Below are 56,350 nucleotides of genomic sequence, written 5' to 3' on the forward strand. Positions count from 1 at the left end.
GCGCCTCGCCGAGCATCTCCAGCACCGTGATGACCATCAGCATCGGTGTGTCCTTGAGCATCGAGATCACGTAGTTGCCGAGAGCCGGTACGACCCGTCGGATCGCCTGCGGCAGGATCACCACCTGCCAGGTCCGCACCCGCGGCAGGTTCAGCGCCGTCGCCGCCTCCCACTGGCCGGTCGGCACCGCCTCGATACCGGCCCGGTAGACCTGCATGGTGTACGTCGAGTAGTGCAGCCCGATCCCGATGACACCGGTGGCCAGCGCGGAGAGGGTCACGCCCCACTCGGGCAGCACATAGAAGAGGAAGAACAGCTGGACCAGCAGCGGGGTGTTGCGCACGAACTCCGTGACCACCCCGACCGGCCAGCGCACGAACCGCGAGGGGGCGCGCATCAGCAGCGCCCACACCAGGCCGAGCGCGAAGGAGATCAGCGAGCCGAGCGCGAGGGCTTGCAGGGTGACCAGCAGCCCGTCCCAGAACTGCGGCATGAAGTCGCTTACGGCACTCCAGTCCCACGTCATGCGACATGACCTCCTACGCCCGTCGTCCGGGCCCGCTTCAGCTCGGCGTCGGTGTCAAGACCGCGTTGGGGCTCCGTGCCGACCCCCGCCTTGAGCTTCTTCTCGAGGCCGCGCATCAACCGGGTGAGCAGGAAGGCGATCACGAAGTAGATGAGCAGCAGATACGTGTAGATCCCGGCACTCTCCTGGAGCGCGAGCCGCACCAGGTTGCCGCTGAACGCCAGATCGCCCATGCCCATCACGGACACCAGCGCGGTGCCCTTGAGCAGCTCGATCAGCAGGTTGGAGAACGGCGGGATCATCTCCGGCACCGCCTGCGGCAGCAGGATCAGCCGGAGCCGCTGCCAGGGCGTGAAGCTCAGCGCGATCCCGCCCTCCTGCTGCGCCGGGTCGACCGCCTTGAGCGCACCGCGCACGATCTCGGAGCCGTACGCCCCGTAGGTCAGTCCGAGTGCGAGCGTGCCCGCCCACATCGGCACCAGCTGCCAGCCGAAGGCCGGGGGCAGCACGAAGAACACCCAGAAGATCATCACCAGTGCCGAGGTTCCGCGGAACACCTCGGTGTAGAAGCCCGCGAGGAAGCGGACGATCCACAGGCGGTGGGTGCGCAGGACGCCGACCACGAAGGACACGGCGGCTGCGAGGATCGCGCTGAAGAACAGCAGCTGGACCGTCGTCCAGATGCCCTTGAGTACCAGTTCCCAGAGTCCGGAGGTCATCCGCCGCAGAGCTCCTTCGCGGTCAGGTCCGTCATCTCGGCCTGCGTGAACCCGAAGGGCTTGAGGACCCGGAACAGCTCCCCGCTCTTCTTCAGCTTCCGCAGCTCGGCGTTGAAGGCGTCCCGCAGGTTCGTCTCGGTCCGGCGGAACGCGAAGGCGCCCCCGTCGACGTGCGGTTTGCCGCCGACGGTCGGGGTGAAGGCCTTCGTGGCCTCCGCCTTGGCCGATTTCTTCACCACCTCGCGGGTGGTGAGCGCGGTCCCGGCGAACACGTCGACGCGTCCCGCCTCCACGGCGTTCAGCCCCGCGACCTGGTCCGGAACGATCAGGATGTCGCTTTCCTTGTATCCCGCCTCGACGGCGTACCCGATCTCCGCGTAGCCGGTCCCGGTGGCGAACTTCGCCTTCTTCGCGACGACGTCCTTGTAGTTGTGAAGACCTTTGGGATTTCCCTTGCGCACGATGAAGGAATCGAGCATCTGGTAGTCGGGATCGGCGAAGATCACCTGTTCGCAGCGTTCCGGTGTGACGTACATCCCGGCCGCCACGACATCGAACTGCTGGGAATTCAGCCCGGGAATGAGCGAGCCGAACTCGGTGGGCACGGGCTGCACCTTGTCCACCCCGAGCCGCTTGAATATGACCCTCGCGAGTTCTGGTGCCTCGCCGGTGAGGTCGCCGTTCTTGTCGATGTATCCGAACGGGATCTCACCCGCGATTCCCAGCCGTACGACACCTGCCGCCCTGAGCCGGTCGAGCAGTTCACCGCCTCCCGTGGTCGAGGCGGTGGCCACGCGTGAGCAGCCCGCGGCGCCCAAAGCACCGAGCGCCGCTACCCCCGCGAGCAGCGACCGGCGGGTGGTCCCGGATATGTGTTCGCCATGTTCCAGTGGTGGAGCCATGGCGGCGCGGCTACCCGACCGGATGCGACTTATGCAGATCGATTTGAGCCCCGTTCCGGATCGAGGCCCTCTTGACCGGCGGGGGACCATGGAATGCATGGCTGACCGCTACATCGAAGTCTCGCTGGTCAAGCGGGGAATCACCGCCACGGCAAAGCTCCTGGACGATCGGGCTCCGATCACCTGTGCGGCCGTATGGGATGCCCTCCCGCTCGCCGGTGACGTCTATCACGCGAAGTACGCACGCAACGAGATCTACGCACTTTTCCCACCTTTCGCAGAATCGGAACCACCCTTGGAAAATCCGACAGTTACCCCGATTCCCGGAGATCTCTGCTATTTCTCCTTCGCGGGCACCGAACTCGGCACCAAGTCCTACGGCTACGACCGCGAGGTCCGCGCCGGCACGACCGTCGTCGACCTGGCCCTGTTCTACGAACGCAACAACCTGCTCCTGAACGCCGACGTGGGCTGGGTGCCGGGGATCGTCTGGGGCCAGGTGGTGGACGGGCTGGACGCCCTGGCCGAGGGCTGCAACGACCTCTGGCGCGCGGGCGCCCTCGGCGAGAGCCTCCGGTTCAGCCGGGCGTGACGCTCCTCGCGCGGGCCGGGTCGGGCGGCCGGATGCCCGCCGTTTCCGCCTCGTAGAGTGCGTGAGCCGCCCGCAGCACCAGGTCGTCCCGGTGCCGGGCCGCCACGATCTGGAGTCCCACCGGCAGCCCGTCGGCGTCGGTCCCCACCGGGACGGACGCGGCGGGCTGCTGGGTCATGTTGAAGGGGTAGGTGAAGGGCGTCCACCCCGTCCAGCGGTGGTGCCCCGAACCCTTCGGGACCTCCGTACCCGCCTCGAACGCGGTGATCGGAAGGGCCGGGGTGACCAACAGGTCGTAGGAGTCGTGGAAGCGGCCCATCCGGCGCCCCAGCTCCATCCGGACGTCCACCGCGGCCAGGTAGTCGAGCGCACTCATGCGTGACCCGAGACCGCAGATCGCACGGAGCCCCGGGTCCAGCAACGCCCGCTGGTGCGGCCCGAGATGCTGGGTCACCCGGGCCGCCCCGCTGAACCACAGGGTGTGGAAGGCGTCCACCGGGTCGGCGAAGTCGGGATCGGTCTCGGTGACGTACGCGCCGAGTCCGGCCAGGCGCTCCACGGCCCGCCGTACCGCCGCGGCGACCCCGGGCTGTACGGCCACCTGGCCGCCGAGGGACGGCGAGTACGCGATCCGCAGCCCGCGCACCCCGCCCGACAGGGCCGCCGTGTACGGGCCGGCCGCCGGGCCCAGCGCCGACCAGTCACGGGAGTCCGGCACCCCGATGACGTCGAGGAGCAGCGCCGCGTCGGCCGCGTCGCGGGTCATCGGGCCCACGTGGGCGAGGGTGCCGAAGGCGCTCGCCGGGTACAGCGGCACGCGGCCGTACGTCGGCTTGAGGGCGAAGATCCCGCAGAACGCGGCCGGGATGCGGACGCTGCCCCCGCCGTCCGTGCCGAGCGCGAGCGGTCCCGCGCCGAGCGCCACGGCCGCCGCGGCGCCCCCGCTGGAACCGCCCGCGGTGCGCGTCGGGTCGTAGGGATTGCGCGTCACGCCCGACAGCGGCGAGTCCGTGACGCCCTTCCAGCCGAACTCGGGGGTCGTGGTCTTGCCGACGAAGACCGCGCCCTGCTCGCGCAGCCGGGCGACGGACGGGGCGTCCTCGTCCCAGGTGCCGCTCTCCGGGATCGTCCTGGAGCCCTTCAGCGTCGGGGCGCCGCGCAGCAGCAGGATGTCCTTCACCGTGACCGGGACGCCGTCCACCGCGCCGGACGGCTCCCCCCGTCGCCAGCGGTCGGCCGAGGCGCGGGCCTGCGCCAGGGCCTCCTCGCCGGTCAGCCGCACGAACGCGTTCACCTCCGGCTGGATCCGTTCGGCCCGGTCCAGAGCCGCCCGGGTCGCTTCCACGGGGCTGAACTCGCCCTTGCGGTAGCCCTCCAGGAGTTGTACGGCGGTCAGTTCGGTGAGGTCCTGCATGTGCCCCTCCGCTCACGTTCAGTGCCCTGGCACGTACCCGCGTTGCTTGTCGACCACGTTCGGCAGTGATCTGCCCGCTTCCCAGCGGTCGTACAACTGCAAGAACTGCGTGCCGAGTTCATCGCGCCAACCGATCGTGTCACCGCTCATGTGCGGGGACACGATCAGGCCCGGGACCTGCCACAACGGACTGTCGGGCGGCAGCGGCTCGGTGTCGAACACATCGAGGGCGGCCCCGGCGATCCACCGCTTGGACACCGCCTCCACCAGCGCGTCCTCGACGACCAGCTGACCCCGGCCGATGTTGATGAACCGCGCGGAGGGCTGCATCATCCCGAAGCGGCGTGCGTCGAACATGCCGTGTGTGTCCGCGGTGAGCGGGGCGGCCGCGATCACCCAGTCGGCGCGGGCCATCAGACGGTCGAGGTCGTCGGGGCCGTGGATCCCGGTGCGGGAACGGCGGCCGACGAGGGCGGTGGTGATGCCGAGCGCCTTGAGGGTGCTCACGATCGCCCGGCCGATGGGCCCGGAACCGACCACACAGGCACGGGTCCCGGCCACCCGCTGGGACTCCCGGTGCCGCCACACGCCCTCCCGCTGCAGCTCCAGGGTCCGGGGCAGGTCCTTCGCCATCGTCAGGACCAGGGCGGCGACGTACTCGGCGATCGGCTGGTCGAAGACCCCGCGGGCGTTGGTCACCACCGTGTCGGAGACGGCGAGTTCGGGGCACATCAGATGGTCCACGCCCGCGCTCGCCGTGTGCACCCAGCGCGGCCGCGGGCCCTCGCCCGGCCACGCGTCACGCACGGCGGTCGAGGTGAAGTCCCAGACGAGCAGCACGTCGGCGGACGGCAGCCGCTCGGCGAGCGTGGTCCCGTCCGCGTGCTCGATCCGGGCCCGTCCGGTGAGCTTTCCGAGCCGGGGCAGGGGGTCGGCGTCAAGGACGAGAAGGGTGGGGACGGACATCGAGGCACCGTTTCTGCGGATTATCGCGGGGGCTGCCAGGCGTCTGACATGGGCGGAAACGCCGGCGGTGACACCGGTGTGACGTGAGCGTGACATGGGCGGATTGACCACGCTCGCACCCGAACCTACCTTCGTCAACACGGGCGTTGTGCACGTACCGCTGTCCCCCCGTCTCTCACCGTGAGGCCGGTCTCTGCCATGGACGTTTCCTTTCTAGGTGGTCCGCGCCCCCAGCGCGGTGTCGGTGTCGTCGCCCCCTTCGACTTCGCGCTGGATCGCGAGCTGTGGCGGTGGGTCCCCGACGAGATCTCGCTCCATCTGACCCGTACCCCGTATGTCCCCGTCGAGGTCAGCCTCGACCTGGCCCGTCTGGTCAGCGAGCACGAGACCCTGCACGAGGCGGTGCGCACGCTCAACGCCATCGCCCCCGAGGTCGTCGCCTACGCCTGCACCTCCGGCAGCTTCGTCGGCGGGATCGCCGGGGAACGCGCCATGTGCGCGGCCATGACCAGGGCGGGCGCGGTCCCGTCCCTGACCACGTCCGGCGCCCTCCTGGACGCCCTCGCCGAACTCGACGTCCGCCGGGTGGCGCTGGTGACGCCGTACACGGTGTCGGTGACCAGGTCGCTGGAGGAGTACGTCGCCGAGGCGGGCGTCTCGGTCACCGGGTGCGCCTACATGGGCCTGACCCGGCACATCTGGAAGGTGCCCTACCGCCAGGTCTCCGAGATGGCCCACAAGGCCGTACGGGGCGACGCCCAGGCCCTGTTCATCAGCTGCACCAACCTGCCCACGTACGACGTCATCCCGCAACTGGAAGCGGAACTGCGCATACCGGTGATCTCGGCCAACCAGGTGACGATGTGGGCCGCGCTGCGCCGACTGGGTACCCGAGCCGTGGGACCGTACCAGGCGCTGATCGATCCGGCGGCGCGGTACGGCCCCGTGCGCCCGGAGATTCCGGGACTGCCGGAAGTCCGGGGCCTGCCGGACGAAGAGCAGCAGCAGGAAGGCTGGACATGACCGCTCTCGGATTCCTCTACCCGGGCCACTCCGCCGAGGACGACTATCCACGCATCGAACAGCTCCTGGGCAGCGACATCCGCCTGGACGTCGTCCACACCGACATCGGCACCGACGCGCACCGCGTGGACGCCCTCCTCGAGATGGGCTCGGCCGAACGGCTCGCCGCCGGTGTCGAGGAACTGCGCATGTCGGGCGCCGAGTCCGTCGTCTGGGCCTGCACCAGCGGCAGTTTCGTCTACGGCTGGGAGGGCGCCCACGAGCAGGTGCGCACCCTCGCCCGCACGGCCGGCATGGCCGCGTCCTCGACGTCGTTCGCCTTCGTGCACGCGGCCCAGGAGATCGGGGCCGGGCGGGTGGCGGTCGCGGCCACCTACCCGGACGACGTGGCGGGCCTGTTCGCGGAGTTCCTGCGGGCGGGCGGAGTCGAGGTCCTCCAGGTCCGCGGCGCCGGGATCATCACCGCCGCGGAGGTCGGCACCTGGGGCGAGGAGGAGGTCTTCGCGCTGGCCCGGGAGGCCGACTCGCCGGACGCCGAGGCGGTGCTCCTCCCGGACACCGCCCTCCATACGGCCACCCACATCCCGGCCCTGGAGAAGGAGCTCGGCAAGCCGGTCCTCACCGCGAACCAGGTCACGGTCTGGGAGGCACTGCGGCTGACGGACCGCCGGGTGAACGCTTCGGCCCTGGGGGCGCTGTTCACCAGGGAGCCGATCGTCCAGGTGTGAGGCGCGCCTGTTCAGGGGCTCACCGCCGACGGTCGTGGGCGGCCTCGGCGGTGAGTTCCGTGTGCATGGCGAGAAGTCGCCGGTGTTGACGGTTTCCGTACAGGACGAGCCAGCCCAGGAAGACCCCGGCGAACAGGACCGTGCCGAGGGTCTGCGGCAGGCTCGCCGTCAGGGCCGTCAGCACCACGACCGCGCAGAACAGGACGGCGAGGACGACCTGGGCCGCGACCCGGTGGCGGGTGCGGTGCAGACGCTGTTCGACCAGGTCGCGCATGGCCTGCCGCTCCTGCGGCTCCGTGGGCACCTCGCCCCGCCGCAGCTTCCGGTCCAGCGACACGAGGCCGTCCACGGAGCCTCCGGCGGCCCGCTTCTCCCGGCGCCGCACGGTGAGCATCACGCCGACCCCGCCGACCGAGGCGAACGCCACGTACAGCAGGGCCGAGGCGATCGAGCGTTCCGGGGACAGCAGCAGGACCACGACGCACGCGACCAGGAGGGACAGGACGACCTGGACCCACAGATGCTTGCCGAGAAAGGAATTGACGCGTTCCACGGCCTGCCCCCGTCACATCCGGTCGCGGCGGCGGACCGCGCGCAACCGCATCGTCAGGCCGACGGCCAGCAGCACCAGGGCCACCGCGCAGTAGGCCCACGAGCCGGTGCCGCGCACGGTGTCGACGGCGGCCAGGACCACCCACAGGGCGGCGACGACACTCAGCGCGGTCCACGCGATGTCGGCGATACGGATGGACAACTGGGCGCGCTGTCTGGTGCCGGGTTCGAGCGGTCCGAGTTCCGACGGCCGGGACGGGTTCTCTCGCGTCATGGCGATCCCTCCGGATTGTGGATTTGTGCGCTTTGAGTACCCGGGGGCGGGTGCGGCAAGCGGTCGACGCAGGTCGGGATGCGGAAGCAGGCGCTCCAGGAATCCTCGATCCCGCCCGGGAATAAACGGGGACACTCTCCTGTTAATCCGTGACTGACAGCGCACGGCTCTTGAGCAGGAGGCACCCCACCGTGGCGGAAGACGAGATCCGAGGTACTGCACAGGGCACCGCCCCCGTACCTCTCTCGGTACTCGACCTGGTCACCGTCGGCGCCGGACGCACGGCCACCGACGCCCTGCGCACCAGCGTCGCCATCGCCAGGCTCACCGAGTCCCGCGGCTTCCACCGCTACTGGGTCGCCGAGCACCACTCCATGCCGGGCGTGGCGTCCTCGTCCCCCGCGGTGATCCTCGCCCACCTCGCCGCCCACACCACCCGCATCCGGCTCGGCTCGGGCGGCGTCATGCTCCCCAACCACGCCCCGCTGGTGATCGCGGAGCAGTTCGGCACGCTGGAGGCGATGGCGCCGGGACGGATCGACCTGGGGCTCGGACGGGCGCCCGGCACGGACGGCAACACCGCCGCGGCCCTGCGCCGCGCCGACCGGCTGCACGAGGGTGCCGACGACTTCCCCGAGCAGCTCGCCGAGCTCACCCGCTTCCTGGACGACGACTTCCCCGACGGCCACCCCTACCGCCGTATCCACGCCGTACCCGGCCCGGTCCAGGCCACCTCACCCGGCGGCGTCCAGTCCCCGCACCGCCCGCCGCTCTGGCTGCTCGGCTCCTCCGGCTTCAGTGCGCAACTGGCCGGCTCCCTCGGCCTGCCCTTCGCCTTCGCGCACCACTTCTCGGCCCAGAACACCGTCCCGGCCCTGGACCTGTACCGCGAGTCCTTCCGGCCCTCCGCGGTCCTCGACGAGCCGTACGCCCTCATCGGCGTCTCCGCCCTCGCCACCGACGACGAGAAGGAGGCCCGCCGGCAGGTCCGCGCCGCCGCGCTCAGCATGATCCGGCTGCGCACCGGCCGCCCTGGCCTGGTCCCCACCCCCGAGGAGGCGGAGGCCCACGAATTCAGCCCCATGGAGGAGGAGTTCGCGCGCTCCTGGAACGCCAACGTCATCCACGGCACCGCCGACGAGGTCCGCTCCGGCCTCGACGACCTCCACAAGCGCACCGGCGCCGACGAGCTGATGCTCACGGGCAACGCGCACAGCGGTGACGTACGCCTGCGCTCCTACGAACTCGTCGCGGACGCCTACGGACTGCCCACGACCCGTTAGGCCTTCACGCCCATCAGCCCGGAGATACGATCCGGCGACACCGGCCGCGAGTACAGCCAGCCCTGGCCGGTGTCGCAGCCGATCCGGCGCAGCCGGGTGGCCTGGGCCGAGGTCTCGACGCACTCCGCGGTGACGGTGAGGCCGAGGCGGTGGGCGAGCTGGATCATCGCCTCGACGACGACCTCGTCGGCCGGATTCGGGGGGACGCCCTCGCCCTCGTACTGGAAGCCGCGCACGAAGGAGCCGTCCAGTTTCAGGACGGAGACCGGCAGGCGGCTGAGGTAGGCGAGGTTCGAGTAGCCCGTGCCGAAGTCGTCGATCGCGATGCCGACGCCCATGTCGCTCAGCGCCTGGAGGGCCTGGAGCGGGCGGCCCGCCGAACCCATCACCGCCGACTCGGTGAGTTCGAGCTGGAGGAGATGGGGCGCCAGGCCGGTCTCCGCGAGGGTCTTCGCCACGTCCGCGACCAGGTCGGAGTCCCAGACCTGACGGACCGCCACATTGACGCTGACGAAGATCGGCGGCTCGTCGGGGTGGTCGAGCTGCCACCGACGGGCCTGGCGGCAGGCGGTGTCGAGGATCCAGCGGCCGAGCGGGACGATCGAGCCGTCCTCCTCGGCCAGTGCGATGAACCGATTCGGCGTCAGCATCCCGAACTGCGGGTGGTTCCAGCGCACCAGCGCCTCGACCCCGCGCAGCCGGCCGTCCTCCATGCCCACCAGCGGCTGGTACTCCAGCTGGAACTCGCCGCGCTCGATGGCCGGGCGGAGCGTGGAGGCGAGGGCCTGGCGGGTCATGCGGTGAGCGTTGCGCTCGGGGTCGAAGAGCGTCCAGCGGTCCCGGCCGTCCGCCTTGGCCCAGTACAGCGTGGTGTCGGCGGCCTGCATCAGACCCGTCGCCGAGGTGCCCTCCGCCTGCCGCTCGACGACCCCGATCGACGCCGACACCGACATCCGGTTGCCGGAGACGTCGAAGGGCGCCTGGACGGCCTTCAGCAGGGACTCGGCGAGGTCGGCGAGCTGTTCGGTGCCCGTGGAGTCCTCGACGAGCAGCGCGAACTCGTCGCCGCCCAGCCTCGCCACCAGGGGAGCGGTCGCCCGACCCTGGCCGGCCTCGTCCGCGCAGCGCGTGAGCCGCTCGGCGACGGCGGCCAGCAGCCGGTCGCCGACCCGGTGGCCGAGGGTGTCGTTGACGGCCTGGAACCCGTCGAGGTCCAGGTAGCACAGCCCGATCCGGCCCGTGCCGCCCTGCTCGTACGACTCCGGCTCCAGCGCGGCCGTCAGCCGCTCGAAGAACAGCGTGCGGTTGGGCAGCCGCGTCACCGGGTCGTGCATCTGCAAGTGCCGCAGCCGGGCCTGGAGTTCACGACGGGCCGTGATGTCGGCGACGGACAGCAGGACACCGGGGGAGCCCTGGGGGCCTTCGGCCAGCGGGGTGATCGTGATCTGCGCCCACATCGAGTGCCCGTCGGGATGCTTGAGCCGCCGCTTGCAGCGCAGCTTCGCCTGCCGGCCGCGCAGCACCTCGCGGTAGGAGTGCCAGGTGCGGGCGTCCGAGGCCAGATCCACCAGGTCGGCGGCCTGGGCCCCGGCCAGCTCCTCCGCTGCGGCGCCGAGCAGCTCGCCGAAGGCGGGGTTGGCGTCGACGACCGTGCCCTCGCGGTCCACCACGGCCATGGCCAGCGGCGCCGCCGCGAATGCGGCACGGTGCGTCGGGGGCTCCGTACGAGCAGGTGTCGTAATGTCACTCTCTGTTACGGCCGACCCGTCAGGATCTGCCGCGGGCGCCGGCCCTTCGGACGTTCCGTTCACCGCTAGCTCCCGCAGTGCACTCGATCGCTGTCCGCGCAGGAAAGTGTGCCGATCATAGAGGCTGCCCCCGGGCCCTTCCAGCCATTGCCCGGTCTGGAGGACCGGCAACCCCTTCTGGCAGATCGTTTCTGCCCGCAGCTGGACGGGTTCTTGGGGCCTGGGACCGGTTGTGACGTTCCGTGAGCGATTCGGGGGTGTCGGCCGGTCCGGCAGGTCACGCCATCTCACTCGTCCGGTGCAGATAAACAGGGCGTACTGGTGCAAAACCACACAGGCTGGGTGCGGTATCCCGTGAAACCGCTCCCGGAGGTCCCGTTGCCGCGCCCGTTTCCGCGCACACTCCCGCGCCCCCGACTGCGCAGCACCGCCGCCGTGTTCACCACCATGGCGGCCCTCGCCTCCACCTCTCTCGTCACCGGCCCCTCGGTCGCCGAACCCTTCTCGTCGGAGCCCTGCACCCTGGAGCGCACCGAGGCCCACCACTCGGAGGGCCTCGACACCTGGAACACCGCCTATCCGCGCCCGGCCCGCGCCCTCGACGCGGTCATGGTCTTCCTGTCCTTCCCGGACGCCCGGCCGATGACCACCCCCGCCCAGCTGGCCGCCGACCACTTCCCGGCCACCACCCGCTTCTTCCAGCACGCCTCCTACGGCCGCTTCACCCTGCGCCCGCACCCGCTGCGGCACTGGATCCGGATGCCGCGCCCGTCGACGGCCTATGCCATACACCGCGACTGGAGCGCCGCGGACCGGGGGGCCTATCTGCACGACGCGCTCGCCGCGGCCGACGGGCAGGTCGACTTCTCGCGCTACGACGTCGTCTACTTCGTCGCCGACCCGGACGCGCCCGGCGTCGACTCGGACGCCACGAAGGTCGTCAACCTGGACGTACCGCTGCGGGCCGACGGCACGGACATCCGCCGGGTGGTCACCGTCTTCGAGAAGCACCCGCCGGACCGGCTGGTGCTGGCCCATGAGACGGGGCACGTGTTCGACCTGCCGGACCTCTACCACCGGCCGATGGACGGCAAGGGCGACTGGGACACCTATGTCGGCGACTGGGACCTGATGGGCAGCCAGTTCGGACTCGCCCCCGATCTGTTCGCCTGGCACAAGTGGAAGCTGGGCTGGCTGGAGCGGCGGCAGGTGGTGTGCGTACGGGGACCGAAACCGACCCGGCTGACGCTGGAGCCGCTGGGGACCGGTCCCGGCAACGCCGGCATCTTCGGGCCCGGGCGCGGCACCAAGCTCGCGGTCGTGCGCACCGGGGCCGACAGTGCGCTCGCCTTCGAGGCCCGTGCGGCGATGGGCGACGACGAGGCGGTCTGTCAGCAGGGTGTGCTGATCTATCGCATCCACAGCGGCGCCGCGTCCGGCGGCGGCCCGATCCAGGTGATCGACGCCCACCCCCGCACCGAGGCCTGCTGGGAGAACTCCGTCTACCCACCCCTCGCGGACGCCCCCGTCGACATCGGCGAGACCTTCACGGTCCCGGGCGAGCACGTACGCGTAGCGGTGACCGGACGAACGGCCACCGGGGCGTGGAACGTGGAGATCGCGCTCGGGTGACTTCCCGGCCGACGGCTCGGTGGGCGAGGGGGCGTGGGTGGCGGAGCCCCCGCAACGCGCGGCGCAGCCGCGCAGAAACGACGATGGCGAGGCCGGTTCGCGCTTTCCGCGAACACGCCTCGCCATCGACATCGTGCGCCGCCAGGGACTCGAACCCCGGACCCGCTGATGCTGCATCTCCCGGGGGGCGACCCCCGGACCCCCGGCCGCCCTGCAGTGCCGTCAAGCAAGGCTGAAGGCCCCCCGCACTCGCGAGAGGCCTTCACTGTCTGTGCGCCGCCAGGGACTCGAACCCCGGACCCGCTGATTAAGAGTCAGCTGCTCTAACCAACTGAGCTAGCGGCGCTTGCTGACGTCGTAGACCTTAGCATCCTGATCGGCGGGGGGAAAAATCGATATCCGCACGGCGGCGCGAGCCGCCCGTACCGCCGCCCAGAGCAGGATTTCCGGGCCCGGCAGCCAGGGGTGGCGGGTGTCGGGGGCGACCAGCCAGCGGGAGGCCGCCGCGGATTTCGGGGCGCTCAGCGGGGCCGGGACGGTGACCGCGTCGCCGATGCCGTGGCACAGCAGCGGCGGGATGGCGGCCGTACGGCCGATCTCCTCCCAGCGCAGCAGCGACGGCAGCCGCTGAGCCGTGCCGGGCGCCGCGAACAGCAGCATCCGGGCCCGGAGCATCGCCACCGGCCCCGAGCCCGGCCCCTCCTCCCACAGCCGGTCGAGCATCCGGCGCCCGAAGACCGCCGGGGCGCTGACCACGTCGAAGGCGGTGCCGCAGGGCAGTACGACCGGGGCCGCGGGGCGCTCCTCCCAGAGCGCCAGGGTGCTGCGCGGGTACGTGCCCGCCGAGGCGAGCCAGGCGGCACCGTCCGCGGTGACGCCCGAGACGTCGAAGCGTGTGTCGGAGAGCGGTTCGTCGCGAGTGCTCATGCCGCCTACATCTACCGGGCGTGAGCAGGTCGTTCCACAGAGTTGCGGGAAATCGGGACAGGAGGGGCCGAGGAGGGGTATCTTGCCCGCCTGGCATATGCCCCTGATGGTTGACGGCGGCTACGGCGAGAGCTTGCCCGTGCTCACACGGGGTCGGCGTGCCCCGCTCCGCCCTCCGCGCCACGCAGCAGATCCCGGCCGAACTCGACCATCTTCTTGGCGTAGTCCTCGGTCCACTCGGCGCGCTCGGCGATGTCGGCCGTCGTGAGCCGGTCGAAACGCCGGGGGTCGGCCAGCTGGGCCGCCGCCATCGCCTGGAACTCCACAGCACGGTCCGCCGCCGCACGGAAAGCCTGCGCCAGCTCGGTGGACCGGCTCAGCAGCGCGCGCGGGTCGTCCATCGACTCGAGGTCGAAGAAGTGCTCCGGATCGTCGGCCACCTGTGCGGGCTCGAACAGCAGGGGCGCGGGGCGCAGCCGCGGTTCGTTCCGACGCGGCGTGGGCTCCGCCATGTCTTCATCCTCCTCGTACGTCGTCCGTACCGGCAGCCCATCTGTGCATGGGCCACCGTCCATTGTCCCGCGCCCATGCAAGAGGGCGGGGCGCCTGCGGCGGTACCAAGGTCTACGGCCCGCGCGATGTTCCCGCTCACGGCCGCCACGCCACCCGGTGCTCCGCCAGCCGTGCGAGTATCGCGTGGTTCGCCTCCCAGCCGTCCGGGCTGTTTCCATCGGCCGCCTCCGGCGGCGTGCCGGACTCCGTCCGGCGAGGGGCGGCGCTGAGCCGGATGCCCGCCGACCAACCGGTGTGTCGATCACGGCCGCCACACCACCCGGTGCTCCGCCAGCCGTGCGAGTATCGCGTGGTTCGCCTCCCAGCCGTCCGGGCTGTTTCCATCGGCCGCCTCCGGCGGCGTGCCGGACTCCGTCCGGCGAGGGGCGGCGCTGAGCCGGATGCCCGCCGACCAACCGGTGTGTCGATCACGGCCGCCACACCACCCGGTGCTCCGCCAGCCGTGCGAGTACCGCGTGGTTCGCCTCCCAGCCGTCCGGAAACTTCACCAGCGTCCCCAGCTGGACCGGTTCCGTCGACGGGTAGTCGTCCAGGAGCTCGCTCACGCCCGCGCGGCACACCACGACGCACGCGTGGCGGTGCCGGGAGGCCAGGACGCACAGGCGGCCCGTCTCCAGGTGGAAGGCGGTGGCGTCGGGGCGGCCGGAGAGGGGGTGGAGGACGACCGTGACGTCGTACTCGCGGCCCTGGAGCCGGTTCGCGGTGTCGACGGTGACGTCCATGACGCCGAGATCGGCGAGCGCCGCGCGGACGGCCGCGGCCTGGTCGCGATGGGCCGTGCCCACGGCGATGCGGTCGGCGGTGAGCGGCGCGGGGTCCGGTGAGCGTTCCGACGTGGCCGCCCCGCCCCGGTCCAGCAGCCGCCGTACGACGGTCGCGACGGCCCGTACCGCCTCGGGGTCCGTGCGCGGAGTGTGCCGCGCGGGCAGCTCCAGCAGGCCCCAGCCGGACTCCGCCGCCGCGTCGATCACCCGGTCGGGGCCCGAGCCGTCCGAGGGGACGCCGAAGGTGAGCCGGCGGTCGCCGTGGTCGGTGCCGCTGCGGAAGGGCGTGTACGGGTAGAAGGCGTCCGAGACCAGGGGCGCGGCCGAGGCGGGCAGCCGCCAGGACACCGGCAGGCGGTGCTGGGGCAGCTCCGGGTTGTGGGCCAGCAGGGTCGTCACCGCCGAGGCCGAGGGGTCGTACGACAGCCCCGCCCACTGCTCGCTGCCCACGATCGCGAACGGGTCCAGCTGCCCCGGGTCGCCCACGAACAGCGCCCGCTCGAACAGCCCCGCCACCGCCAGCAGCGCGTCCGAGCGCATCTGGTACGCCTCGTCCACGATCGCGTGCGCCCACGGCTCGTCGGCCTTCACATGCCCCCACTTGGCGGCCGTGGAGATCACCACGGGCAGCCCGGTCAGATCACCCGCCTTCGCCGACTTCCGTACGTGCGCCAGCGCGTCCAGCGCCTTGTCGTACGGGTCGGCGTCGCTGCTGTGCAGCCGCCCGACCGGCAGTTCGGGGTTCTTCTCGGCGAGCCGCAGGACCAGGTCGTCCACCTGGGCGTTCGTCTGCGCCACGACCATCAGCGAGCGCCCCGCGTCGGCCAGCTCCAGCGCGGCACGGACGACGAGGGTGGACTTGCCGGCGCCGGGCGGGGAGTCGACTACGACACCGCGGTGGGTGCCGTGCAGGGTGTCGTGGAGGATCGCGTCGGTGGCCCGCGCGGCTTCGGCACCGGGGTCGAAGGTCCGGGTGGTCACAGGAGGTCCTCCGGGGTCAGGGGATCGGCGCTCTCCTGCACGCCCTCCCCGGGCGGCCCGCCGTGCGTCCACGGCGTGTCCTCCGGGTCGGGCAGCTTCGCGCCGCCACGCTGCTCGTGCTCGAAGAGCGTGAAGCACACCCGGTCGCCCTTCTCGGGCACGGACCCGGTCTCGGGTTCCTTGCCGCGGCCCATCTTGTCGAGGATCTTGAGGACGACGAGGGCGCCCTCCTCCTCGTACCCCACGAACTCGGCCGACTGCGGTTTCCCGCCCAGCGCGCGGTACACCTTGGCCCGCTCGCCCAGATGCGGCCGGTCGTCGGTCCGTACGGTCACCAGGGGGCGCGGGCTCGGCCGCTTGCCCTCGCTGTACGTCATCACGACGTCCGTGACCTCTCCGGCGAACGCCTCCCCGGCCAGTCGCCGTCCCGCCATCACCAGCGGGTCGTCGAGCGCCTCCTGCGCCTCCAGACGGGCCTGTTCGCGCTCGCGCGCGGCGAGCTTGTTGGCGGCGGTGACCGCGTCGTCGCGGCGCGGCTGCGGGGGCTCGCCCGCCACGACCCGGTCGCGATGGCTCGTGAACGACCAACGGTCGCGCGTCCACCGCTCCTCGGCGTGCGCCCCCTCGGGCAGCGTCCGCAGCAGGTCGATGCCCCGCCACACCGCGTCCCAGGTCGGGCGCGTACGACTGGCGACCAGGGCGCGGATCTCCTGCTCGGCGGCGGTGAGCGCGCCGAGCCGGTCGTCGGCCTCCAGTCCGTCCTCGGCGGCGGCGAGGGCGATACGCGCGCGGTCGTAGCGCAGGAGGGCCGGGGCGAGCAGCTTGTTGTCGAACGCCGGGTCGGTGGCGGGCCCCGCGGGCGGGTGCAGCAGCTGGCCGTGGTCGTCCCGGGCGAGCTCGGCCTCCAGCGCGGCCTCGGCGCCCGAGCGGCCCTGCGGCGGGTCGATCCACGCGAGCAGCGCCCCCAGGTGCTGGTCCTCCAGCGTGGACTGGCCGGTGGACCAGTGCCGGCCCAGTACGTCCGTCATCGCCAGCAGCAGCGAGGAGCCCGGCACCCGGGCCCGCTCCCCGAAGTGGGTCAGCCACCGGCCCAGCAACGGCACCCGGGGCGGGGCCGGATACGGCGTCTCCGGGTCCTGCTCCGCCGTACGCCGGAAACGCATGGAGCGCCCGAGCAGCCGTACGAAATCGACACCCGCGCGGCTCGGCAGGATCAGCTGCGGGGCGTCCGCGCACAGCTCGACCTCGACCTTGACCCGCTTGCCGGTCTCCGGATCGGTCTCGTTGCGCTCGGCGGCCTCCCATGCCCCGGCGTAGCCGTCGACGTACGGCAGTACGACGTCCGCCAGTTCGGCCAGGAACGCGAACCTGAGGTCCCGGTCCCGCGGCTGCGGTACGACCAGGAGGCGCGGCGTGTCCCGGTCGGTGCCCACGAGCGCGCCCAGCGGGGCACCGGCCTCGCCCGCGGTGGTGAGCGGGACGAGGACGAGGGGGTGGTCGGAGAGGTGCCGGTGCAGCACGGTCGCGGCGGGCTGGGCGCGGCCGGTGCTGACGGCTTCGAGGCGGGCGAGGGTGGCGATCAGCGACACGTGGTCACCCCCAGCGCCTCCGCGCGCAGTTCGGCCGCCCTGCGCAGGGCCGCCACCGCCGGATCGTCCGGATCGCCGGCCTCGCCGCGGGCCGCGGCCAGCACCTCCTCGACCGTCGTCAGTCCGCCCAGTTCCGCGCGTACCGAGCGGCCCAGGGAGGTCACCGCGCCGGCCGTGCGGGAGCGGTCCCGGCAGTGGAAGGCCAGTTCGCACGCGGACAGGCATTCGGGGGCGTAGGTCGCCGGGACCGACTCGACCGCCGCGGTCAGTTCGGCGGCGGGCTGGTCGGGGGCGAAGCAGGTGCCGTCGGGCAGGGCGTCCGCGATGTCCTGGATGCGGGTGAGACGGGCCAGCTGGCGGGCGGTGACCGCGCGCTGCTTGCGGATGTCGACGGCAGAGGCGGTGGGCAGGTTGGAGAAGTCCTTGGGGCAGACCAGCAGAACCCGGTGGCGCACCTTCGGAGCCGGTTCCAGTCGGGCGGCGACCTCCTCCAGCGCCAGGACGTACACCGCGGCCTGGCGGGCGGCCGCGCCCACCTTCGACGGGTCCGCCGAACCGTCCAGCATCGGGAAGGACTTGATCTCCACGACCGTCCAGCTGCCGTCCGGGTGCACGACCACCGCGTCCGGCTCCAGGAAGGCGGGGGAGCCGGCGACGTCGAGCGCGAGCATCGGGTGATCGAGCAGCGTCCAGGTGCCCGCCGCCGCTGTGGCCTCACGCAGGGCCAGGGCCGTACGCGCGGTACGGCCCTCGGGGCCGATCGCGGTGAGGTCGGGGACCCGGGCGTCGGCGGGGGGCTGCGCGGTGCGGTCCAGCCGCTCGTGCACCAGCCGCAGCAGCTCCGCGCCGCCGTCCGCCTTGACCTTCGCCTCGAAGGCGTTGCCCCGCGTCAGGGCGAACTGCGACTGCCCGAAGGCGGACGGCGCGCCCAGCGCGCTCGCCACCGCCGTCTTGTTCACCCCGGCGCCGTCGAGGATCGCGCGCCGCTTGCACCCGGGGTTCGCGGCGAGGGCCGCGAGGGCGCGCGCGTCCAGTGCCGTGGCCGGTACCTCGGGCCCGCGCAGCTCAGCGAGCCGCTGCCGGAGCGCCGTCTCCCGCTTCCGCGGGAGAGGTACTCGGCTCGGTTCCGCTTCCGAAGCCTGACTCGCGCTGCCGTGGAATGTGCTCACCCGCGGAAGTCTGGCATCCGTCACTGACAATTGAGGGCTCTGCGTCCCGCGAGACGGCGGTGACGGGAGCCAGCCGCGCCCGGATGGCCGCCGTGGCCCGCTCCGCGGCCCGTGTGACGTACGGGGCGAGCAGGAACCCGGCGCCCATCACGGCCGCGCCCGCGACCGCGTCGAGGAAGTAGTGGTTCGCGGTGCCCATGACCACGATCGTGGTGATCAGCGGGTAGGCGACGGCCGCGACCCTCGTCGTACGCGTCCTGCCGTAGCGCCACAGCATCACGCCGCACCACAGGGCCCAGCCGACATGCAGGCTCGGCATGGCCGCGTACTGGTTCGTCATGCCGCCCATGCCCCGCGGGGCACTCGCCTCGCCGCCCCACCAGCCGTACGAGCTGTACTGGGCCATCGTGTCGACGAAGCCGTGGCTCGCGGAGAGGAGGCGGGGCGGGCAGGTCGGCAGCAGGGTGAAGCCGATCAGCCCCATGAACGTGGACGTCATCAGCCAGGTGCGGGCCGCGCGGTAGTGCAGCGCGCGGGACCGGAAGAGCCAGACCAGGACGGCCGGCGTGACCAGGTAGTGCAGCGAGGCGTACCAGAAGTCGGCCGGTACGCCGATCCAGGTCTGGCTGGTGAACAGCCGGTTGAGCGGATGTTCGGCGTTGAGGTAGAGGAACTTCTCGACCTTGAGGATCGCCAGGCCGTGGTCGACGGCGCCCGTGACATCACCCCTGGCGAGGAGCCGGCCGGCGCTGTAGCAGGCGTACACCAACAGGATCAGGGGCAGCTCGGTCCACCAGCGCAGCCGCGTGTCCGGGACTGCCTCGGTGCCTGGTGTCTCGGTCAGCGGCATCCGATCCTGTCCCCCTTCGTTTCGCGCGGCGTCCGGCGGTCCTCGTCCGGTCGTGCCACTTTACGGCGTATGTGCGGGCCCATGTGGAGTGCCCCCACGCAGCGCCTTCGGCCCTCAAAGACGCTGGGATCGCCCGTCGGGTTGCCCCTGCACAGCGTGCGGGATGATGGAGGGGTTCCGCCTCCGCTTTCCCCCGGAAAGGTCTCTTCATGGCACCGCGCATCCTGCTGGCCCGGCACGGACAGACCGAGTGGTCGCTGTCCGGCAAGCACACCGGCAGGACCGACGTGCCGCTCCTCGAGGAGGGACGGCGGGGCGCCAAGCTGCTCGGAGAGCGGCTGCACCGGGCTCCGCATGACGGTCTCCCCGGGGTGGAGATACGCACGAGCCCGCTGGCACGCGCGCGGGAGACGTGTGAACTCGCCGGGTTCGCGGAGCGGGCGGCCACCTGGGACACGCTCATGGAGTGGGACTACGGCGCGTACGAGGGCATGACCCCGGACGAGATCCAGGCCGTCAGGCCGGGGTGGCTGATCTGGCGGGACGGGGTGCCGGACGGGGAGTCTTTGGCGGAGGTCACCTCGCGTGCGGACGAGGTCGTCGACTGGGCGCGTTCCGCGGACCGGGATGTGCTGGTGTTCGCCCACGGGCACATTCTGCGGTCCATCGGGGCGCGGTGGCTGGGGCTGCCGATCGACTTCGCGGCGCGGGTGCGGCTGAATCCGACGTCCCTTTCGGTGCTGGGCTGGGCTTATGACGAGCCGGCGATCGAGAGCTGGAACGACTTGGGGCATCTGGGTTCGTAGTCGGGTGTCGCCCGGTGGGGGCGACGCGCCCGCAGCCGAACAACCACGCCCTCACGCGGTCCTCGGCGTCGACGCATGGCGTTCCAGAAAGGCCGACACCCCCGAGGCCCGCCGGTGAGGCAGCAGCACCCTCGCCGTTCCCGCCAGCATCGTCTGGATCCGGGACGACTGGACCTCGCCCAGCAGCTCCAGGACCCGCAGCCCCGCCGCCGCACTCTCGTCGGGGTGGCCGCCGCGGGCCAGGTCGTCGGCCAGTTCGGCCGTGTACAGCGCGATGTTGCGGGTGAAGTGCGGATCCTGGAGATCCGCCGCCCGGCCCGCGTGCCGGGCGGCCCGGCGCCAGTCGCCCAGCGTCGACCAGCACTGCGCCTCCAGACCCTCCAGCTCGGCCTCGCCGTAGAAACTCATCCACTCGGGGTCGGCGTCCGAGAGGCCTCGTTCGAAGAAGGCCTGCGCGCGGGCGAGTGCCTGCTCGCACCCCGTGCGGTCGGCGAGTCCCGCCCAGCCGCCCGCCTCGCGCAGCGCGAGCAGCGACATCAGCCGGGGCGAGCCCAGGGACCGGGCGACCCGCTGCGCGGCCTGCGCGGCCCGCACCGCCTCACGCGGCCGTCCCGCGTCGCGCGCGAGGAAGGCGGTGTTGCAGAAGGCATGCGCCTCGAGGGCGTCGTCACCGGTCACGCGGGCCGTCGCGAGCGCCTCGGCGTAGTGCGAACGGGCGTCGTCGAAGCGTCCCGAGTCGTGCGCCAGCCAGCCCACCGAGATGGCGAGTTCGCCCGCACCCGAGTGCAGCCGGTCCGCGGTCGTCTGCCGGGTCGCACCGGCGTCCAGCAGTGCATAGGCGGCGCGCAGGGGAGCCGCCGCGCGCCGGTACAGGCCGTCCGCGCCGTGCCGGTCGTCGAGCAACCGGATCCTGCGCACGGCCTCTTCCAGGGCACCCGCCTCGCCCGTCCCGGCGCGGCGGACCGGCCGTCCGGCGGCCGTGGCGTCGACGGCGAGCCCGAGGGGGCCCAGTGAGGCGGCGGCCACCGTGGCGCCCCCGCCGGTCATGAATGCGCGACGCAGCACGTCGCTCTCCTCGTAGTCGTCGTACGTCTCGTCAGGGTCTTGCGTGTCTTGCGGGTCATACGGCTCGTACGTCCCCTCTGTCTCACCCGCCGGACGCGCCCGGCGTCCGCGTACGGAGGCGCGGGGCGCGAAGCCCAGGTCGGTGAGCGTGCGGCCGGGGAACATGTGCAGGAACACCCGTTCGTACGCGTAGTTGGGGCAGCGGATCTCGCCCGCCTCGACGCGGCCCACATAGCGCGCGTCGCAGCTGACCCGCTCGCCGATCTCGCGCGCGGCCCGTCGAACCGCCGCGGCGAACTCGGCCGGCGAGCGCTGTCCGCGCAGGCGCCGGAACGCGAGGTTCGGCCGCGGTGGGGTGGGGGACTGGGACGAGGTCACCAATGACGACGCCATGGCCGGGTCCTCTCGTGCGAACCGTCGAACCATGCCGGAGGTGGGCGAGTTGACTGGTTTGTCAGTGTGACGCCCTGTTTCCGGCGGGCAAGAACGTACCTGCTGTGTCCGGGTCGCCATGCGGGGTTTGGCTACAAACCGGATATCTCATCCGGGATCTGCCATGAACTGCCATCCTTTGCGGCGGACTTCTGCCGTAGCCGTTGACACGGGCGCGCGTTGAAATCCTCGGAGTCGGACGAGGGTTCCTTGATGGAGGCCGCGATGGAGATCAGCCAGAGCGTCGATCCTTGTACGCCGGTGTCCTGTGACGTGGTCACGGTGCCGACGCGACACGGCCTGGAGGCCGTCGACATCCTGCGGCGGGGGGTGGGGGACGGGGTCGGTCCGGTGCTGCATGACGACGGCGGCCAGACATTGGGATTCCTGGTGCCGCCGGGGACCGCGGCAGGTTGGGACATGCCGGGGAGCACGTGCACGGAGACGGACGGCCGGGGTCTGCGGCTGGCTCCGGAGCCTCCGGTGGCGGGATCGGACTGGCTGCTGCCACCGGGAGACGCCGACCTGGCGACGGACCCGGCGGTGCTGCGGGCAGCACTGGGCGAGGCGGCGAGACTCATCGAGGCCGCGGACAATTGCCAGTGAGTTCGCCGGTCTGCGGGGGCCCCACCGGCCCGCAGACGCGTGACCACCCGCTGCCGCGGATAATGGCGGTGTGGGAAAGTCCAGAAGGTCCGCCGAAGCCGTCGTAGAGCCAGTGGACGGCGGCCTCGCCGAGCTCATCCCCGATCGAGAGCGCACACACGCGTGGACGCTGCTCATCGACGGCGCCCCGCAGTCCCACGTCGATCTGGACGACCCGACGTACCTCTCCTTCGAATACCAGCGCCGCCTCGGCCACGTCATCGACCTCGTCGCGCCGCCCGGCAGGCCCGTGCACGCCGTGCACCTCGGGGGAGGCGCCTTCACCCTCGCGCGGTATCTCGCCGCCACCCGCCCCCGCTCCACCCAGCAGGTCGTCGAGCGGGATGCCGCTCTGGTCCAACTGGTCCGGCGAAAGCTCCCGTTGGAGCAGAACGCGCGCATACGGGTGCGGTCCGTCGACGCGCGCGAGGGCCTCGCCAAGGTGGCCGACGGGTGGGCCGACCTCGTGATCGCCGATGTGTTCAGCGGAGCCAGGACCCCGGCCCACCTCACCTCCACCGAGTTCCTCGACGAGGTCCGCCGGACCCTCAGGCCGGGCGGGTACTACGCCGCCAACCTCGCCGACGGACCGCCGCTCGCCCATCTCCGCGGCCAGATCGCCACCGCCGCCGCCCGCTTCCCCCAACTCGCCCTCGCGGCCGACCCGACGGTCCTGCGCGGCAAACGCTTCGGCAACGCCGTCCTGGTCGCCTCCGACACCCCCCTGCCGGTCGCGGAACTGACCCGCCGCGCCGCCTCCGACCCGCACCCCGGCCGCGTCGAACACGGCAAGGCGCTCCTCGACTTCACCGGAGGCGCCGCGGCCGTGACGGACGCCGGAGCGGTGGCCTCGCCCGCCCCGCCGGCCTCCGTCTTCAGATGACCCGGTGACTCAGTACGTACCGATCTCCACCCGCGGCGGCCCGTCGTGCCAGGTGCAGAACACCGACACCCGGTCCGTGCCCGAGGTGAACTCCACCCGGATCCACGACTCCGTCTTCCACACCTGCATCGACCAGCCCGTGCCCGGCGTCGCGGACACCAGGGCCGCGGACTTCTCGCCGAGGTCGAAGACCGCGCGGCCGCCGTCGGTGTCGTAGCTCCTGACCTGACCGGAAGCCGTGGGGGAAGGGCTGTTGGAGGGCGTCGGGCCGGCGGACGTGACCCTCGGCGTCGGTGACGGGCTCCTCGACGGGGTCGGCCGCTTCGGGCTCGGTGAGGCCAGCGGCTTCGACTCCTGTGTCGTCGCCTCGGCCGCCGTGATGGGCAGGGCGCGCGGCGGATCGTAGGCCGTGCCCGCCATGACCGTGTGGACGCCCCACCACGACAGCGTGACCGCCGCGCCCGTGGCGAGCGTCCAAGCCAGTACGTGTACGAGTCCGTTGCGCATCGCGGGCCATACTGCCTCAGGCACCTCACGGAGCGCACCCGGACCGAGTTGTCCACAGGCGCCGGAAAGAGGCCCCCCGCATGGCGTACGGTGCCGCGCATGGCAAGTGTGCTCGTGGTCGAGGACGACCAGTTCGTTCGCTCGGCGCTCATCCGGCACCTGACCGACGCGGCACACACCGTGCGCAGTGTCGGCACGGCACTGGAGGCGCTGCGCGAGGTCGCCCATTTCCGTTTCGACGTGGTCGTCCTGGACCTCGGACTGCCCGATCTGGACGGGTCCGAGGCCCTGAAGATGCTGCGCGGGATCACCGACGTCCCGGTCATCATCGCCACCGCGCGGGACGACGAGACGGAGATCATCCGACTGCTGAACGCCGGTGCGGACGACTACCTCACCAAGCCCTTCTCGGTCGAGCACCTCTCCGCCCGCATGGCCGCCGTCCTGCGACGGTCCCGTGCCGCCGGAGGTGACGGACCGCCGGAGACCGTGCTGCGCGTCGGCGGCCTGAGCGTCGACCCGCTGCGCCGCCAGGCCGAGCTGGACGGCGTCCGACTCGACCTCACCCGCCGCGAGTTCGACCTGCTCGCCTTCCTGGCCGCCCGCCCCGGGGTGGTCGTGCCCCGCAAGGAACTCCTCGCGGAGGTCTGGCAGCAGTCCTACGGCGACGACCAGACGATCGACGTCCATCTGTCGTGGCTCAGGCGCAAGTTGGGGGAGACGGCCGCGCAGCCCCGCTATCTGCACACCCTGCGGGGCGTCGGCGTGAAGCTGGAACCACCGGGCGGGGGGCTGCCGCTGTGAGATGGGCTCTGGTCAAGGTCTGCCTGGCGGTCACCACCATGGTCGTGGTCGCCTTCGCCATCCCGCTCGGCCTCGTCGTCAGGGAGATGGCCCGGGACCGCGCGTTCTCCAACGCCGAGCGGCAGGCCGCCGCCGTCGCCCCGGCGCTGTCCATCACCACCGACCGCGACCAGCTGGAGCGGGTCGTCGCCTCCGCGGGCTCGGACTCCGGGATGGCCGTTCACATACCAGCCGACAGCGACGGGAAGAGCGGTCGGAAGGCCGTCGACATCGGACGGCAGCGGGCCGCCGCCGCCGACATCGCGACCGTGCGGAAACTGGGCCGCGCCTCCACCACCGAGGTGCCCGGCGGCTCCACCCTGCTCCAGCCGGTCGCGCTCAGCTCCGGCGAGATAGCCGTCGTCGAGGTGTACGTCCCCGAGTCCGAGGTGAGCAACGGCGTCGCGACCGCCTGGGCGGTGCTCGCGGGCGTCGGCATCGCGCTCGTCGTCGGCTCGGTCGCGGTCGCCGACCGGCTCGGCGTCCGGATGGTGCAGCCCGCCCAGAAACTCGTCGAGGGCGCCCATGAACTGGGGGAGGGGAAGCTGGGGTCGAGGGTGCCGGAGGAGGGGCCGACCGAACTGCGGCTGGCGGCGGTCGCGTTCAACTCCATGGCCGACCAGGTCGTACAACTGCTGGCGAACGAGCGGGAGCTGGCCGCCGATCTGTCCCACCGGCTGCGCACCCCGCTGACCGTGCTGCGGCTCAACGCGGCCTCGCTCGGGGACGGGCCCGCCGCGGAGCAGACCCGGGCCGCCGTCGCGCAGCTGGAGCGCGAGGTCGACACCATCATCCGCACCGCGCGGGAGGCCAAGCCGCAGACGGCGGCCGCCGGGCCCGGCGCCGGGTGCGACGCGGCCGAGGTGGTCCGGGAGCGGATGGGGTTCTGGTCCGCGCTCGCGGAGGACGAGGGCCGCAAGTGGCGGGTGGCCGGCACCGAGCGGCCGGTGCGCATACCCGTGGCCCGGCCGGATCTCGCCGCCGCGCTGGACGCCCTGCTCGGCAACGTCTTCCGGCACACCCCGGAGGGCACCGCCTTCGCCGTCGACGTGCACAACGGCGAGGACGCCGTGATCGTGCTCGTCTCCGACGCGGGGCTCGGCATTCGCGACCCCGAGGCCGCGATGGCGCGCGGGCGGGGATCGGGCAGCGCCGGGTCGACCGGGCTCGGGCTCGACATCGTGCGTCGGCTCGCCGAGGCGACCGGCGGGGACGTACGGATCGGGTCGTCGGTGCTGGGCGGCACCGAGGTGCGGATCTGGATCCAGCTGGACGGACGGGAACCGGTGCGCCGGGGACACCGGGTGCGCCGGCGCCGAACGGGCAGATTGGTCTCGACCTTTAACCGACCCCGATCCCTTCCTTAAGGGCGCCCTAAGATCCTCAACCCCCGTCCTGATCAGGCCATTTGCCCGATTCCGGCTCGCTAGCGTGCCGCGTCATGAGCATGCATCGGCGCAAGGTGAGTGGCAGGAACAGGCTGATCGGCGGGGCGGTGGCCGCCGCCGTGGTCGGGGGCGGCGCGGTCCTCGTCACCGGAACCGCCCAGGCGGCCGGGGTCGGCGTCGCGTACACCAGGACCAGTGACTGGTCGACGGGTTACTCCGCGCAGTACGTCGTCACCAACAACAGCGGTGCGGTGGACAAGGACTGGAAGCTGGAGTTCGACCTGCCGAGCGGATCCACGCTCGGTTCCCTGTGGAACGGGGAGTCCGGTGTGAGCGGGCGGCACGTCACGGTGAAGCCGCCTCGCTGGGACACCGACGGTCTGGCCGCCGGTGAGTCGGTCACGGTCGGGTTCGTGGTCAACGGCACGGGCGCTCCCACCGGCTGTCGCATGGACGACGCCGACTGCGCCACCGACGGCAACGACACCCCCACACCCGCACCCACGGCCACCCCCACGCCCACTCCCACCTCCACCGCTTCCCCCACCGGGAGCGCCGGCTTCGCCCCCTACGTCGACACCTCCCTCTACCCCGCCTTCGACCTCCTCGCGAGCGCCGCGTCCACCGGCGTCAAGAACTACAACCTCGCCTTCGTCACCGACGGCGGTGGCTGCACCCCCAAGTGGGGCGGGGTCACCGACCTGGCGAGCGACGCCGTGGCCCAGCAGATCGGCGCGCTGCGGGCGAAGGGCGGGGACGTCCGGGTCTCCTTCGGCGGCGCCTCCGGCTCCGAGCTGGCCACGACCTGCTCCTCGGCGGACACGCTGGCGGCGGCGTACGGGAAGGCCGTGGACGCGTACGGCCTCACCAAGGTCGACTTCGACGTGGAGGGTGGCGCGCTGCCGAACACGGCCGCGAACACCCGGCGGGCGCAGGCGATCGCGAAGCTCCAGTCGCGACACCCCGGACTGGACGTCTCCTACACGCTCCCGGTCATGCCCGAGGGCCTCACCCAGGACGGGGTGGACCTGCTCGCGAACGCCAAGTCGAACGGCGTCGAGATCGACACCGTCAACATCATGGCGATGGACTACGGGCCCTCGTACAGCGGAGACATGGGCACCTACGCCGAGCAGGCCGCCACCGCCACCCAGGCACAGGTCAAGGGCGTTCTCGGGCTGTCCGACAGCGCGGCCTGGAAGGCCGTCGGTGTGACGCCGATGATCGGGGTCAACGACGTGGCCTCGGAGATCTTCAAGGTCGACGACGCCTCCCAGCTGGTGACCTTCGCCAAGGCGAAGGGCCTGGGCGGGCTGTCGATGTGGTCCGCCACCCGGGACAAGCAGTGCCCCGGGGGCGCGAAGCCCTCGGCCGACGCGACCTGCAGCTCGATCGTCCAGGACGCGTTCGCCTTCTCGAAGGCCTTCTCCGCCTACAACTGAACCCGTCGCCCACGAGGCTCCTGTGTCACCGGTAGGCAGGGATGTCGGTCACGTTTCGACAAATCGGGTCGATAGCTATTGACGCATGACCTGACATACCGCTGTCATTGCGCCACCGTGTTCGGTCAAGTTGATTTCTGGTTGATTACGACCGGTCTCCAAACCCTCCATGATCGAACCCCTGCCTTCAGGAGCCGTACATGCGTGACCTCTCGTCTTCCCTCCCCTCGCCCAGCCGCCGCGGTCTGCTCAAGGGCATGGGCGGCGCCGCCCTGCTCGGAGCCGGCATACCCCTGCTGTCCGCCTGCGGCAGCAGCGACAGCGGTTCGGACTCCAAGACCGTCACGCTGGGGTCGAACCAGTCGGACGCCGTGCCGAAGAAGGCGTACGGGGAGATCTACACGGCGTTCACGAAGCAGTCGAAGCTCACGGTCAAGGTCAACACGAAGGACCACAACACCTTCCAGGAGCAGATCAACTCCTACCTCCAGGGCACGCCGGACGACGTGTTCAACTGGTTCGCCGGGTACCGCATGCAGTTCTTCGCGGCCAAGGGGCTGGCCTCCCCGATCGACGACGTGTGGGAGAAGATCGGCGACAACTTCCCCGACGCGATGAAGAAGCTCAGCAAGGGCGCGGACGGCAAGTACTACTTCGTGCCGCTGGTCACGTACCCGTGGGCGATCTTCTACCGCAAGAGCGTCTTCGCGCAGCACGGCTACGAGGTGCCCACCACCTGGGACGCCTTCATCGCCCTCTGCAAGCAGATGAAGAAGGACGGCCTGGTCCCGATCGCGTTCGGTGACAAGGACGCCTGGCCGGCGATGGGCACCTTCGACCAGCTCAACTTCCGCACCAACGGCTACGACTTCCACGTCGACCTGATGGCGGGCAAGGCCTCCTGGACCGACGCCAAGGTCAAGACCGTCTTCGACCACTGGGCCGAGATACTGCCCTACCACCAGGACGGCTTCATGGGCCGCACCTGGCAGGACGCGGCGCAGACCCTGGTGGCCAAGAAGGCCGGCATGTACGTGCTGGGCACCTTCGTGGCGCAGCAGTTCACCAACAAGGCCGACCTGGACGACCTCGACTTCTTCGCCTTCCCGGAGATCAACTCCGCGTACGGGCAGGACACCGTCGAGGCGCCGGCCGACGGCTTCATGGTGAGCAAGTCGCCGAAGAACAAGGCGGGCGTCACCAAGCTCATGGAGTACCTGGGCACGCCGGAGGCCGAGCAGATCTACCTCAAGTCCGACACCAGCGTGGTGGCCGCCTCCAACAAGGCCGACACCTCCTCGTACACGCCGCTGCAGAAGAAGGCGTACGAGATGATCACCGGCGCCAAGAGCCTGACCCAGTTCATGGACCGTGACTCGCGTCCCGACTTCACCTCGACGGTGATGCAGCCCTCGCTCCAGAAGTTCCTGCAGAACCCCAAGGGGATCGACAGTCTGCTCTCCTCGATCGAGCGCCAGAAGAAGACGATCTTCGCGTCCGGCTGAGCTGAGCGACTCAATGACTACCGACACGAACATGAAGAGCCCGGAGGCGGCCGCCGTGCCGCCTTCGGGCCCTGCCCCTGTCAAGAAGCGGGTCCCGCGGGGGCGCAAGCGCCTGCTGACCCGCCGTGACCGCATCACGCTCGGCTTCATGGCCGGCGTGCCCACGGTCCTGCACGTGGCCCTGGTCTGGGTCACCGCCCTCGCCTCGATCGCCCTGGCCTTCACCAGCTGGGACGGCATCGGCTTCGACTCCATCAAGTGGGTCGGGCTGGACAACTTCAAGCAGCTGTTCAGCGACAACCCGCAGTTCTGGCCGGCCGTCGAGCACAACGTCATCTGGTTCGTCGTGCTCATCCTGATCCCGACGCCGTTCGGCCTGTTCCTGGCCGTGCAGCTGGACAAACAGATCCGTTTCTCCCGGGTCTACCAGACCGCGTTCTTCCTGCCGGTCGTGGTCTCCCTCGCGGTCACCGGGTTCGTGTGGCAGCTGGTCTACAACCCGGACACCGGCCTGATCAACAGCCTGATCGGGGCCAACAAGCCCGGCCACTACATCGACTGGATCGGCGATCCGCACCTGAACCTGTGGGCGGTGCTGATCGCCGCGTCCTGGCGGCACACCGGCTACATGATGATCCTCTACCTGGCCGGCCTCAAGGGCGTGGACCCCTCGCTGCGGGAGGCGTCCTCGCTGGACGGCGCGAACGAGTGGCAGACGTTCAAGAACGTCATCTTCCCCACCCTGCGCCCCACCAACACGGTCGTTCTGGTCGTCACCATCATCGAGGCACTGCGCGCCTTCGACCTGGTCTTCGTCTTCAACAAGGGCGCCCAGGGCACCGAGCTGCTGTCGATCCTGATCACCAACAACATCATCGGCGAGTCCAGCCGGATCGGTTACGGCTCGGCGATCGCGGTGGTCCTGCTGGTCATCTCCCTCGTCGTGATCATCCCGTACCTGATCTCGACCTTCCGCAAGGAGCGCAGCGCATGAGCACCCCCACCGTCGCGCTCGGCGCCAAGCAGCGCACGCCCCTGCGCCCGGCCCGGATCCTGCTCCACGTGTTCCTGGCCGGCACCGCACTGGCCTGGCTCGCCCCGCTGCTGTGGGCGGTCTTCGCGGCCCTGCGCCCCTACAGCGAGACCAGCACCAAGGGCTACGTCTCCTGGCCCGACACCCTCAACTTCGACAACTTCAAGAACGCCTTCACGCAGTCCGACATGCTGCACTACTTCGGCAACACGCTGATCATCGCGGTCCCGGCCGTGCTGGTCACCCTGCTGCTGTCGTCGATGGTCGCGTTCTACGTCTCCCGCTTCGACTTCCGGCTGAACATCTTCCTGCTGCTGGTCTTCACCGCCGGCAACCTGCTGCCGCAGCAGGTCATCATCACCCCGCTGTACCGCATGTACCTGCTCATCGACCTGCCCGGCATCACCATGAGCGGCAAGCTGTACGACTCCGCCCTCGGCCTGGTCCTGATCCATGTGGCGTTCCAGTCCGGGTTCTGCGCCTTCGTCCTGTCCAACTACATGCGCATGCTGCCCCACGAGCTCACCGAGGCCGCCCTCGTCGACGGTGCCTCCGTGTGGCGGATGTACTGGCAGATCGTGCTGCCGCTGTGCAAGCCCGCGATGGCTGCCCTGGGCACCCTGCTGTCCATCTGGATCTACAACGACTTCTTCTGGGCCATCGTGCTGATCTCCACCGGCGAGAACATGCCCATCACCTCGGCCCTGAACAACCTCTCCGGCCAGTACTTCACCGACCCCAACCTGGTCGCCGCGGGCGCCCTGCTCACCGCGATCCCCACCCTGATCGTGTACTTCGTGCTCCAGCGCCAGTTCGTCAGCGGACTGACCCTCGGCGCCAACAAGGGCTGACCGCCCGCACCTGAGAGAGAACCACCGTGCCCCACCCCTTCACCCCGCTCGCCTCCGTGCCCGTGGATCCCCGAAAGGCCCGCGTCCACGAGGAGGGCTGGCAGTCCTGGAGCCCCAGCGGCGCCTACGCCCTCGGCGACAAGCCGTACCGCCCGACGAACGAGAACTGGGCGACGGTCTGCTATCGCCCGGGTGTCACCGTCCCCGAGGGCGCCTTCCAGGGCGAGGGGCTGCTGGCGCTCGACCCGGGCGACGGATCGCCGGTACGGCTGTGGGCGGCGACGGACCCGCTGCACGAGGTCCCGTCGATCCGCCTGGTCGCCGAGGGCTCCGTGGTGGAGGTCTCCGCCGACGGCCCGGTGAAGGAGTTCACGGGTACGGACATCCAGTCGGCGCTGGCCGAGTGGGCCGCCGGACTCGGGGTCGAGGCCCCCCGCCCGGCGCCCACCGTCTGGTGCTCCTGGTACGAGTACTTCACCGACGTCACCGAGGACGACATCCACGAGAACCTCCGTGCGATGGACACCCTCGACCTGCCCATCGACGTCGTCCAGATCGACGACGGCTACCAGAAGGCCCTCGGCGACTGGCTCACCCTCTCCGGCCGCTTCCGCTCCCGCGCGGGCATCGCCGACGCGATCCGGGCCCGGGGCCGCCGCGCCGGCATCTGGACGGCCCCCTTCCTGGTCGACCCGGCCAGTGACCTGGCCGCCGAGCACCCCGACTGGCTGGTCGAGGACCTCGACGGAGGCTTCCTGCACGCCGGCCGCAACTGGGGCCACGACCTGTGCGTCCTGGACACGACCCACCCCGAAGCGGCGGAGTATCTGGCGTCGGTCTTCAGGACCCTGGTGTCCGAGGGCTACGACTACTTCAAGGTCGACTTCCTGTACGCGGGGGCGCTGGAAGGCGTACGGCACACCTCCGCGGACGCGCTCACGGCGTACCGCTCCGGGATCGAGCTGATCCGCGAGGCCATCGGCGAGGACGCCTACCTGCTCGGCTGCGGCGCGCCCGTCCTGCCCTCCGTCGGCCTGTTCGACGCGATGCGGGTCAGCCCCGACACGGCCCCGCACCGGCGTCCCGAGGCCGACGACTACAGCCAGCCCGGCCAGGACCCGGCCGAGTTCACCGGCGTCGGCCGCCAATGGCAGCACGGCCGGCTCTGGGTCAACGACCCCGACTGCCTGATGGCCCGCCCGGCCGTGGAGACCCGCGAGCGCTGGGCGGCCCACGTGGAGGCCACGGGCGGCCTGATGGCGTCGAGCGACCGCCTGCTGTCGCTGGACCCGTGGGGCGTGGAGACGACCCGGCGGCTGCTCGCGGGAGACGCCCGATGATCCCGGAGGGCATCGCCTACGGCGGTGACTACAACCCCGAGCAGTGGCCCGAGGAGGTCTGGGCCGAGGACGTACGCCTCATGCGCGAGGCGGGCGTGAACATGGTCAGCGTCAACATCTTCGCGTGGGCGCTCCTCGAACCCCGCGAGGGCGAGTACGACTTCGCGCGCCTCGACAAGATCCTCGCCCTGCTCCACGAGAACGGCATCGCCGCCGACCTGGCGACACCGACGGCGGCCCCGCCGGCCTGGTTCTTCCGCACACACCCGGAAGCGCTGCCGGTCGACAGGGACGGCAGGAGACTGTCGTACGGCAGCCGCCAGACGTTCTGCCCGTCGAGCCCCGCCTACCGGGAGGCGGCCCTGCGGATCGCCCGGGTGCTCGGGGAGCGCTACGCCGACCACCCGGCCGTCGTGATGTGGCACGTCCACAACGAGTACGGCTGCCACAACGCGGAGTGCCACTGCGACGCGAGCGCGGAGGCGTTCCGGGTGTGGCTGCGGTCGCGGTACGGCGATCTGGAAACCCTGAACCACGCCTGGGGTACGGCCTTCTGGAGCCAGTGGTACTACGACTGGGACGAGATCATCCCGCCCCGCGCCACCGGTGCCGTGCCCAACCCGACCCACCAGCTGGACTGGCGCCGCTTCTGCAGTGACGCACTGCTGTCGCTGTACAAGGCGGAGCGTGAGGTGCTGCGGGAGGCCGCCCCCGCGGTGCCGGCCACCACCAACTTCATGGTGATGTACAACTTCGAGGCGCTGGACTACTGGCGCTGGGCACCGGAGCTGGACGTCGTCTCCAACGACCACTACCTGCGGTCCACCGACCCCGAGTCGGAGATCGACATCGCGCTCAGCGGCGACCTGGTCCGTTCGCTGGCGGGCGGCCCGTGGCTGCTGATGGAGCACTCGACGGGCGCGGTGAACTGGCAGCCCGTCAACCGGGCGAAGAATCCCGGTGAGTTGCGCCGAAACGCCCTGGGGCACGTCGCCCGAGGTGCCGACGGCATCGCCTACTTCCAGTGGCGGGCCGCGAAGGCGGGCGCCGAACAGTGGCACTCGGCGATGCTCCCGCACGCCGGCACCGACAGCCGGATCTGGCGGGACGTGGTGGCGCTGGGCGCGGACCTGAAGGCACTGGCGGAGGTGCGGGGCAGCACCAGCCCCGCCTCGGTCGCCGTCGTCTGGGACTGGAACGCCCGCTGGGCCCTGGAACTCCCCTCCCAGCCCAGCGAGTCGGTGCGCTACCTCGACCTGGTCCGCTCCTGGTACGAGCCGCTGTGGCGCTCCGGCGTGGCCGTGGACTTCGTCCACCCGTCGGCTGACCTGTCGGGGTACCGCCTCGTCCTCGCCCCCGCCCTCTACCTGGTCGACGACGAGGGCGCGGAGAACCTGACCGGCTTCGCGTCGGGCGGCGGCACCCTGGTCGTCGGCTTCCACAGCGGGGCTGTCGACGCCAACTGCCATGTGCGCCTGGGCGGTTACCCGGGAGCGTTCCGGGAGCCGCTAGGCGTCCGCACGGACGAACTCTTCCCGCTGCTGGCCGGTGAGTCCCTCGGCCTGAGCGACGGCGGCACGGCGTCCCTGTGGTCGGAGCGGGTACGCCTGGAAGGCGCGGAGGCCGTCACGTCGTACACCTCGGGCCCCCTGACCGGAGTCCCCGCGGTGACCCGGCACACCTACGGCGAGGGCGTGGCCTGGTACCTGGCCACCCACCCGGACCCGTCGACGCTCGCGGGTCTGCTGGACCGGATCCGCACCGAGGCGGGGGTGGAGCCGGTGCGGGAGGTTCCGGAGGGGGTGGAGGCGGTACTGCGGCGGGGTACGGAGGCCGACTATCTGTTCCTGATCAACCACGGGGAGCGGGATGCGGAGGTCGAGGTCTCGGCCGAGGCCACCGATCTGTTGACGGGCGGGCCCACCAAGGACGGCAAGGTGTCCGTCGCGGCGGGAGACGTCGTGGTGGTACGGGAGCCGCGAAACCGGTGACCGAACGGCATCAGGATGCGAGCGGGTTCTCCCGGAGCCACCTGCGGATCCGGTCCGCCTCTTCCTCGCGTCCGAGTCTGCGGAGCAGGATTTCCTGGAGGCCCAGCACGGTGTGCAGGCACATCAGCACCACGGGATTTCCGGAGACCCTTACGCGATAGAACTCCACGATCTCGCCCGTGGTCCTGAGCGCGTCCCCGAGCTCGTCGACGTCCAGCGTCATCAGCTCGGCCCGCAGGCGCCGTGAGCGGGTGGGGTCATAGGCGAAGGCTGTGGGGTCGGCGGCCGCGAGGCGGTGCCCGACCTCCGCCGCCTCCCACTCACAGGCGAAGGCCACCCCCTCTCGTTCTGCCTGTGACAGATCCAGAGCGAGGTTTGACAGCGCGCGCGCCAGGTCGGGTTCGTAGGTGGCGGGGTATTCGGAGGCCAGTCGGCGCCAGATCGCCACCGCTTCCTCGGTGGCCGTCCGGCCCTCACCTGCGCCGAAGACTTCGGCCCGTTGAGTGCCGAGGTTGGTCAGCGTCGCGGCGAGGTCGGGCTCGAAGGCGCGGTTGTCGGCCGCCAGCGGCCGCCACACCGCCACCGACTGTTCGGTGAGGTCCAGAGCCTTCTCTGCGCGCCCCACGTTGACCAGATGACCTCCGACCGCGGACAGGGATCGCGCCACCTCGTGCCGGAAGACGACGGGGTTGTCCGTGGCGAGCCGGCACCAGATCACCAGCGCCTCCTCGGCCCGGCGCAGGGCCTCTTCGGCGAGTCCCACCCCCGACAGCCGAACGCCGAGTCGGTGGAGGCCACTGGCCAGGCCGGGACCGTAGGCGGTGAAGTCGTGGCGTGCGAGCCTGCGCAGGATGTCGACCGCCTCCTCCTCGACGGCCAGAGCCTCCTGCACACGGCCCACCTGGGCCAGCTGTTCGTCCAGGTTGGACAGGGAGCGTGCCAGGTCGGGCTCGTGGGCGGCCGGGTTCTCGGCCACGAGCCGGCGTCTGATCTCCACCGCCTCCTCCTCGGCGGCCAGCGCCTCGCGCCAACGCCCCAGGTTCTTCAGGTCCACCCCGAGGTTGGACAGCGAGCCGGCGAACTGGGATTCGAAGGCGTCGGGATCGTGGGCCGCGAGCGGACGCAGGAGCCGTACGGACTCCTCGGTGGCAGCCAGGGCCTCGTCCAGGCGCATGGTGTCCGAGAACCTGATGCCGAGATTGGAGAGTGCGCCGGCCAGGTCGGATGTGAAGGCGGTCGGGTCGGCGGCGGCGAGCCTGCGCCAGATCCGCACTCCCTCCTGCGCGAGAGCGAGTCCCTCGGCGAGGCGTCCCGTCTCCGTCAGCCTGATGCCGAGGTGGGACAGTGAACGGGCGAGATCCGGTTCGTGGAGAGGGGAGGCCTGGGCCAGCCGGCGCCAGACTGCCGACGCCTCGGCGGTCGCTGCCAGTGCCTCCTTCCTGCGCCCCAGTTCGCTCAGCTGAGAGCCGTAGTTGGAGAGCGAGACCGCGAGCCGGTGTTCCTCGCCGTCCGTCCCGTCCGCCACGTGCCGCCGCCGGATCGCTATCGCCTCTTCGATGACGGCGAGGGCTTCGGCTCTGTGCCCCGCGTGACCCAACTGGGTGCCGAGGTTGTCGAGCGATGTGGCCAGCACGGGTTCGTGAACGGCCGGGTACTCGTCCGCCAGCACCCGGTCGGCCTTGGCCAGACCCCGGCGGAGCCGCAGAGCGAGCGGGGCGATGACCCGAGACGACAGAGGCAGCGCGGTGACCGCGCCGTAGGCGGCCTCGTAGGTGAGGTGTGCGCTGTCCAGAGCCGAGTCCAGAGCGCTGAGAACCTGCCGACTCTCCTCGGCGCGGCCGGAGTTGTAGTGGGCGATGGCCGCGCGGGTCAGGACGACGATGATCTGGGCCTGTTGAGCGGGTGCGGACTTCTCGAACAGGGCCGGGAGCGGGACGTACCCACGCAGGAGGGCGGACGAGGCCTGGTACTCGGCGATGCGGTCGGGCTGGAGGGAACCCCAGTACCGGCTGGGTTCGGGCGGGTAGAGACCGGCCAGCCAGGCCACGGTGTCCATGATCTTGCAATCGGGCACGTCGCGAAGCACGCCGATCACCTTGGCCGCCTCGTCCTCGTCGGCCGCCCCGCACAACACGACCACCGCGACGACGGCCTCCAGGGCCCGGGTGGACAGGCGCAGTTCGAAGGCGGGCGTCTCGGCGCTGTCCTTCCAGAACCGCTTCTCGTGGAGCAGGAGGACAGCCTCCGGCGGGGTGCCGGGGGGTACGTCGGCAGGGCGGGGCCCGAGCTGAAGCAGGGCGACCAAGGCGGTCGTCTGAAGGGTGAGGGCGTTGTCGTAGCGGGGATGGGCCAGGTCGTCGGGTGGCTGGAGCTCCCCGGCCAGTCCTGCCCAGTCGTGCTCGGGCAGGGTCGGGATGCGGGGCAGGAGGCGAGCGAGGTCGTGAGCCGCGCGGAGGAACGCGCTGTGCCGTTCCGCGACGGGGCGGCTGCGGGGGATGAGCGCGGTGAGCTCGATGCCCGGGGTGTGGATGAGTTCCTGTCGCACGTCCGGCTCCTCGCTGAGCGAGTCGCTGCGCCAGGGCCCGTCGGACCGGGCCACCACGAGCAGCCGTACGCGGTGACGGGAGGGGTGCAGGTCGCTGATGAGGCGGCGCACCAGGTGGGGACGGGTCTCCGCGTAGTCCACGACGATCAGCAGGGGCAGCGCCGTGGCCAGAGCGGTGAAGTCCGGTACGCCGCGATCGGTGAGGTCGGAGCGCAGGTGCCCGGTCACCCAGCCTCGACGCCGGAGGAGTTCGGTCAGACGGCGGGCGAGGCGGCTCTTGCCCTGTCCGCCCGGCCCGGTCAGGACCTCCACCGACATCGCGGACGGACCGTCCTGGCACCAGGTGAGCAGCCGGGAGAGTTCACGGTCGCGGCCGTGGAAGGCGACGGCCTCGGCATCGGCGCGCAGCAGAGAGGCCGGTGACTTCAGATGGCGTGTGGACGCGGCCGGGGTGAACAGGGTTGCTGCTTCGGCCGGTTCGAGGAGTGGCTCCCAGCCGGTGTGCTCGGTGGCCACCAGGCGGAAGTCGTCGTCGGCGAGGAGGCGGTCGCTGGGGGTGGCGGTGAGGCGGGTACCGCCCTCGGCCCGGCGGTCGCGGCCGACGACACCGCACAGCAAGTGCCCGCTCCCGCCGCCGTCGTAGAGTACGGCGGCCCCCGAAATGCCGGACCAGCGGCTGCCGTTCGCCAGTGCGGCCCGGTCGACGGGGAGGAGGGGGTCGGTACTGGAGACCTCATAGTGTCCGGCCAGGGACCCCTTGCCCGGCGTGATGGAGCCGTTGAGCTGCTCGTCCAGGCGCCTGCCGTCCGGGTCCCTCTGCATGCGCGGAAAGCCGGCCAGGATGACAGAACAGGGACGGGCGCCGATCACGAGGCCGAATCTCTGCGGTGGCCGGACCGACGGGTCGCTCAGCGATTCCGGTGGCTGCCAGCCGTTGCCTTCGGCGATCTCGACCAGAGCCGCGTCGATGGTCTCGTCCAGGAGGTGCCAGCGCACCGTCGCGGGATACTTCGGCCCGTCGGCCAGAGCCAGCGACACAGTGGCCGCGCCGCGGTCGCCTTCCCCGAGCACATGGGCCGCCGTGAGCGCCAGCCTGGGCGCGATCAGGTAGCCCGAGCCGAAGCTCCGTGGGTCCGGTCCCGGAACCCCCACGAAGATCCGCACCAGTCGGTCGTTCGCCACGACACCTCCCCCCGGGGACGGTCACTCTGTGTCGAGCACGTCGATGTCGCCACTCCCGGGCTGGTGCGGTTGCAGCTTCACCGTCACCGTGTGGGTAGCCCTTCTGCCGCTCTCCTTCCTGCCACCCAGGCTGACCACGCTCCAGCGCAGCCCACCGTCGATCCCCTGGACGCCGGTCAGCTCCAGGCCGAGTTCCAGAGTGATCTCCCCCAGCGTGAACAGCACCCCCCGGTCGCCGGGACCCGAGGGACTGGATGCGCGGCTCTGGGCCTCGGCGATCTGGTCTCTCAGCATCGCGATCGCGTCCGCCAGGTCGAGCCACCCCGGCTCCGCGCCATGGCTGTCCGTCATCGGCCCCCCGGTCGTCGACTGTCGCCTCCTATTTCTCCCGCCGCGCACGGAAGAAACCAGTCCAAATGTGTGCCTTCGCTACGTCCGCCCCGAGCTGCTGAGAAGAGGGCGCCGGCACTGCCCCGGCTCGCGGCGCGCGCCGATGCGGGGGACTTCGACGAGCTGCTCGCCAAGGAGACCTACCGACGTGCAGCGGGAGCTCAAGGAGGAGGGGCGGCACCGCTCCGCCGGAGCCGTGGATCTTCTCGTCGCCGCGACGGCCGAACTCCAGGGCCTGATCATGCTTCACCACGACAACGGGTTCGAGACCATCGCCGCGGTCACCGGCCGGCCGACCCAGCGGCTGGCCGCGCCGGGCAGTCTCCGAGCCCGGTGGGGCGCGGCGGGGCGCGGCACCCCCCTCGGCTGCCGCGCCCCGTTCCCCCGACCCCCGTCTCCGTGGTGGCTACTGAGTGCTCTGGACCTCCGGGAGCGTGCCCGTGCGGGCTGCCCGGCCGTACCAGAGAGCGCTGGACTTGGGTGTCCGTTCCAGCGTCGCGTAGTCCACGTAGACCGCGCCGAAACGCTTCTCGTAGCCGTACGCCCACTCGAAGTTGTCCAGCAGGGACCACAGGTAGTAGCCCCGGACGTCCGCGCCGTCGGCGATCGCGCGGCGGACCGCGGCGAGGTGGCCCTGCAGATAGGCGACCCGCTCGGGGTCGTGGACGCGGCCGTCGGGGTCGGGCTTGTCGTCGTAGGCCGCGCCGTTCTCCGTGATGTACAGCGGCAACCCCGGGGCCTCGCGCGTGTAGCGCATGATCAGATCGTGCAGACCCGTCGGGTCGATCGTCCAGCCCATCTCCGTGCGCTCACCGGGGGTCTGGTGGAAGGTGACGTCGTCCGCCCCGGGCCACGGGGAGTGCGTGCTGCTGCCGTGACCGTCGGCGCGCGGCCCGCTCGCGTCCGGATCGGCGGCCGAGACCAGTGCCGGCGTGTAGTAGTTGAGGCCCAGCGCGTCCAGCGGCTGGTTGATCAGGGCGAGGTCGCCGTCCTCGACGAACGACCAGTCCGTGATCAGCTCCGTCGCCGTGAACAGCGTCTGCGGATACGCCCCGTGCAGGATCGGCCCGTGGAAGACACCGTTGGCCAGGTCGTCGATCTTCTGCGCCGCCGCCAGGTCCGCCGCGTCCTGCGAGAAGGGCCTGACCACCGAGGAGTTGAGACTGAGCGCCACCGAGTTGCGGGCCGGCATCGACGCGCGCAGCGCCGAAGTGCCCAGTCCGTGGGCCAGGTTCAGCGTGTGCGCCGCCTTCAGCGAGGCCGCGGGGTCCGTACGGCCCGGCGCGTGCACCCCGGACGCGTAGCCCAGGAAGGCCGCGCACCACGGCTCGTTGAGGGTGATCCACTGTTCCACCCGGTCGCCGAGCGCCTCCCCGACGATCTGCGCGTACTCCGCGAAACGGTAGGCCGTGTCGCGCTCGGGCCAGCCGCCCGCGTCCTCCAGCTCCTGGGGCAGGTCCCAGTGGTAGAGCGTCACGGCCGGCTTGATGCCGTGCGCGAGGAGCTCGTCCACCAGCCGGCGGTAGAAGTCCAGACCCCGCTGGACCGCGGGGCCGCGGCCGGTCGGCTGCACCCGGGACCAGGAGATCGAGAAACGGTACGCCGTCAGGCCCAGGTCGGCCATGAGCGCCACGTCGTCGCGGTAGCGGTGGTAGTGGTCGACAGCGATGTCACCGTGGTCTCCGCCGGCCGTCTTGCCCGGGGTGTGGCTGAAGGTGTCCCAGATGGAGGGCGTACGGCCGTCCTCCCGCACCGCCCCTTCGATCTGGTACGCGGAGGTCGCGGCGCCCCACAGGAAGGCGGGGGGAAAGGTCACCGGGGTCACCGGCGTTTCGGACTCAAGCATGGAAGCGCTCCCATTGGAGGTCGTCAGAGCGACTGATGAAGGGGGGAGGGGAGTGGAAGGGGCCGAGGCGGCGCCGGCCCGGCCCCAGGAGAGATGGCGGAAAAGCCGTATGAGGGGTGTCAGCCCTTGATCGCGCCCTGCATGATGCCGCCCACGATCTGCTTGCCGAACAGGATGAAGGCGATCAGCAGCGGCAGTGTGCCGAGGAACGCGCCCGCCATGATCACGGCCTGGTCGGGGACATAACCGGTGCCCAGCGAGTTGAGGGCGACCTGCACGGTCGGGTTCTGCTGGTTCAGGGCGATGATCGGCCACAGGAAGTCGTTCCAGGCGAACACGAAGGTCAGCAGCCCGAGCACGGCCATCGCCGGCCGCGCGGCCGGGAAGACCACGTGCCACACCACCCGGATGCTGCTCGCCCCGTCCACCCGGGCCGCCTCGATCAGCTCGCTCGGTAGCGCCTGCACCAGGTACTGCCGCATGAAGAAGGTGCCGAAGGCCGTCACCAGAGTGGGCAGGATGACTGTCTGGAGCTGGTTCGACCACCCGAGGTCGGCCATCCACAGATACAGCGGTACGACAGCCAGCTGCGGCGGGATCATCATCGTGCCGATCGTCAGCAGCAGCAGAAAGCCCGAGAACCTGAACTGCAGCTTGGCGAAGGCGAATCCGGCGAGCGTGGAGAACAGCACCGTGCTGATCGTGATGGCGCCCGCGACGATCACGCTGTTGAGCATCGCGGTGCCGAGGCCGGCCTCGTCCCACGCGGTCTGCATGTTCTTGAACAGGTTCCCGCCGAACCACAGCGGCGGCGGTGTCTCGGCGAGTCGGTGGTCGGTGCGCGAGGCCGCGATCGCCGTCCACACCAGGGGCGCCAGCGAGACGAGCGCGAAGACCGCCAGGACCAGATAGGTCACCGGGCCCGCGTGCAGCTGCTTGCCCGCGCCCATCACCCGACGGGAGGGGCCCCGCTTCTTCCCCGCCTGAGGCTCTGCCTGAGGCAGCGTCAGTTCACTGGTGGTCATTGGGACTTCCTCAGACGTCGGGTGACCAGCAGGTTGATCGCGGCGACGATCAACAGGATCAGGAACATGGACCAGGCGATCGCGGACGCCTTGCCGAGGTTGCCGATGATCCAGCCCTGGTCGTACATGTACAGGCCGAGCGTCTGGTACTGGTGCTCGGAGCCGCCCTTGGAGCCGCTGACCCCACCGAACAGCAGGGGCTCACCGAAGAGCTGGGTCGCGCCGATGGTGGAGACCACCACCGTGAACAGGATGGTCGGCCGAAGCTGTGGGACCGTCACGTGGATGAACTGCTGCCAGCGGTTGGCCCCGTCGATCGCCGCCGACTCGTACAGGTCGGCCGGGATCGCCTGCATCGCCGCGAGGTAGATCAGCGCGTTGTAGCCGGTCCACCGCCAGATCACGATCGACGACACCGCGAACTGCGAACCCCAGTCGGACTCACGCCAGTTGATGGGGTCGATGCCCACGAAGTCGAGGAGCCAGTTGATCATGCCGCCGTCCCACGAGTACAGCAGCGTGAAGACGAGGGTCGCCGCCGCCACCGAGGTGGCGTACGGGGTGAGCATCACGACCCGCCAGACGGTCGAGCCGCGCAGCCGGTAGTTGAGCAGGTGCGCAAGTCCGATCGCCGCCATCAGCTGCGGCACCGTCGAGATCACACCGATGGTGAAGGTGTTCTTGAGGGCGTTCCAGAAGAAGTCCGAGGACAGCAGGTTCTGGTAGTTGTCCAGGCCCGCCCAGGTCTGGGTGTCCAGCGAGGACAACTGCACGTCGTGCAGCGAGTACCAGGCCGTGTACAGCAGGGGGATCAGGGAGAACGCCCCGAAGATGACGAAGAAGGGGGCGATGAACACGTACGGAGACGCCTTCATGTCCCAGCGGTACAGCCGGCTGCGCCAGGGGCCCTTGCCCTCGGGCGGCGGCGTACCGCGACCGTGAGCGCCCCGGGCCGCGCCCGGCTGGGAGCCGGGCGCGGCCTCGGCGCTCGACGCGGGATGCGCGAGTGCCTGCTTGGGGCTTGTCACTGGCCGAGCACGTCCTTGATCTCGTTCGTGGCCGCGTCCCAGCCCTGCTCGGGCGACTTGCCCTTCTGCTCGACCTGGAGGATGCCGATGTCGGTCAGCGCGGTGTTGATCGGCTGGTCCTTGACGCCGAAGATCTGTGCCGGGATCGTCTTCGCCGCGTCGGAGAAGATCTGCGTGATCGGCGCGTTGCTGAAGAACTCCGTGGTGGCGGGGGCCGGCTTCAGGGTCGAGTAGGCCGCCGGGGCCGACGGGAAGCTCGCCTGCTTGGCGAAGACCTTCGCCTGCTGCTCGGGCGCGGTCAGCCACTTCGCCAGCTCGATGGCCTCCTTCTGGTGCTTGCCCGCGGTCGGCACGCCGATGAAGGCACCGCCCCAGTTGCCCGCGGTCGGAGCGGCCGCCACGTCCCACTTGCCCTTGCCCGCGTCACCGGACTTCTCCTGGATGTAGCCGATCATCCAGGCGGGGCAGGCCACGGTGGCGAAGGAGGCGTTCGCGTAGCCCTGGTCCCACGGCTTGTCGAACTGCTTGAGCTTCGCCGACATGTTGCTGGTCGCCACGGACATCGCGACGTCCCAGGCGTTCTTCACACCGCTGGACTTGTCCCAGACGACCTTGCCGCTCTTGTCGTAGTAGCGCTCGCTCTCACCGTTGAGCACCGCGTTGTAGACGGAGGAGGCCGAGTCCACGAACTTGGTGCCGCTCGGCGCCTTCTTCATGTACTGCTTGCCGAGGTCGACGTACTTGTTCCAGTCGCCCTTCCACTGCGCGGCGAGCTTGGTGCGGTCGGTCTCCAGACCGGCCTTCTCGAACAGGTCCTTGCGGTAGCAGATCGCCATCGGGCCGATGTCGGTGCCGAGCCCGATGAGTTTGCCGTCCGCCGTCGTGGCCTGGGCGTTCTTCCAGTCCAGCCACTGCGACTTGTCGACGTCCTTGCCGAGGTCGACGAACTTGGAGCCCTGCGTCTGGACGGCCTCGGTGATGTTGCCGACCTCGATGGCCTGGATGTCGTCGGTGCCGGAGCCGGCCTGCAGCCGGGTGAGGACCTTCGGCCAGTAGACGTCGGTCCGGGTGGTGACGTTCTCCTTGATGGTGATGTCCGGGTGCAGCTTCGTGTACTCGTCGTAGAGACCGGCCTGCTTGTAGCCGAAGACTCCGAAGGTGCCTACGGTCAGCGTGGTCTTGCCGCCGCCGGAGTTGTTACCCGAGCCCGACGAGTCGCCGTCGTCCGAGTCGCCGGCACAGCCGGCCAGCACTCCCGTAGTCAGTGCGGCGACGGCCGCCAGGGCCAACAGCCGGTGGGACCGGCGGGTAGTCGTGCGCATTGCGTCCTCCTGTTGCCTGACGTGCCGACCCCCCGGCCAACTGCGTTGTTGGACCCGTTACTTGACTGCTGCGGCTCGGGCGGGGAACGTGCGGGATGTTTATGTGTCAGGTACCGTGGGAGCGCTCCCACTCGTGATGTGTTGAAGGTTCGCGGGTTGGAGCGAGGGTGTCAAGGGAGCGTGCAGGGCGATATCGCTTTGAGATGTTTCCTTCGCTGGGGTCGGGTCTTTGGCCGCTGCGGAGGGTGGCGCCGTCGAAGCGGGTGGACGGAGACTGTTCGGTGGCGATCACTCATTCGAGGGAGGCTGATCTGTTCTCATGCGACGTGGTCGTGGCGCCGATAGCTTCCTTGTCGTGAAGCTGGTCGTGCAGGTCAAACTCCTGCCGACGCCTGTTCAGGCGGCGGCTCTCGAGACGACCCTGCGCGCCTGCAACGAAGCCGCCTCATGGGTGGCCGAGGTGGCGTTCGAGAGCTCGGTGTACAAGAACTTCACACTGCGCAAGCACTGCTACGCGGAGCTCAAGAGCCGGTGGGGATTGGGCGCGCAGGCCGCCCAGCACGTGATCAAGAAGACGGCCGACGCATACACAGCTCTGCATGCAAACCTGAACACACACAGTTCCGGCAAGAGAAACTCGAAGCGGAAGCGGAGGGATGCGAAGCGTCCCCTCGCGTTCCGTCCGGAATCCGCGCAACCTTACGACGACCGCATGCTCTCCTGGCAGACGGAAGCACGCACCGTCTCCGTGTGGACGACGCGCGGCAGGATCAAGGACGTCGCCTACGTTTGCGGTCCTGAGCAACTCGCCACACTGTCCCGGTACCGCAGGGGCGAGTCGGACCTGGTGCACCGCGACAATGCCTGGTTCCTGCTGGCCACGTGCGAGGTACCGGAAGCGGCGCTCAAAGACAGCCCTGTGGACTTCCTCGGAGTCGACCTGGGGATCGTGAACATCGCCACCACCAGTGACGGCGAGATCATGTCCGGGCGTCGGCTCAACCGCTCACGGGCCCGTGACGGCGCGCTGCGGAGGAAGCTGCAGAAGAAGGGCACCAAGTCCGCCAAACGACGCGCGCAGCGTCGACGCCGGAAGGAGGCGCGGCGGACTCGGGACATCAATCACAAGATCGCGAAACATGTGGTGGCCGAGGCGGAACGCACCGGTCGTGGGATTGCCCTGGAGGACTTGACGGGCATCCGCGAGCGGGTACGGCTTCGTAAGCCCCAACGGGCCACGCTCCACTCTTGGGCCTTCGCCCAGTTGGGGAGGTTCATCGCGTACAAGGCCCGCCGGGCGGGTGTGCCGGTGGTGCACGTCGATCCGGCGTACACCTCGCGCACCTTCGCCGAGTGCGGCCACGTGGACAAGTCGAACCGGGTCTCCCAGGCGTGGTTCGCGTGCCGGTCCTGCGGATTCGTTGATCACGCGGACCGGAACAGCTCCCGCAACATCCGCGCCCGTGCGTGGGAGTTGTGGCGAAGCGGGGCCCGGTCAGTGGCCCCTGCCGGCCCCGGACGGGGGCGGCTGAACGCGGGCGAAGCATCACCGCCAGTGGTGCCCGCAACGCAAGCTTTGCCGCGCAAGCGGCGGGCGGCTGACTTATCAGCCTGTTACCGGCCCACCGAGGCTGTCAGCGTTTGAGGGCCGGGCCAGGCCGATCAGGCTGAGCGGGGCACGGTGGAGGTAGCCCCCGCGACCGTCACGCCGACACGCGGGACTGTTAAATTCCAGGCCAGCTTAGAGACACGGTGGGAAGGCGGAGCCCATGGCAAGCCACGGAGCGCGGAGCCGAAGCGGTGGCCGGCCCACCCTCGAAGAGGTCGCCGCGCGCGCCGGCGTCGGCCGGGGGACCGTTTCCCGGGTGATCAACGGCTCGCCCCGGGTCAGCGACGCCACGCGTGCGGCCGTCGAGGCGGCGGTGGCGGAGCTCGGGTACGTCCCGAACACGGCCGCGCGTGCCCTGGCGGCCAACCGTACGAACGCGATCGCGCTGGTCGTGCCCGAGCCGGAGACGCGGTTCTTCGCGGAGCCGTACTTCTCGGACATGCTCAAGGGCGTCGGCGCCGAGATCTCGGAAACCGAGATGCAGCTCCTGCTGATCTTCGCGGGCAGCGACCGCGAACGCCGCCGGCTGGCCCAGTACCTGGCCGCGCACCGGGTCGACGGCGTCCTGCTGGTGTCGGTGCACGCCGACGACCCGCTCCCCGACCTGCTGTCCCAGCTGGAGATCCCGGCGGTGATCAGCGGCCCGCGCTCGGCAGCCGAAACGCTCCCGTCCGTGGACTCCGACAACTACGGCGGCGGCCGCTCGGCCGTGGAGCACCTCCTGGCCGGCGGCCGCCGCGCGATCGCGCACATCACCGGCCGCCTCGACGTGTACGGCGCCCAGCGCCGTGTCGACGGCTACCGGGACGCGCTGCGCGACGCGGGCCACGAGGTGGACGAGCGGCTGATCGAACCCGGCGACTTCACGGAGGAGGGCGGGCGCCGGGCGATGACGAAGCTGCTGGCCCGCCGCCCCGACCTGGACGCGGTCTTCGCCGGCTCGGACGTCATGGCGGCCGGCGCCCGCCAGGTCCTGCGCGAGGAGGGCCGCGGCATCCCCTCCGACGTGGCCCTGATCGGCTACGACGACTCGGCCATAGCGCGCCACATGGACCCGCCCCTCACCAGCGTCCGCCAGCCCATCGAGGAGATGGGCCGCCACATGATCGACCTCCTTCTCACGGAGATCGCCGACCGCCGCCCGGCGGTTTCCCGGGGTCTGGAGCGCAGGCAGGTGGTCCTGGCCACGGAACTGGTGGCGCGGGCGTCGTCCTGACCTCGGCATCAAGAGGTTGAACGCAAGGATCACCCTGGAAGGCCATGACCGCCCACCCCCTGCTGGACGTTGACGAGATCCCCGGGACCGAGCCGTACCTGCGGACCGTGGGTCAGGTGTTCCGTTCCTTCCGCGAACAGGACTCCGGCTGCCTCTCCCACGGAGTCCGGCTCCCCGACGGCACCCGCTGGTTCGTGAAGGAGGCCACGACCGACCGCGGCCGGCGCTCGCTCGACCGCGCCTGGTCCTTCCACCGCACGGTCCGGCACCCGGCGATCGTCCCGCAGCTGCACCGGATCACCGTGGGAGACCGCCGTAGCGCCGTCGTCATGCCGTGGCACGACGGCGAGATCCTCTACGACCGCACCGCCCGCGCCCGCTTCCGCGCCCTGCCCCTCGCCCGCGTCCACGACGCCCTGGACCGCGTCCTGGACGCCCACCTCGCCGTCGAGGCCGCGGGTCAGGTCGCCGTGGATCTCTACGACGGCGCCTTCCTCTACGACTTCGGCGCCCACGAACTCCACCTGATCGACCTGGACGAGTACCGCCCGGGCCCGTTCGTCCTGACCGAGGACCGCCTCCCGGGCTCCACCCGCTTCATGGCCCCCGAGGAGCGGCGGCGCGGCGCCACCATCGACCGCCGCACCACCGTGCATTCCCTCGGGCGCACGGCCCGCCTCCTCCTGGACGCCGGCCCGGGCGAGGACGCCTTTCGCGGTACGTCCGCACAGCTCGCGGTCGTCGAACGGGCCACGCGTCCGGAGCCGGGCGAACGGTTCGACGGCGTACGGGAGTTGGTCGAGGCGTGGCGGGCGGTGTCGTAGAAGGGTGGCTCAGGCGGTCGTGAAGTAGTGGCCCGCCTCCAGGTCCGGGATCAGCGCGGGGTGCTCCGGCTGCCAGTCCAGCAGCTTCCGGGTGAGCGTGCCGGACGCCCGCATGCCGATGGAGGCGAAGCGGCCGAGCCAGCCGAAGTGGTCCGTGGCCTCCTCGGGGGCCACGCTCGTGACCGGCACGCCCAGCCCCCGCCCGACGGTCTCGGCGATCTCGCGGAACGGCACCCCCTCGTCCCCGATCGCGTGCAGCCGTACGCCCGCCGGTGCCGCCTCCAGGGCCAGCCGGAACAGCCGGGCCGCGTCGAGCCGGTGCACGGCCGCCCAGTGGTTGGAACCGTCGCCCACCATGGCCGAGACGCCCTTGTCGCGCGCGAAGTCGATGAACATGGGCACGAAGCCGACGTCACCCTCGCCGTGCACGCTCGGGGGAAGCCGCAGCACCGAGGAGCGCACCCCGCGCTCGGCGAGCGCGAGCGTCGCGATCTCCGAGGCATGCCGGTGCTTGGCGGGGGAGTCCGGGTCGGCCGGGTCCTCCTCGGTGCTGAGGCGCCCCGGTGCGGTCAGCAGCCCCGAGGTGACCACGAAGGGCTTGCCGGTGCCTTCGAGGACGGACCCGATGGCCTCGATCGCCCGCAGGTCGGCCTCGCCGGAGGTGGTCAGGTTGCTGAAGTCGTGGATGAACGCCAGGTGGGCGACCCCGTCGGCCGCCTCGGCACCCCGGCGCAGACTGTCGAGGTCGTTCAGGTCCCCGCGGTGCACCTCCGCTCCGGCGGACTTCAGTGCCTCCGCGGACCGGTCCGAACGGGCCAGGCCCAGGACCTCGTGCCCGGCGTCGAGGAGTTCACGGGTGACGGCGGAACCGACGAAGCCGGTCGCACCGGTGACGAATACACGCATGGTGATCCTTCGCTGTGACGAGTGAGGGTCCCAGCGTGCGGAGGAGCGGCCGGGCGCGTCCAAAGCTTGTTCCGCATTGCGCAATACGCATCAGGCATGACAGCAGGTGGCAGCCCTTGTCTGCGGGAACCGGTCGCGAACCCCGGCGTACGCTTCGGGCATGACCGACCTCGACCTCCGGCTGGTCCGGTACTTCACGGCCGTCGCCGAGCACCGGCACTTCGGCCGGGCCGCCGACGCGCTGCACATCACCCAGCCGTCACTGAGCCGGCAGATCCGGCGGCTGGAGCAGCAGCTGGGCGCGCGACTGCTGGAGCGGACCCCGCAGGGGAGCGGCCTCACCGAGGCGGGGGCGGTCTTCCTGCCCCGGGCGAAGGCGCTGCTGCGCTCGGCGGCCCAGGCGGCGAGCCTTGCCCGGGCGGCCGCCGAGCCGAGCCGGATCACCGTGGGGTATACGGCGGGCATCATCGTCACCCCGGCGGTGCGCGCACTGCGCGAGCGCTTCCCGGACGCCGACGTCAGGACCGCGCACGTCGGCTGGGGCGAGCGGACCACTGCGCTGCCCGAGCTCAAGGTCGACGTACTGGTGACCCGGCTGCCCTTCCCGACCGACGCGGCGCAGGTGACGGTCCTCTACGACGAGCCCCGGGTCGTGGTGCTCCCGGTCGGTCACCGCCTCGCCGGCAAGGAGTCCGTCACCCTCGACGACATCGCCGAGGAGCCGCTGGTCCGGGTGGCCGACCCGGTGTGGAACGCGTACTGGCGCATCGACCCCCGACCGGACGGCCGACCGGCACCCGACGGTCCCCTGGCCGACGCCCTGGAGGACAAGTTCGAACTCGTCGCCTCGGGGCAGGCCCTGGCCATCACGGCGTTGCCCCGGGCCGGTGCGCTCCGCCCCGACGTCACCGCGGTCCCGCTGCACGGAGTCGACCCGGCCCATGTGGTCCTCGCGACCCGCGCCGAGGAGCGGAGCCGGCTGGTCGTGGCCTTCCGCAAGGCAGCGCGGGCCTTGCTCAAGGCGTCCGACTCCTGAAACGACCTCAGCCGGTGACCCTGTCTCCAGGATCACCGGCTGAGGTGAGTGGGGTGAGTGACGGGACTTGAACCCGCGGCCACCTGGACCACAACCAGGTGCTCTACCAACTGAGCTACACCCACCATGTTCGGCTGTCCTGGGTTTCCCCGACCGGCCGAGAAAAAGTGTACAGGGTCTGAAGGGGTGCTCGCGCCCGGCTTTTACCGCCCGGGCAGAACGTGCTTCGCGGCGATCGTCTTCGCGGTGTCGGAGTCGGGTCCGGGCTGCGGGACGAAGATCGCCTCGCGGTAGTAGCGCAGCTCCGCGATGGATTCGCGGATGTCGGCGAGGGCGCGGTGGTTGCCGTTCTTCTCCGGGCTGTTGAAGTAGGCCCGCGGGTACCAGCGCCGGGCGAGCTCCTTCACGGAGCTGACGTCCACGATCCGGTAGTGGAGGTAGTCCTCCAGGGTGGGCATGTCCCGGAGCAGGAACCCGCGGTCGGTGCCGACGGAGTTGCCGCACAGCGGGGCCTTGCCGGGTTCCTTGACGTGCTCGCGGACGTAGGAGAGGACCTGGTCCTCGGCGTCGGCGAGCGTCGTGCCGCCGGACAGCTCCGTGAGCAGTCCGGACGCGGTGTGCATCTGACGCACCACCTCCGGCATCGTCTCCAGCGCCTGGTCCGGCGGGCGGATGACGATGTCCACACCGTCGCCGAGCACGTTGAGCTCGGAGTCGGTGACGAGGGCGGCAACCTCGATGAGCGCGTCGTCGGACAGCGAGAGGCCGGTCATCTCGCAGTCGATCCACACCATGCGATCGTTCATGCGAACACCCTACGGCTGACGTCCGCCTTTGGGGTGCCCCGCGTCGGCGCGAGCACCTGTGACACCGGGCGGGCCCGGAGGCCCGCCCGGTGTCAGGACGTCATGTGCCGCTGCGCTGCCCCGGCAGGCTCGCCCGGCCTCCGACGTACAGCTCGCGGCCGTTCTCGGAGGACGGGCCCACGGGCGCCGGGGTGCGGCGGGTCTGGATCGGAACCGGGCCGCTGTCCGGGTGCAGCTGCACCGCCGGACTGGGCGCGGGACCGGTCGGACCCACCGAGCCGTCGCTGTCCACCGGCTTGTCGCCCTGCGGACGGCGGGCCCGGTACGCGGCCCGGTAGGCGGCCGGGGACGAGCCCAGCTGCCGCCGGAAGTGCCCGCGCAGCGCCACCGGCGAGCGGAAGCCACAGCGGCCCGCGACCTCGTCCACCGAGTAGTCGGACGTCTCAAGGAGCCGCTGCGCCTGCAGCACCCGCTGCGTGATCAGCCACTGCAGCGGGGCCGAACCCGTCAGCGAGCGGAACCGGCGGTCGAACGTACGACGGCTCATGTACGCCCGCGCCGCCAGCGTCTCCACGTCGAACTGCTCGTGGAGGTGCTCCAGCGCCCAGGCGACGACCTCGGCCAGCGGGTCGGCGCCGATCTCCTCTGGTAAAGACCTGTCGAGGTAGCGCTCCTGACCGCCCGAGCGGCGCGGCGGGACCACCAGGCGGCGGGCCAGCGCGCCGGCCGCCTCATTGCCGTGGTCCGTCCGCACGATGTGGAGACAGAGGTCGATCCCGGCCGCGGTACCGGCCGAGGTCAGTACGTCGCCGTCGTCCACGAAGAGTTCTCGTGGATCGACGTGCACCGACGGGTAGCGCTTGGCCAGCGTCGGTGCGTACATCCAGTGTGTCGTCGCGGGGCGGCCGTCCAGCAGGCCCGCCGCGGCCAGAACGAACGCGCCGGTGCACAGCCCGACGATGCGGGCGCCCTCCTCGTGCGCCCGGCGCAGAGCCTCGAGCGCTTCCTCCGGCGGCGGTGAAGTGATCGAGCGCCAGGCCGGTACGACGACCGTGCCCGCGCGTGAGATCGCTTCCAGGCCATGCGGTGCGGTGAGTTCCAGGCCCCCTGTGGTCCGCAGTGGGCCTTCTTCGCCGCCGCACACCAAAAGGCGGTAGCGCGGTACGCCGGCGTCCTGGCGGTCAATCCCGAACACCGACAACGGTATGGAACTCTCGAAGATGGGGCCGCCGCTGAACAGCAGCACCGCGACGATCTCCTTGCGGCGTCGCCCGGAAAGCTTCCGGGCCGCGGCTTCCGGCGCGGCAGTGGAGTCGTGGCTCATACTGCTAAGCCCCCCTCGGTGGTCGCGGCTCCTCGGTTGTGTCGCTCCTGCACGTTTCCCCTCGGTCCTGCACGAGTCCCCCGCCGTAAGACGTCAAGATCGAATCTACTGTGTCCCGTGGTGTCGGCGAGACCAGTTCGTCATCCGGCACATTGTCGACATGGCAACTTGGCGTAAAGCATTCGATCACGAAGCGTTGCACTCGTGGGCCGTGCAGGGAAGTGCGCCTTGTGGCAGTGGCTAATCCACATAGGGTGCGCAGGGCCCCGGAGACCTTATCCGTGCAGGTGGAACGGGGGTTGAGGGGTGGTCGGACCAAGGGACACGCCCACTGCGGAAGTTGGCTGAAAAGAATCGTCCCGGTGCATGGAAACCGGTCAGCCGACCGGTGTATTTCCCCCGGTGTGACGGCCGCCTCGATGGGCCCCGGTGCCGCTCCTGTGACGACGGCCACGATGGGGTGCCCGTTCCTCCGCCCGCAGTTGGGCCGCGCCGCGCTCCGACTGGCGCAGGAGGATACGGCAGACGGCCGTGACGGCGGCGAGACCGAGGGCCGTGCCCGCCGCGCCGGCCAGCGAGGTGCCGTAGCAGACGAGAACCACCGGGACGAGGACGCAGCTGAAGGCCGCCCAGCGGACCACGTCCGTGCTGGAGTCCTCGGAGGGCGGTCGGTGTCCGGTCATCGCGTGCTCCCTGTGGCGTCTCCCTGCGGGGTGGCTCACGGAGGTCAACGCGCGTTCGACCGGTCGGTCACTGTATCGAGGGGCCGTCCGGTGGGTCCGGGGCAGGAGCGGCCGCGTGAACCCTGTGCAAACCGCCTGTACAGCGCAGCAACCATTGCGTTACGGGCGCCCCCTCGTGCATGCTCCCTGGAACCCCCACGGACCGAGGGCGGGCGCTGGGCTAAGGAGGCTTGCCGCCGTACCCTTGGGGGTATGGGGTTGGGAAGATGATTCCCGGACACAGCTCCGCCGCACCCTGTCATCCCTCCCACACAAGGATCACAACGCCGAGACAGCCATGGCCGGTCACGAATTCTTCGAACCAGCGGACCGCAAGCGGCCCGTCGCCGACCCCACGGCGGCCGAGCCCCAGGCGGCGGAAGAGCCACGCCACTCCTGCGACCCCGCCTTCAAGCATGGCGTCGTGGTCGGCTTCGACGGCTCCACATCCAGCGAGCGGGCCCTCGCGTACGCGATCGGCATGGCCCATCGCTCCGGCTCGGGCCTGATCATCGTGCACGTCGCCAACCGGCTGCCCACCACCGTGTGGGCCGGCTGTGAGCCACCGGTCTTCGTCGACGTGCCGGATCACCGCACCGAGGTGCTGGGCCTCGAGCTCGCCTGTGCCGACTACCTGGCCGAGGTGCCCTGGATCCTCGTCGAGCGCGGCGGAGACATCTGCCATGAGCTCGAGGAGGTCGGGCGGGAGTACGAGGCGGACGCGATCGTCGTCGGCTCCACCCATGGCATCGTGGGGCGCATCTTCGGCTCCGTCGCGGGGCGGCTCGCCAAGCGGGCGAAGCGGCCCGTCGTCGTCATTCCGTAACTCGCCTTCCTCCCAGGTGAGATGGGCAAATCTACTCGCGCGTAGAGGTGTTTGTGCCCTTGTGAAGGGCATATAGCGGTCACCGCACCGCTGCACACCGAAGCGTGCTGCCGACCGAGGCGTGACGGCCACCGGTCAGCCGCGCGGGGCCGGGAGTTGGGCGGCTTCCCGGCGATGAAACGGACCCCCCGTGAAGGGTGGCATCACGTGGGGTCCGTCCTTTTGTCCGGCGTCCGCGGGCGGCTACTCCACCGTTACCGACTTGGCGAGGTTCCTGGGCTTGTCGATGTCCCGGCCCAGCGCCAAGGCCGTGTGGTAGGCGAGGAGTTGGAGGGGGATGCCCATCAGGATGGGGTCCAGTTCGTCCTCGTTCTTCGGGACCACGATCGTCTCGTCGGCCTTCTCCTGGTGCTGGTGGGCGACCGCCAGGATCCTGCCGCTGCGGGCCTTGATCTCCTCCAGGGCCGCGCGGTTCTTCTCCAGGAGGTCGTCGTCGGGGACGATCGCCACCGTCGGGAGGGCCGGCTCGATCAGGGCCAGGGGGCCGTGCTTGAGCTCGGAGGCGGGGTAGGCCTCGGCGTGGATGTAGGAGACCTCCTTGAGCTTCAGGGAGGCCTCGCGGGCCACCGGATAGCCCCGCACCCGGCCGATGAAGAGCATCGAGCGGGCCTCGGCGTACTGCTCGGCCAGCTTCCTGATGTGCTCCTCCTGCTCCAGCATCTCGGTGATCTGCGCGGGGAGCTTGCGCAGGCCCTCGATGATCCGCTTGCCGTCGCGGACCGAGAGGTCACGGGTGCGGCCCAGGTGGAGGGCGAGCAGGGCGAAGGCCACGGTCGTGTTGGTGAAGCACTTCGTGGAGACCACGCAGACCTCCGGGCCCGCGTGCACGTAGATGCCGCCGTCCGCCTCCCGGGCGATCGCCGAACCGACCACGTTCACCACGCCCAGGACGCGCGCGCCCTTGCGCTTGAGCTCCTGGACGGCCGCGAGGACGTCGTAGGTCTCACCGGACTGCGAGACCGCGATGTAGAGGGTGTCCGGGTCCACGACCGCGTTGCGGTAACGGAACTCCGAGGCGGGCTCCGCGTCCGCGGGGATGCGGGCCAGCTCCTCGATCATCTGGGCGCCGATCATGCCCGCGTGGTACGAGGTGCCGCAGCCGAGGATCTTCACGCGGCGGATCTGACGGGCCTCGCGGGCGTCCAGGTTGAGGCCGCCCAGGTGCACGGTGGAGAAGCGGTCGTCGATGCGGCCGCGCAGGACGCGGTCCACGGCGTCGGCCTGCTCGTGGATCTCCTTGTGCATGTAGGTGTCGTGGCCGCCCATGTCGTAGGAGGCGGCCTCCCACTCGACGGTGGTGGGCTCGGCCGTCGTGCGGGTGCCCTCCGTCGTGTAGGTGCGGAAGTCGTCGGCCTTGAGGGTGGCCATCTCGCCGTCGTCCAGCGTCACTATCTGCCGCGTGTGGGCGACCAGTGCGGCGATGTCCGAGGCGACGAACATCTCCTTCTCGCCGATGCCGAGGACGACCGGGGAGCCGTTGCGGGCCACCACGATGCGGTCGCTGAAGTCGGCGTGCATCACGGCGATGCCGTAGGTGCCCTCGATCACCCGCAGGGTGTCGCGGACCTTGTCCTCCAGCTTCTCCGCCTGGGAGCGCGCGATGAGGTGGACGAGGACCTCGGTGTCGGTCTCGGAGAGGAACTCGACACCGTCCGCCTCCAGCTTGCGGCGCAGGTCGGAGGCGTTGTCGATGATGCCGTTGTGGACGACGGCGACCTTGCCCTCGGCGTCCAGGTGCGGGTGGGCGTTCACGTCGGACGGGGCGCCGTGGGTGGCCCAGCGGGTGTGGGCGATGCCGGTCGTGCCCTTGAAGCGGGCCGGGACCTTCGCCTCCAGGTCGCGCACCCGGCCCTTGGCCTTGACCATCTTCAGGCCGGCCGTCTTCGGCGAGGTGACGACTATGCCGGCCGAGTCGTAGCCGCGGTACTCCAGGCGCTGCAGACCCTCCAGGAGCAGCGGAGCGACATCACGCTTCCCGATGTAACCGACGATTCCGCACATGTGTATGTATTCCTAGCCGTAGACGATGCGCCGTAGCTGCCGGAGCGTGAGCTCGGGCGGTGCCACCGCTCGGTATGTCAGATCCGCCTCGATCCGTCCGAAGATCTCCGCGTTCACCAGGCCCTGTGCCTGGAGCTCGCGGTGGCGGCGACGGACGAACTCCACGGTCGTCTCGTCGAAGTAGGCGAGCACGTCCTGGATCACCCGCAGCGCCTCGCCCCGGCTCAGGGGCGTGGACCGCGTCAGATGATCAACCAGGTCGTCGTGCACCCGGTAGATCCTGGGGTACCGGGAGCCGTTTCGCAAGAATCCTGCCCGGTATCGGGCAAGTGGCTGTTGATGTTCTTATGAACGTCTGTTCGCAAGCTGTCCATCCTGCGTCTCACACCTCGTCGCTCGTGGCGACGAGTTTCAGACGTCATGGACATTCCTCGTATGGGCGTACCCGACCAGCTCGCCGAGCGCATGAGCATGGCCGAGCAGCACGAGTACCTGCGCGCCAGATTCTCCCGGCGCAACATGATCAGGGGCGGTGCCGTCACGCTGGGCGCCGTCGCGGGTGGCGCGTTCGTGCCGGGCGCCGTCGCCCAGGCCGCCACGCCGACCCGGACCTTCGCCAGTGCCGAGAGCGTCGACGGCGCACTCGTCGCCCCCTTCGGCCGTCACCTCGCCTACGGCAACGACGCGCGCACCGAGATGACCGTCTCGTGGCAGGTGCCGGTCGCGGTCAAGAAGCCGTTCATCCGGATCGGCGCCCGCCCCTGGGACCTCTCCCGCAAGATCGAGGCCGAGGTGCGCACCCTGTACACCCCGGCCGGCGTCGGCGCCAGCGGCGACCACACGCAGTACTACGTGCACGCCAAGCTGAGCCGGCTGCGCCCCGGCCAGACCTACTACTACGGTGTCGGCCACCAGGGCTTCGACCCGGCCGAGCCGCACCTGACCGGTACCCTGGGCACCTTCACCACCGCGCCCGCCCACAAGAAGCCGTTCACCTTCACGGCCTTCGGCGACCAGGGCGTCAGCTACCACGGCCTGGCCAACGACAGCCTGCTCCTCGGCCAGAACCCGGCCTTCCATCTGCACGCCGGCGACATCGCCTACGCCGACCCGGCCGGCCAGGGCAAGTCCACCGACACCGGCTTCGACTCGCGCACCTGGGACCAGTTCCTCGCCCAGACGGAGTCGGTCGCCAAGTCCGTGCCGTGGATGGTGAGTTACGGCAACCACGACATGGAGGCCTGGTACTCGCCGAACGGCTACGGCGGCGAGGAGGCCCGCTTCACGCTCCCCGACAACGGGCCGGACAAGGCGCACCTGCCGGGCGTGTACTCCTTCGTCTACGGCAACACGGCGATCATCTCGCTGGACCCGAACGACGTCTCCTTCGAGATCCCGGCCAACCTCGGCATCTCCGGCGGCACCCAGACCACGTGGTTCGAGGGGCAGCTGAAGAAGTACCGGGCCGCGAAGGACATCGACTTCATCATTGTGTTCTTCCACCACTGCGCGTACTGCACCTCCACCGCGCACGCCTCGGAGGGGGGCGTGCGCCAGGAGTGGGTGCCGCTGTTCGAGAAGTACACGGTGGACCTGGTCATCAACGGCCACAACCACCAGTACGAGCGCACCGACGTCATCAAGGGCGACAAGGTCGCCAAGAAGCTCCCGATCGGCGAGACGGCCTACTCCGAGACCGAGGGTGTCGTCTACGTGACGGCGGGCGCGGCGGGCCGCAG

At 70.6% G+C, this 56,350-nt stretch carries 50 protein-coding genes, 2 tRNA genes and 1 pseudogene (2 of these 53 cut by a window edge); 23 read left to right on the plus strand and 30 right to left on the minus strand.

Features of this window, described 5'->3' with window-relative positions; translation table 11 throughout:
- The 3 genes in view from ehuD to ehuB are tightly spaced (each overlapping or abutting the next) and all read right to left on the minus strand, a layout consistent with a single transcriptional unit that may run on beyond the window.
- Nucleotides 1-526: the 5' portion of an ectoine/hydroxyectoine ABC transporter permease subunit EhuD gene (gene ehuD, locus OG841_RS29030; RefSeq protein ID WP_057610923.1), read on the minus strand. Its footprint begins 125 nt before the window's first position; the window shows 526 of its 651 coding nt (coding positions 1-526); it begins with the start codon at nt 524-526; its stop codon lies off the left edge, out of view.
- Entirely contained in the window at nt 523-1,245 is a 723-nt protein-coding gene (gene ehuC, locus OG841_RS29035; protein ID WP_328638834.1) for an ectoine/hydroxyectoine ABC transporter permease subunit EhuC, read from the minus strand. The genes ehuD and ehuC overlap by 4 nt, the downstream gene beginning before the upstream one ends.
- The gene (gene ehuB / locus OG841_RS29040; protein ID WP_311717616.1) at nt 1,242-2,147 is read right to left on the minus strand and encodes an ectoine/hydroxyectoine ABC transporter substrate-binding protein EhuB; all 906 of its coding nucleotides are present in this window, start codon (nt 2,145-2,147) and stop codon (nt 1,242-1,244) included. Before ehuB ends, ehuC begins: the two co-directional genes overlap by 4 nt.
- 97 nt (nt 2,148-2,244) lie before the next feature.
- On the opposite strand from ehuB, the gene OG841_RS29045 reads away from it, so the two are divergent.
- On the plus strand, nt 2,245-2,739 hold the full coding sequence (locus OG841_RS29045; RefSeq protein ID WP_057610926.1) for a DUF3830 family protein: 495 nt from the start codon (nt 2,245-2,247) through the stop codon (nt 2,737-2,739).
- Here the strand turns inward: OG841_RS29045 and OG841_RS29050 are convergent.
- Entirely contained in the window at nt 2,726-4,153 is a 1,428-nt protein-coding gene (locus tag OG841_RS29050; protein WP_365114976.1) for an amidase, read from the minus strand. The genes OG841_RS29045 and OG841_RS29050 overlap by 14 nt on opposite strands.
- 18 nt (nt 4,154-4,171) lie before the next feature.
- Nucleotides 4,172-5,119 carry a D-2-hydroxyacid dehydrogenase gene (locus OG841_RS29055; RefSeq protein ID WP_328638832.1) on the minus strand — a complete coding sequence of 316 codons (948 nt, stop codon included), beginning with the start codon at nt 5,117-5,119 and terminating at the stop codon, nt 4,172-4,174.
- Between the two features lie 198 nt (nt 5,120-5,317).
- Here OG841_RS29055 and OG841_RS29060 point away from each other — a divergent pair, with 198 nt between their 5' ends.
- Nucleotides 5,318-6,142, plus strand: coding sequence for a maleate cis-trans isomerase family protein (locus tag OG841_RS29060; RefSeq protein WP_059209990.1), 825 nt, complete (start codon nt 5,318-5,320; stop codon nt 6,140-6,142).
- Nucleotides 6,139-6,870, plus strand: coding sequence for a maleate cis-trans isomerase family protein (locus OG841_RS29065; protein WP_328638831.1), 732 nt, complete (start codon nt 6,139-6,141; stop codon nt 6,868-6,870). Before OG841_RS29060 ends, OG841_RS29065 begins: the two co-directional genes overlap by 4 nt.
- 19 nt (nt 6,871-6,889) lie before the next feature.
- On the opposite strand, the gene OG841_RS29070 is transcribed toward OG841_RS29065, so the two are convergent.
- Entirely contained in the window at nt 6,890-7,423 is a 534-nt protein-coding gene (locus OG841_RS29070; RefSeq protein ID WP_365114979.1) for a hypothetical protein, read from the minus strand.
- Nucleotides 7,424-7,435: 12 nt separating this feature from the next.
- Nucleotides 7,436-7,696: a hypothetical protein gene (locus OG841_RS29075; protein ID WP_328638829.1), complete on the minus strand. Its 261-nt coding sequence runs from the start codon at nt 7,694-7,696 to the stop codon at nt 7,436-7,438.
- Nucleotides 7,697-7,887: 191 nt separating this feature from the next.
- On the opposite strand from OG841_RS29075, the gene OG841_RS29080 reads away from it, so the two are divergent.
- Nucleotides 7,888-8,979: an LLM class flavin-dependent oxidoreductase gene (locus OG841_RS29080; protein ID WP_371567091.1), complete on the plus strand. Its 1,092-nt coding sequence runs from the start codon at nt 7,888-7,890 to the stop codon at nt 8,977-8,979.
- On the opposite strand, the gene OG841_RS29085 is transcribed toward OG841_RS29080, so the two are convergent.
- Complete coding sequence (locus OG841_RS29085; RefSeq protein WP_371567093.1) at nt 8,976-10,790, minus strand: putative bifunctional diguanylate cyclase/phosphodiesterase; 1,815 nt, start codon at nt 10,788-10,790, stop codon at nt 8,976-8,978. The two genes, OG841_RS29080 and OG841_RS29085, sit on opposite strands and share 4 nt — an antisense overlap.
- A gap of 315 nt (nt 10,791-11,105) precedes the next feature.
- Here OG841_RS29085 and OG841_RS29090 point away from each other — a divergent pair, with 315 nt between their 5' ends.
- Complete coding sequence (locus OG841_RS29090) at nt 11,106-12,359, plus strand: M6 family metalloprotease domain-containing protein (protein ID WP_328638826.1); 1,254 nt, start codon at nt 11,106-11,108, stop codon at nt 12,357-12,359.
- Nucleotides 12,360-12,631: 272 nt separating this feature from the next.
- Here the strand turns inward: OG841_RS29090 and OG841_RS29095 are convergent.
- The 7 genes from OG841_RS29095 to OG841_RS29125 all read right to left on the minus strand — a co-directional run bounded on the left by OG841_RS29095 (nt 12,632) and on the right by OG841_RS29125 (nt 19,212).
- Nucleotides 12,632-12,705 (minus strand) — tRNA-Lys (locus tag OG841_RS29095).
- Nucleotides 12,696-13,286: a bifunctional DNA primase/polymerase gene (locus OG841_RS29100; RefSeq protein WP_371567096.1), complete on the minus strand. Its 591-nt coding sequence runs from the start codon at nt 13,284-13,286 to the stop codon at nt 12,696-12,698. The genes OG841_RS29095 and OG841_RS29100 overlap by 10 nt, the downstream gene beginning before the upstream one ends.
- A 143-nt stretch (nt 13,287-13,429) precedes the next feature.
- Nucleotides 13,430-13,798, minus strand: coding sequence for a hypothetical protein (locus tag OG841_RS29105; RefSeq protein WP_328638824.1), 369 nt, complete (start codon nt 13,796-13,798; stop codon nt 13,430-13,432).
- Nucleotides 13,799-14,266: 468 nt separating this feature from the next.
- The gene (locus OG841_RS29110) at nt 14,267-15,604 is read right to left on the minus strand and encodes an AAA domain-containing protein (protein WP_328638823.1); all 1,338 of its coding nucleotides are present in this window, start codon (nt 15,602-15,604) and stop codon (nt 14,267-14,269) included.
- Nucleotides 15,601-17,193 (minus strand): hypothetical protein, encoded by a 1,593-nt coding sequence (locus OG841_RS29115; RefSeq protein ID WP_371567101.1) that lies wholly within the window; start codon nt 17,191-17,193, stop codon nt 15,601-15,603. The genes OG841_RS29110 and OG841_RS29115 overlap by 4 nt, the downstream gene beginning before the upstream one ends.
- Nucleotides 17,184-18,362 carry a hypothetical protein gene (locus OG841_RS29120; protein WP_365114986.1) on the minus strand — a complete coding sequence of 393 codons (1,179 nt, stop codon included), beginning with the start codon at nt 18,360-18,362 and terminating at the stop codon, nt 17,184-17,186. The genes OG841_RS29115 and OG841_RS29120 overlap by 10 nt, the downstream gene beginning before the upstream one ends.
- The gene (locus OG841_RS29125; RefSeq protein ID WP_328638820.1) at nt 18,259-19,212 is read right to left on the minus strand and encodes a phosphatase PAP2 family protein; all 954 of its coding nucleotides are present in this window, start codon (nt 19,210-19,212) and stop codon (nt 18,259-18,261) included. The genes OG841_RS29120 and OG841_RS29125 overlap by 104 nt, the downstream gene beginning before the upstream one ends.
- A 209-nt stretch (nt 19,213-19,421) precedes the next feature.
- Here OG841_RS29125 and OG841_RS29130 point away from each other — a divergent pair, with 209 nt between their 5' ends.
- Entirely contained in the window at nt 19,422-20,018 is a 597-nt protein-coding gene (locus tag OG841_RS29130) for a histidine phosphatase family protein (protein WP_328638819.1), read from the plus strand.
- 51 nt (nt 20,019-20,069) lie between these two features.
- Here the strand turns inward: OG841_RS29130 and OG841_RS29135 are convergent, their stop codons facing one another.
- Nucleotides 20,070-21,476 carry a tetratricopeptide repeat protein gene (locus OG841_RS29135; protein WP_328638818.1) on the minus strand — a complete coding sequence of 469 codons (1,407 nt, stop codon included), beginning with the start codon at nt 21,474-21,476 and terminating at the stop codon, nt 20,070-20,072.
- Between the two features lie 264 nt (nt 21,477-21,740).
- Here OG841_RS29135 and OG841_RS29140 point away from each other — a divergent pair, with 264 nt between their 5' ends.
- Both OG841_RS29140 and OG841_RS29145 read left to right on the plus strand, forming a co-directional pair.
- Nucleotides 21,741-22,121 (plus strand): hypothetical protein, encoded by a 381-nt coding sequence (locus OG841_RS29140; protein ID WP_306980854.1) that lies wholly within the window; start codon nt 21,741-21,743, stop codon nt 22,119-22,121.
- Nucleotides 22,122-22,191: 70 nt separating this feature from the next.
- Nucleotides 22,192-23,043 carry a spermidine synthase gene (locus OG841_RS29145; RefSeq protein ID WP_328638817.1) on the plus strand — a complete coding sequence of 284 codons (852 nt, stop codon included), beginning with the start codon at nt 22,192-22,194 and terminating at the stop codon, nt 23,041-23,043.
- A 9-nt stretch (nt 23,044-23,052) separates the two neighbouring features.
- Here the strand turns inward: OG841_RS29145 and OG841_RS29150 are convergent, their stop codons facing one another.
- Nucleotides 23,053-23,550, minus strand: a complete 498-nt coding sequence (locus OG841_RS29150) for a hypothetical protein (RefSeq protein WP_328643547.1) — start codon at nt 23,548-23,550, stop codon at nt 23,053-23,055.
- Nucleotides 23,551-23,649: 99 nt separating this feature from the next.
- Between OG841_RS29150 and OG841_RS29155 the strand changes: the two genes are divergently transcribed.
- The 8 genes from OG841_RS29155 to OG841_RS29190 all read left to right on the plus strand — a co-directional run bounded on the left by OG841_RS29155 (nt 23,650) and on the right by OG841_RS29190 (nt 33,943).
- A complete protein-coding gene (locus OG841_RS29155) occupies nt 23,650-24,354 on the plus strand; it encodes a response regulator transcription factor (protein WP_371567107.1) in 705 nt (234 codons plus the stop codon).
- Entirely contained in the window at nt 24,351-25,760 is a 1,410-nt protein-coding gene (locus OG841_RS29160) for a sensor histidine kinase (protein WP_371567109.1), read from the plus strand. The genes OG841_RS29155 and OG841_RS29160 overlap by 4 nt, the downstream gene beginning before the upstream one ends.
- 74 nt (nt 25,761-25,834) lie before the next feature.
- Nucleotides 25,835-27,223: a glycoside hydrolase family 18 protein gene (locus OG841_RS29165; RefSeq protein ID WP_371567111.1), complete on the plus strand. Its 1,389-nt coding sequence runs from the start codon at nt 25,835-25,837 to the stop codon at nt 27,221-27,223.
- Nucleotides 27,224-27,423: 200 nt separating this feature from the next.
- On the plus strand, nt 27,424-28,728 hold the full coding sequence (locus OG841_RS29170) for an ABC transporter substrate-binding protein (RefSeq protein WP_328638813.1): 1,305 nt from the start codon (nt 27,424-27,426) through the stop codon (nt 28,726-28,728).
- Between the two features lie 13 nt (nt 28,729-28,741).
- Nucleotides 28,742-29,722, plus strand: coding sequence for a carbohydrate ABC transporter permease (locus tag OG841_RS29175; RefSeq protein ID WP_328638812.1), 981 nt, complete (start codon nt 28,742-28,744; stop codon nt 29,720-29,722).
- Complete coding sequence (locus OG841_RS29180) at nt 29,719-30,612, plus strand: carbohydrate ABC transporter permease (protein WP_328638811.1); 894 nt, start codon at nt 29,719-29,721, stop codon at nt 30,610-30,612. Before OG841_RS29175 ends, OG841_RS29180 begins: the two co-directional genes overlap by 4 nt.
- Before the next feature lie 26 nt (nt 30,613-30,638).
- A complete protein-coding gene (locus OG841_RS29185) occupies nt 30,639-31,952 on the plus strand; it encodes a glycoside hydrolase family 36 protein (RefSeq protein WP_328638810.1) in 1,314 nt (437 codons plus the stop codon).
- On the plus strand, nt 31,949-33,943 hold the full coding sequence (locus OG841_RS29190; protein WP_371567115.1) for a beta-galactosidase: 1,995 nt from the start codon (nt 31,949-31,951) through the stop codon (nt 33,941-33,943). Before OG841_RS29185 ends, OG841_RS29190 begins: the two co-directional genes overlap by 4 nt.
- 10 nt (nt 33,944-33,953) lie before the next feature.
- Here OG841_RS29190 and OG841_RS29195 read toward each other — a convergent pair whose 3' ends face one another.
- Together OG841_RS29195 and OG841_RS29200 are read right to left on the minus strand one after the other, a co-directional pair.
- Entirely contained in the window at nt 33,954-37,670 is a 3,717-nt protein-coding gene (locus OG841_RS29195) for a tetratricopeptide repeat protein (protein WP_328638808.1), read from the minus strand.
- Between the two features lie 21 nt (nt 37,671-37,691).
- Nucleotides 37,692-38,021 carry a trypco2 family protein gene (locus OG841_RS29200; RefSeq protein WP_328638807.1) on the minus strand — a complete coding sequence of 110 codons (330 nt, stop codon included), beginning with the start codon at nt 38,019-38,021 and terminating at the stop codon, nt 37,692-37,694.
- Between the two features lie 175 nt (nt 38,022-38,196).
- Between OG841_RS29200 and OG841_RS29205 the strand changes: the two are divergent.
- Nucleotides 38,197-38,367: pseudogene (locus tag OG841_RS29205) on the plus strand (PIN domain nuclease); the annotation flags it as partial.
- 99 nt (nt 38,368-38,466) lie between these two features.
- On the opposite strand, the gene OG841_RS29210 reads toward OG841_RS29205, so the two are convergent.
- The 4 genes from OG841_RS29210 to OG841_RS29225 all read right to left on the minus strand — a co-directional run bounded on the left by OG841_RS29210 (nt 38,467) and on the right by OG841_RS29225 (nt 43,281).
- Complete coding sequence (locus OG841_RS29210; RefSeq protein ID WP_328638806.1) at nt 38,467-39,906, minus strand: GH1 family beta-glucosidase; 1,440 nt, start codon at nt 39,904-39,906, stop codon at nt 38,467-38,469.
- A 119-nt stretch (nt 39,907-40,025) separates the two neighbouring features.
- Nucleotides 40,026-40,931, minus strand: coding sequence for a carbohydrate ABC transporter permease (locus OG841_RS29215; protein ID WP_266383313.1), 906 nt, complete (start codon nt 40,929-40,931; stop codon nt 40,026-40,028).
- The gene (locus OG841_RS29220) at nt 40,928-41,959 is read right to left on the minus strand and encodes a carbohydrate ABC transporter permease (RefSeq protein ID WP_326668114.1); all 1,032 of its coding nucleotides are present in this window, start codon (nt 41,957-41,959) and stop codon (nt 40,928-40,930) included. Before OG841_RS29220 ends, OG841_RS29215 begins: the two co-directional genes overlap by 4 nt.
- On the minus strand, nt 41,956-43,281 hold the full coding sequence (locus tag OG841_RS29225) for an ABC transporter substrate-binding protein (RefSeq protein WP_326668115.1): 1,326 nt from the start codon (nt 43,279-43,281) through the stop codon (nt 41,956-41,958). The genes OG841_RS29220 and OG841_RS29225 overlap by 4 nt, the downstream gene beginning before the upstream one ends.
- A gap of 355 nt (nt 43,282-43,636) precedes the next feature.
- On the opposite strand from OG841_RS29225, the gene OG841_RS29230 reads away from it, so the two are divergent.
- From OG841_RS29230 to OG841_RS29240, 3 genes are all read left to right on the plus strand, one after another.
- Nucleotides 43,637-44,926 carry an RNA-guided endonuclease InsQ/TnpB family protein gene (locus OG841_RS29230; protein ID WP_365114998.1) on the plus strand — a complete coding sequence of 430 codons (1,290 nt, stop codon included), beginning with the start codon at nt 43,637-43,639 and terminating at the stop codon, nt 44,924-44,926.
- 124 nt (nt 44,927-45,050) lie between these two features.
- Nucleotides 45,051-46,106 (plus strand): LacI family DNA-binding transcriptional regulator, encoded by a 1,056-nt coding sequence (locus OG841_RS29235; RefSeq protein ID WP_328638804.1) that lies wholly within the window; start codon nt 45,051-45,053, stop codon nt 46,104-46,106.
- A gap of 44 nt (nt 46,107-46,150) precedes the next feature.
- A complete protein-coding gene (locus OG841_RS29240; protein WP_328638803.1) occupies nt 46,151-46,930 on the plus strand; it encodes a serine/threonine protein kinase in 780 nt (259 codons plus the stop codon).
- A 9-nt stretch (nt 46,931-46,939) separates the two neighbouring features.
- Here the strand turns inward: OG841_RS29240 and OG841_RS29245 are convergent, their stop codons facing one another.
- Nucleotides 46,940-47,836, minus strand: a complete 897-nt coding sequence (locus tag OG841_RS29245) for an SDR family oxidoreductase (RefSeq protein WP_371567120.1) — start codon at nt 47,834-47,836, stop codon at nt 46,940-46,942.
- A gap of 160 nt (nt 47,837-47,996) precedes the next feature.
- Between OG841_RS29245 and OG841_RS29250 the strand changes: the two genes are divergently transcribed.
- Complete coding sequence (locus tag OG841_RS29250; RefSeq protein WP_328638801.1) at nt 47,997-48,872, plus strand: LysR family transcriptional regulator; 876 nt, start codon at nt 47,997-47,999, stop codon at nt 48,870-48,872.
- A gap of 49 nt (nt 48,873-48,921) precedes the next feature.
- On the opposite strand, the gene OG841_RS29255 is transcribed toward OG841_RS29250, so the two are convergent.
- From OG841_RS29255 to OG841_RS29270, 4 genes are all read right to left on the minus strand, one after another.
- Nucleotides 48,922-48,997, minus strand: a tRNA-His gene (locus tag OG841_RS29255).
- A gap of 78 nt (nt 48,998-49,075) precedes the next feature.
- Nucleotides 49,076-49,678 (minus strand): oligoribonuclease, encoded by a 603-nt coding sequence (orn, locus tag OG841_RS29260; protein ID WP_057609681.1) that lies wholly within the window; start codon nt 49,676-49,678, stop codon nt 49,076-49,078.
- A gap of 100 nt (nt 49,679-49,778) precedes the next feature.
- A complete protein-coding gene (locus OG841_RS29265; protein ID WP_371567122.1) occupies nt 49,779-51,002 on the minus strand; it encodes a helix-turn-helix domain-containing protein in 1,224 nt (407 codons plus the stop codon).
- Between the two features lie 377 nt (nt 51,003-51,379).
- Entirely contained in the window at nt 51,380-51,685 is a 306-nt protein-coding gene (locus OG841_RS29270) for a hypothetical protein (protein ID WP_328638799.1), read from the minus strand.
- Between the two features lie 337 nt (nt 51,686-52,022).
- On the opposite strand from OG841_RS29270, the gene OG841_RS29275 reads away from it, so the two are divergent.
- Nucleotides 52,023-52,550, plus strand: coding sequence for a universal stress protein (locus OG841_RS29275; RefSeq protein ID WP_059191971.1), 528 nt, complete (start codon nt 52,023-52,025; stop codon nt 52,548-52,550).
- 243 nt (nt 52,551-52,793) lie between these two features.
- Here the strand turns inward: OG841_RS29275 and glmS are convergent, their stop codons facing one another.
- Both glmS and OG841_RS29285 read right to left on the minus strand, forming a co-directional pair.
- Complete coding sequence (glmS, locus tag OG841_RS29280; RefSeq protein ID WP_266564340.1) at nt 52,794-54,611, minus strand: glutamine--fructose-6-phosphate transaminase (isomerizing); 1,818 nt, start codon at nt 54,609-54,611, stop codon at nt 52,794-52,796.
- Nucleotides 54,612-54,623: 12 nt separating this feature from the next.
- The gene (locus tag OG841_RS29285; protein ID WP_328638798.1) at nt 54,624-54,881 is read right to left on the minus strand and encodes a hypothetical protein; all 258 of its coding nucleotides are present in this window, start codon (nt 54,879-54,881) and stop codon (nt 54,624-54,626) included.
- A 165-nt stretch (nt 54,882-55,046) separates the two neighbouring features.
- On the opposite strand from OG841_RS29285, the gene OG841_RS29290 reads away from it, so the two are divergent.
- On the plus strand, nt 55,047-56,350 hold the 5' portion of the coding sequence (locus OG841_RS29290; protein ID WP_371567125.1) for a purple acid phosphatase family protein. It continues 259 nt past the right edge of the window; 1,304 of the gene's 1,563 nt are visible here — the first part of the coding sequence; its start codon is at nt 55,047-55,049; its stop codon lies beyond the right edge, outside the window.

The sequence above is a fragment of the Streptomyces canus genome (genome assembly GCF_041435015.1).
Lineage (GTDB): Bacteria > Actinomycetota > Actinomycetes > Streptomycetales > Streptomycetaceae > Streptomyces > Streptomyces canus_G.

What these genes read in the sequence shown, in the direction of transcription:
- ehuC (WP_328638834.1), bottom strand. Translation starts at nt 1,245, where the DNA reads ATGACCTCCGGACTCTGGGAACTGGTACTCAAGGGCATCTGGACGACG.
- ehuB (WP_311717616.1), bottom strand. Translation starts at nt 2,147, where the DNA reads ATGGCTCCACCACTGGAACATGGCGAACACATATCCGGGACCACCCGC.
- OG841_RS29045 (WP_057610926.1), top strand. Translation starts at nt 2,245, where the DNA reads ATGGCTGACCGCTACATCGAAGTCTCGCTGGTCAAGCGGGGAATCACC.
- OG841_RS29050 (WP_365114976.1), bottom strand. Translation starts at nt 4,153, where the DNA reads ATGCAGGACCTCACCGAACTGACCGCCGTACAACTCCTGGAGGGCTAC.
- OG841_RS29055 (WP_328638832.1), bottom strand. Translation starts at nt 5,119, where the DNA reads ATGTCCGTCCCCACCCTTCTCGTCCTTGACGCCGACCCCCTGCCCCGG.
- OG841_RS29060 (WP_059209990.1), top strand. Translation starts at nt 5,318, where the DNA reads ATGGACGTTTCCTTTCTAGGTGGTCCGCGCCCCCAGCGCGGTGTCGGT.
- OG841_RS29065 (WP_328638831.1), top strand. Translation starts at nt 6,139, where the DNA reads ATGACCGCTCTCGGATTCCTCTACCCGGGCCACTCCGCCGAGGACGAC.
- OG841_RS29075 (WP_328638829.1), bottom strand. Translation starts at nt 7,696, where the DNA reads ATGACGCGAGAGAACCCGTCCCGGCCGTCGGAACTCGGACCGCTCGAA.
- OG841_RS29100 (WP_371567096.1), bottom strand. Translation starts at nt 13,286, where the DNA reads ATGAGCACTCGCGACGAACCGCTCTCCGACACACGCTTCGACGTCTCG.
- OG841_RS29105 (WP_328638824.1), bottom strand. Translation starts at nt 13,798, where the DNA reads ATGGCGGAGCCCACGCCGCGTCGGAACGAACCGCGGCTGCGCCCCGCG.
- OG841_RS29125 (WP_328638820.1), bottom strand. Translation starts at nt 19,212, where the DNA reads ATGCCGCTGACCGAGACACCAGGCACCGAGGCAGTCCCGGACACGCGG.
- OG841_RS29130 (WP_328638819.1), top strand. Translation starts at nt 19,422, where the DNA reads ATGGCACCGCGCATCCTGCTGGCCCGGCACGGACAGACCGAGTGGTCG.
- OG841_RS29135 (WP_328638818.1), bottom strand. Translation starts at nt 21,476, where the DNA reads ATGGCGTCGTCATTGGTGACCTCGTCCCAGTCCCCCACCCCACCGCGG.
- OG841_RS29140 (WP_306980854.1), top strand. Translation starts at nt 21,741, where the DNA reads ATGGAGATCAGCCAGAGCGTCGATCCTTGTACGCCGGTGTCCTGTGAC.
- OG841_RS29150 (WP_328643547.1), bottom strand. Translation starts at nt 23,550, where the DNA reads ATGCGCAACGGACTCGTACACGTACTGGCTTGGACGCTCGCCACGGGC.
- OG841_RS29155 (WP_371567107.1), top strand. Translation starts at nt 23,650, where the DNA reads ATGGCAAGTGTGCTCGTGGTCGAGGACGACCAGTTCGTTCGCTCGGCG.
- OG841_RS29165 (WP_371567111.1), top strand. Translation starts at nt 25,835, where the DNA reads ATGAGCATGCATCGGCGCAAGGTGAGTGGCAGGAACAGGCTGATCGGC.
- OG841_RS29170 (WP_328638813.1), top strand. Translation starts at nt 27,424, where the DNA reads ATGCGTGACCTCTCGTCTTCCCTCCCCTCGCCCAGCCGCCGCGGTCTG.
- OG841_RS29175 (WP_328638812.1), top strand. Translation starts at nt 28,742, where the DNA reads ATGACTACCGACACGAACATGAAGAGCCCGGAGGCGGCCGCCGTGCCG.
- OG841_RS29180 (WP_328638811.1), top strand. Translation starts at nt 29,719, where the DNA reads ATGAGCACCCCCACCGTCGCGCTCGGCGCCAAGCAGCGCACGCCCCTG.
- OG841_RS29190 (WP_371567115.1), top strand. Translation starts at nt 31,949, where the DNA reads ATGATCCCGGAGGGCATCGCCTACGGCGGTGACTACAACCCCGAGCAG.
- OG841_RS29200 (WP_328638807.1), bottom strand. Translation starts at nt 38,021, where the DNA reads ATGACGGACAGCCATGGCGCGGAGCCGGGGTGGCTCGACCTGGCGGAC.
- OG841_RS29210 (WP_328638806.1), bottom strand. Translation starts at nt 39,906, where the DNA reads ATGCTTGAGTCCGAAACGCCGGTGACCCCGGTGACCTTTCCCCCCGCC.
- OG841_RS29215 (WP_266383313.1), bottom strand. Translation starts at nt 40,931, where the DNA reads ATGACCACCAGTGAACTGACGCTGCCTCAGGCAGAGCCTCAGGCGGGG.
- OG841_RS29225 (WP_326668115.1), bottom strand. Translation starts at nt 43,281, where the DNA reads ATGCGCACGACTACCCGCCGGTCCCACCGGCTGTTGGCCCTGGCGGCC.
- OG841_RS29235 (WP_328638804.1), top strand. Translation starts at nt 45,051, where the DNA reads ATGGCAAGCCACGGAGCGCGGAGCCGAAGCGGTGGCCGGCCCACCCTC.
- OG841_RS29240 (WP_328638803.1), top strand. Translation starts at nt 46,151, where the DNA reads ATGACCGCCCACCCCCTGCTGGACGTTGACGAGATCCCCGGGACCGAG.
- OG841_RS29245 (WP_371567120.1), bottom strand. Translation starts at nt 47,836, where the DNA reads ATGCGTGTATTCGTCACCGGTGCGACCGGCTTCGTCGGTTCCGCCGTC.
- OG841_RS29250 (WP_328638801.1), top strand. Translation starts at nt 47,997, where the DNA reads ATGACCGACCTCGACCTCCGGCTGGTCCGGTACTTCACGGCCGTCGCC.
- orn (WP_057609681.1), bottom strand. Translation starts at nt 49,678, where the DNA reads ATGAACGATCGCATGGTGTGGATCGACTGCGAGATGACCGGCCTCTCG.
- OG841_RS29265 (WP_371567122.1), bottom strand. Translation starts at nt 51,002, where the DNA reads ATGAGCCACGACTCCACTGCCGCGCCGGAAGCCGCGGCCCGGAAGCTT.
- OG841_RS29270 (WP_328638799.1), bottom strand. Translation starts at nt 51,685, where the DNA reads ATGACCGGACACCGACCGCCCTCCGAGGACTCCAGCACGGACGTGGTC.
- OG841_RS29275 (WP_059191971.1), top strand. Translation starts at nt 52,023, where the DNA reads ATGGCCGGTCACGAATTCTTCGAACCAGCGGACCGCAAGCGGCCCGTC.
- glmS (WP_266564340.1), bottom strand. Translation starts at nt 54,611, where the DNA reads ATGTGCGGAATCGTCGGTTACATCGGGAAGCGTGATGTCGCTCCGCTG.